Origin of the sequence: Dactylosporangium sp. NPDC050588 (assembly GCF_040654975.1) — a bacterium.
Classification (GTDB): Bacteria; Actinomycetota; Actinomycetes; order Mycobacteriales; family Micromonosporaceae; genus Dactylosporangium; species Dactylosporangium maewongense.
The window spans coordinates 1-54,048 of the sequence record NZ_JBFAJA010000083.1; the positions used below are offsets into that span (position 1 = coordinate 1).

The 54,048-nt window shown below is 73.5% G+C and carries 63 protein-coding genes, 3 pseudogenes and 1 riboswitch (1 of these 67 only partly in view); of the genes and pseudogenes, 32 read left to right on the plus strand and 34 right to left on the minus strand.

The features are described from left to right. From AB0I21_RS43420 to AB0I21_RS43440, 5 genes and pseudogenes are all read left to right on the plus strand, one after another. Positions 1-354, plus strand: a pseudogene (locus tag AB0I21_RS43420) (hypothetical protein); the annotation flags it as partial. 74 nt (positions 355-428) lie between these two features. Then, on the plus strand, positions 429-2,792 hold the full coding sequence (locus AB0I21_RS43425) for an EAL domain-containing protein (RefSeq protein ID WP_360569623.1): 2,364 nt from the start codon (positions 429-431) through the stop codon (positions 2,790-2,792). Positions 2,793-2,808: 16 nt separating this feature from the next. Beyond that, positions 2,809-3,177: an HNH endonuclease gene (locus tag AB0I21_RS43430; RefSeq protein ID WP_360569625.1), complete on the plus strand. Its 369-nt coding sequence runs from the start codon at positions 2,809-2,811 to the stop codon at positions 3,175-3,177. Positions 3,178-3,186: 9 nt separating this feature from the next. Then, positions 3,187-3,564: a hypothetical protein gene (locus AB0I21_RS43435; protein ID WP_360569628.1), complete on the plus strand. Its 378-nt coding sequence runs from the start codon at positions 3,187-3,189 to the stop codon at positions 3,562-3,564. 41 nt (positions 3,565-3,605) lie between these two features. Beyond that, the gene (locus AB0I21_RS43440) at positions 3,606-5,018 is read left to right on the plus strand and encodes a TerD family protein (protein ID WP_360569630.1); all 1,413 of its coding nucleotides are present in this window, start codon (positions 3,606-3,608) and stop codon (positions 5,016-5,018) included. Here the strand turns inward: AB0I21_RS43440 and AB0I21_RS43445 are convergent. Both AB0I21_RS43445 and AB0I21_RS43450 read right to left on the minus strand, forming a co-directional pair. Beyond that, positions 4,969-5,220 carry a response regulator gene (locus AB0I21_RS43445; protein ID WP_360569632.1) on the minus strand — a complete coding sequence of 84 codons (252 nt, stop codon included), beginning with the start codon at positions 5,218-5,220 and terminating at the stop codon, positions 4,969-4,971. The genes AB0I21_RS43440 and AB0I21_RS43445 overlap by 50 nt on opposite strands. Next, entirely contained in the window at positions 5,208-5,375 is a 168-nt protein-coding gene (locus AB0I21_RS43450; protein WP_360569634.1) for a hypothetical protein, read from the minus strand. The genes AB0I21_RS43445 and AB0I21_RS43450 overlap by 13 nt, the downstream gene beginning before the upstream one ends. Before the next feature lie 93 nt (positions 5,376-5,468). Here AB0I21_RS43450 and AB0I21_RS43455 point away from each other — a divergent pair, with 93 nt between their 5' ends. Continuing rightward, positions 5,469-5,708 carry a hypothetical protein gene (locus AB0I21_RS43455; RefSeq protein ID WP_360569636.1) on the plus strand — a complete coding sequence of 80 codons (240 nt, stop codon included), beginning with the start codon at positions 5,469-5,471 and terminating at the stop codon, positions 5,706-5,708. A gap of 32 nt (positions 5,709-5,740) precedes the next feature. On the opposite strand, the gene AB0I21_RS43460 is transcribed toward AB0I21_RS43455, so the two are convergent. Further along, positions 5,741-6,769 (minus strand): HEAT repeat domain-containing protein, encoded by a 1,029-nt coding sequence (locus tag AB0I21_RS43460; RefSeq protein ID WP_360569638.1) that lies wholly within the window; start codon positions 6,767-6,769, stop codon positions 5,741-5,743. 62 nt (positions 6,770-6,831) lie between these two features. Beyond that, the gene (locus tag AB0I21_RS43465) at positions 6,832-8,064 is read right to left on the minus strand and encodes a hypothetical protein (protein ID WP_360569640.1); all 1,233 of its coding nucleotides are present in this window, start codon (positions 8,062-8,064) and stop codon (positions 6,832-6,834) included. 262 nt (positions 8,065-8,326) lie between these two features. Between AB0I21_RS43465 and AB0I21_RS43470 the strand changes: the two genes are divergently transcribed. Beyond that, positions 8,327-9,118 (plus strand): hypothetical protein, encoded by a 792-nt coding sequence (locus AB0I21_RS43470; protein WP_360569642.1) that lies wholly within the window; start codon positions 8,327-8,329, stop codon positions 9,116-9,118. On the opposite strand, the gene AB0I21_RS43475 is transcribed toward AB0I21_RS43470, so the two are convergent. Both AB0I21_RS43475 and AB0I21_RS43480 read right to left on the minus strand, forming a co-directional pair. Continuing rightward, positions 9,108-11,264 (minus strand): SNF2-related protein, encoded by a 2,157-nt coding sequence (locus tag AB0I21_RS43475; protein ID WP_360569644.1) that lies wholly within the window; start codon positions 11,262-11,264, stop codon positions 9,108-9,110. The two genes, AB0I21_RS43470 and AB0I21_RS43475, sit on opposite strands and share 11 nt — an antisense overlap. 63 nt (positions 11,265-11,327) lie before the next feature. Next, entirely contained in the window at positions 11,328-12,320 is a 993-nt protein-coding gene (locus tag AB0I21_RS43480; RefSeq protein WP_360569646.1) for a serine/threonine protein phosphatase, read from the minus strand. A gap of 41 nt (positions 12,321-12,361) precedes the next feature. On the opposite strand from AB0I21_RS43480, the gene AB0I21_RS43485 reads away from it, so the two are divergent. From AB0I21_RS43485 to AB0I21_RS43510, 6 genes are all read left to right on the plus strand, one after another. Further along, positions 12,362-12,964: a helix-turn-helix domain-containing protein gene (locus AB0I21_RS43485; RefSeq protein ID WP_360569648.1), complete on the plus strand. Its 603-nt coding sequence runs from the start codon at positions 12,362-12,364 to the stop codon at positions 12,962-12,964. Positions 12,965-12,979: 15 nt separating this feature from the next. Then, positions 12,980-14,290, plus strand: coding sequence for an MFS transporter (locus AB0I21_RS43490; protein ID WP_360569650.1), 1,311 nt, complete (start codon positions 12,980-12,982; stop codon positions 14,288-14,290). A 138-nt stretch (positions 14,291-14,428) separates the two neighbouring features. Beyond that, positions 14,429-14,591, plus strand: a riboswitch (cyclic di-AMP (ydaO/yuaA leader). Between the two features lie 7 nt (positions 14,592-14,598). Beyond that, positions 14,599-15,588, plus strand: coding sequence for an NlpC/P60 family protein (locus AB0I21_RS43495; protein ID WP_360569652.1), 990 nt, complete (start codon positions 14,599-14,601; stop codon positions 15,586-15,588). Between the two features lie 23 nt (positions 15,589-15,611). After that, a complete protein-coding gene (locus AB0I21_RS43500) occupies positions 15,612-16,016 on the plus strand; it encodes a VOC family protein (protein ID WP_360569654.1) in 405 nt (134 codons plus the stop codon). Positions 16,017-16,107: 91 nt separating this feature from the next. Next, positions 16,108-16,989: an ADP-ribosylglycohydrolase family protein gene (locus AB0I21_RS43505; RefSeq protein WP_360569656.1), complete on the plus strand. Its 882-nt coding sequence runs from the start codon at positions 16,108-16,110 to the stop codon at positions 16,987-16,989. A gap of 21 nt (positions 16,990-17,010) precedes the next feature. Next, positions 17,011-17,559, plus strand: a complete 549-nt coding sequence (locus AB0I21_RS43510) for a hypothetical protein (protein WP_360569658.1) — start codon at positions 17,011-17,013, stop codon at positions 17,557-17,559. On the opposite strand, the gene AB0I21_RS43515 is transcribed toward AB0I21_RS43510, so the two are convergent. Further along, on the minus strand, positions 17,528-18,100 hold the full coding sequence (locus AB0I21_RS43515) for a dienelactone hydrolase family protein (RefSeq protein ID WP_360569660.1): 573 nt from the start codon (positions 18,098-18,100) through the stop codon (positions 17,528-17,530). The two genes, AB0I21_RS43510 and AB0I21_RS43515, sit on opposite strands and share 32 nt — an antisense overlap. 121 nt (positions 18,101-18,221) lie before the next feature. On the opposite strand from AB0I21_RS43515, the gene AB0I21_RS43520 reads away from it, so the two are divergent. From AB0I21_RS43520 to AB0I21_RS43535, 4 genes are all read left to right on the plus strand, one after another. Next, a complete protein-coding gene (locus tag AB0I21_RS43520) occupies positions 18,222-18,908 on the plus strand; it encodes a hypothetical protein (RefSeq protein ID WP_360569662.1) in 687 nt (228 codons plus the stop codon). Between the two features lie 83 nt (positions 18,909-18,991). After that, positions 18,992-19,480 carry a GyrI-like domain-containing protein gene (locus tag AB0I21_RS43525; RefSeq protein WP_360569664.1) on the plus strand — a complete coding sequence of 163 codons (489 nt, stop codon included), beginning with the start codon at positions 18,992-18,994 and terminating at the stop codon, positions 19,478-19,480. Positions 19,481-19,680: 200 nt separating this feature from the next. After that, positions 19,681-20,553 (plus strand): hypothetical protein, encoded by an 873-nt coding sequence (locus AB0I21_RS43530; RefSeq protein ID WP_360569666.1) that lies wholly within the window; start codon positions 19,681-19,683, stop codon positions 20,551-20,553. Positions 20,554-20,589: 36 nt separating this feature from the next. After that, complete coding sequence (locus tag AB0I21_RS43535; protein WP_360569668.1) at positions 20,590-21,867, plus strand: hypothetical protein; 1,278 nt, start codon at positions 20,590-20,592, stop codon at positions 21,865-21,867. Positions 21,868-21,904: 37 nt separating this feature from the next. Here the strand turns inward: AB0I21_RS43535 and AB0I21_RS43540 are convergent, their stop codons facing one another. The 3 genes from AB0I21_RS43540 to AB0I21_RS43550 form a co-directional block, all read right to left on the minus strand. Further along, a complete protein-coding gene (locus tag AB0I21_RS43540) occupies positions 21,905-22,549 on the minus strand; it encodes a hypothetical protein (protein WP_360569670.1) in 645 nt (214 codons plus the stop codon). Positions 22,550-22,760: 211 nt separating this feature from the next. Further along, complete coding sequence (locus AB0I21_RS43545; RefSeq protein ID WP_360569672.1) at positions 22,761-23,714, minus strand: MBL fold metallo-hydrolase; 954 nt, start codon at positions 23,712-23,714, stop codon at positions 22,761-22,763. Between the two features lie 74 nt (positions 23,715-23,788). Next, positions 23,789-24,661: a serine hydrolase gene (locus AB0I21_RS43550; RefSeq protein ID WP_360569674.1), complete on the minus strand. Its 873-nt coding sequence runs from the start codon at positions 24,659-24,661 to the stop codon at positions 23,789-23,791. Between the two features lie 11 nt (positions 24,662-24,672). On the opposite strand from AB0I21_RS43550, the gene AB0I21_RS43555 reads away from it, so the two are divergent. Continuing rightward, complete coding sequence (locus AB0I21_RS43555; protein WP_360569676.1) at positions 24,673-25,647, plus strand: LysR family transcriptional regulator; 975 nt, start codon at positions 24,673-24,675, stop codon at positions 25,645-25,647. A 108-nt stretch (positions 25,648-25,755) separates the two neighbouring features. Here the strand turns inward: AB0I21_RS43555 and AB0I21_RS43560 are convergent, their stop codons facing one another. The 5 genes from AB0I21_RS43560 to AB0I21_RS43580 form a co-directional block, all read right to left on the minus strand. Next, a complete protein-coding gene (locus AB0I21_RS43560) occupies positions 25,756-26,328 on the minus strand; it encodes a hypothetical protein (protein ID WP_360569678.1) in 573 nt (190 codons plus the stop codon). Continuing rightward, positions 26,325-26,852: a hypothetical protein gene (locus AB0I21_RS43565; RefSeq protein WP_360569680.1), complete on the minus strand. Its 528-nt coding sequence runs from the start codon at positions 26,850-26,852 to the stop codon at positions 26,325-26,327. The genes AB0I21_RS43560 and AB0I21_RS43565 overlap by 4 nt, the downstream gene beginning before the upstream one ends. A 77-nt stretch (positions 26,853-26,929) precedes the next feature. After that, positions 26,930-27,910 carry a DUF1152 domain-containing protein gene (locus tag AB0I21_RS43570; RefSeq protein ID WP_360569682.1) on the minus strand — a complete coding sequence of 327 codons (981 nt, stop codon included), beginning with the start codon at positions 27,908-27,910 and terminating at the stop codon, positions 26,930-26,932. A 111-nt stretch (positions 27,911-28,021) separates the two neighbouring features. Continuing rightward, positions 28,022-28,537: a putative immunity protein gene (locus tag AB0I21_RS43575; protein ID WP_360569684.1), complete on the minus strand. Its 516-nt coding sequence runs from the start codon at positions 28,535-28,537 to the stop codon at positions 28,022-28,024. Between the two features lie 62 nt (positions 28,538-28,599). After that, complete coding sequence (locus tag AB0I21_RS43580) at positions 28,600-29,004, minus strand: hypothetical protein (RefSeq protein WP_360569686.1); 405 nt, start codon at positions 29,002-29,004, stop codon at positions 28,600-28,602. A 30-nt stretch (positions 29,005-29,034) separates the two neighbouring features. Between AB0I21_RS43580 and AB0I21_RS43585 the strand changes: the two genes are divergently transcribed. Both AB0I21_RS43585 and AB0I21_RS43590 read left to right on the plus strand, forming a co-directional pair. Next, positions 29,035-29,934, plus strand: coding sequence for a hypothetical protein (locus tag AB0I21_RS43585; RefSeq protein ID WP_360569688.1), 900 nt, complete (start codon positions 29,035-29,037; stop codon positions 29,932-29,934). Positions 29,935-30,141: 207 nt separating this feature from the next. Further along, positions 30,142-30,792, plus strand: coding sequence for an RraA family protein (locus AB0I21_RS43590; protein WP_360569690.1), 651 nt, complete (start codon positions 30,142-30,144; stop codon positions 30,790-30,792). A gap of 165 nt (positions 30,793-30,957) precedes the next feature. On the opposite strand, the gene AB0I21_RS43595 is transcribed toward AB0I21_RS43590, so the two are convergent. Then, positions 30,958-31,488 (minus strand): hypothetical protein, encoded by a 531-nt coding sequence (locus tag AB0I21_RS43595; protein ID WP_360569692.1) that lies wholly within the window; start codon positions 31,486-31,488, stop codon positions 30,958-30,960. Between the two features lie 33 nt (positions 31,489-31,521). Here AB0I21_RS43595 and AB0I21_RS43600 point away from each other — a divergent pair, with 33 nt between their 5' ends. After that, complete coding sequence (locus AB0I21_RS43600; protein WP_360569694.1) at positions 31,522-32,079, plus strand: phosphoribosyltransferase family protein; 558 nt, start codon at positions 31,522-31,524, stop codon at positions 32,077-32,079. A 6-nt stretch (positions 32,080-32,085) separates the two neighbouring features. On the opposite strand, the gene AB0I21_RS43605 is transcribed toward AB0I21_RS43600, so the two are convergent. The 4 genes from AB0I21_RS43605 to AB0I21_RS43620 form a co-directional block, all read right to left on the minus strand. Further along, positions 32,086-32,478 carry a hypothetical protein gene (locus tag AB0I21_RS43605; RefSeq protein WP_360569696.1) on the minus strand — a complete coding sequence of 131 codons (393 nt, stop codon included), beginning with the start codon at positions 32,476-32,478 and terminating at the stop codon, positions 32,086-32,088. 94 nt (positions 32,479-32,572) lie between these two features. Then, positions 32,573-33,304: an SDR family NAD(P)-dependent oxidoreductase gene (locus AB0I21_RS43610; protein WP_360569698.1), complete on the minus strand. Its 732-nt coding sequence runs from the start codon at positions 33,302-33,304 to the stop codon at positions 32,573-32,575. After that, positions 33,295-34,287 (minus strand): AraC family transcriptional regulator, encoded by a 993-nt coding sequence (locus tag AB0I21_RS43615; RefSeq protein ID WP_360569700.1) that lies wholly within the window; start codon positions 34,285-34,287, stop codon positions 33,295-33,297. The genes AB0I21_RS43610 and AB0I21_RS43615 overlap by 10 nt, the downstream gene beginning before the upstream one ends. 43 nt (positions 34,288-34,330) lie before the next feature. Further along, positions 34,331-35,644 (minus strand): cytochrome P450, encoded by a 1,314-nt coding sequence (locus tag AB0I21_RS43620; protein ID WP_360569702.1) that lies wholly within the window; start codon positions 35,642-35,644, stop codon positions 34,331-34,333. 123 nt (positions 35,645-35,767) lie between these two features. Between AB0I21_RS43620 and AB0I21_RS43625 the strand changes: the two genes are divergently transcribed. From AB0I21_RS43625 to AB0I21_RS43635, 3 genes are all read left to right on the plus strand, one after another. Continuing rightward, a complete protein-coding gene (locus AB0I21_RS43625; RefSeq protein ID WP_360569704.1) occupies positions 35,768-36,454 on the plus strand; it encodes a TetR/AcrR family transcriptional regulator in 687 nt (228 codons plus the stop codon). A gap of 67 nt (positions 36,455-36,521) precedes the next feature. After that, on the plus strand, positions 36,522-37,652 hold the full coding sequence (locus tag AB0I21_RS43630; RefSeq protein ID WP_360569706.1) for an NAD(P)/FAD-dependent oxidoreductase: 1,131 nt from the start codon (positions 36,522-36,524) through the stop codon (positions 37,650-37,652). 35 nt (positions 37,653-37,687) lie between these two features. Further along, the gene (locus AB0I21_RS43635) at positions 37,688-37,882 is read left to right on the plus strand and encodes a hypothetical protein (protein ID WP_360569708.1); all 195 of its coding nucleotides are present in this window, start codon (positions 37,688-37,690) and stop codon (positions 37,880-37,882) included. A gap of 3 nt (positions 37,883-37,885) precedes the next feature. Here AB0I21_RS43635 and AB0I21_RS43640 read toward each other — a convergent pair whose 3' ends face one another. Together AB0I21_RS43640 and AB0I21_RS43645 are read right to left on the minus strand one after the other, a co-directional pair. Then, positions 37,886-39,334, minus strand: a complete 1,449-nt coding sequence (locus AB0I21_RS43640; RefSeq protein WP_360569710.1) for an RICIN domain-containing protein — start codon at positions 39,332-39,334, stop codon at positions 37,886-37,888. Between the two features lie 137 nt (positions 39,335-39,471). Continuing rightward, positions 39,472-40,407, minus strand: coding sequence for a hypothetical protein (locus AB0I21_RS43645; protein ID WP_360569712.1), 936 nt, complete (start codon positions 40,405-40,407; stop codon positions 39,472-39,474). A 55-nt stretch (positions 40,408-40,462) separates the two neighbouring features. On the opposite strand from AB0I21_RS43645, the gene AB0I21_RS43650 reads away from it, so the two are divergent. Beyond that, positions 40,463-40,927, plus strand: a complete 465-nt coding sequence (locus tag AB0I21_RS43650; protein ID WP_360569714.1) for a MarR family winged helix-turn-helix transcriptional regulator — start codon at positions 40,463-40,465, stop codon at positions 40,925-40,927. Positions 40,928-40,953: 26 nt separating this feature from the next. Here AB0I21_RS43650 and AB0I21_RS43655 read toward each other — a convergent pair whose 3' ends face one another. Together AB0I21_RS43655 and AB0I21_RS43660 are read right to left on the minus strand one after the other, a co-directional pair. Then, positions 40,954-41,256, minus strand: coding sequence for a hypothetical protein (locus AB0I21_RS43655; RefSeq protein ID WP_360569716.1), 303 nt, complete (start codon positions 41,254-41,256; stop codon positions 40,954-40,956). Positions 41,257-41,262: 6 nt separating this feature from the next. After that, complete coding sequence (locus AB0I21_RS43660) at positions 41,263-41,682, minus strand: hypothetical protein (RefSeq protein WP_360569718.1); 420 nt, start codon at positions 41,680-41,682, stop codon at positions 41,263-41,265. A 328-nt stretch (positions 41,683-42,010) separates the two neighbouring features. Between AB0I21_RS43660 and AB0I21_RS43665 the strand changes: the two genes are divergently transcribed. From AB0I21_RS43665 to uppS, 4 genes are all read left to right on the plus strand, one after another. Further along, complete coding sequence (locus AB0I21_RS43665; RefSeq protein ID WP_360569720.1) at positions 42,011-42,469, plus strand: hypothetical protein; 459 nt, start codon at positions 42,011-42,013, stop codon at positions 42,467-42,469. A 253-nt stretch (positions 42,470-42,722) separates the two neighbouring features. Further along, positions 42,723-43,034 (plus strand): TraR/DksA C4-type zinc finger protein, encoded by a 312-nt coding sequence (locus tag AB0I21_RS43670; protein ID WP_360569754.1) that lies wholly within the window; start codon positions 42,723-42,725, stop codon positions 43,032-43,034. Between the two features lie 65 nt (positions 43,035-43,099). Continuing rightward, a complete protein-coding gene (locus tag AB0I21_RS43675; RefSeq protein WP_360569722.1) occupies positions 43,100-43,396 on the plus strand; it encodes a hypothetical protein in 297 nt (98 codons plus the stop codon). 95 nt (positions 43,397-43,491) lie between these two features. Further along, entirely contained in the window at positions 43,492-44,274 is a 783-nt protein-coding gene (gene uppS / locus AB0I21_RS43680; protein ID WP_360569724.1) for a polyprenyl diphosphate synthase, read from the plus strand. Between the two features lie 135 nt (positions 44,275-44,409). Here uppS and AB0I21_RS43685 read toward each other — a convergent pair. The 5 genes and pseudogenes from AB0I21_RS43685 to AB0I21_RS43705 all read right to left on the minus strand — a co-directional run. Next, a pseudogene (locus AB0I21_RS43685) lies at positions 44,410-45,129 on the minus strand (M28 family peptidase); the annotation flags it as partial. Positions 45,130-45,210: 81 nt separating this feature from the next. Next, positions 45,211-45,978: pseudogene (locus tag AB0I21_RS43690) on the minus strand (PA domain-containing protein); the annotation flags it as partial. 39 nt (positions 45,979-46,017) lie between these two features. Beyond that, positions 46,018-46,662: an FKBP-type peptidyl-prolyl cis-trans isomerase gene (locus AB0I21_RS43695; protein WP_360569756.1), complete on the minus strand. Its 645-nt coding sequence runs from the start codon at positions 46,660-46,662 to the stop codon at positions 46,018-46,020. Between the two features lie 118 nt (positions 46,663-46,780). After that, complete coding sequence (locus AB0I21_RS43700) at positions 46,781-47,569, minus strand: LLM class flavin-dependent oxidoreductase (protein WP_360569726.1); 789 nt, start codon at positions 47,567-47,569, stop codon at positions 46,781-46,783. Then, positions 47,566-48,231, minus strand: coding sequence for an alpha/beta hydrolase (locus AB0I21_RS43705; protein WP_360569728.1), 666 nt, complete (start codon positions 48,229-48,231; stop codon positions 47,566-47,568). The genes AB0I21_RS43700 and AB0I21_RS43705 overlap by 4 nt, the downstream gene beginning before the upstream one ends. Positions 48,232-48,318: 87 nt before the next feature. Here AB0I21_RS43705 and AB0I21_RS43710 point away from each other — a divergent pair, with 87 nt between their 5' ends. Further along, entirely contained in the window at positions 48,319-49,194 is an 876-nt protein-coding gene (locus tag AB0I21_RS43710) for a LysR family transcriptional regulator (RefSeq protein WP_360569730.1), read from the plus strand. A 55-nt stretch (positions 49,195-49,249) separates the two neighbouring features. Here AB0I21_RS43710 and AB0I21_RS43715 read toward each other — a convergent pair whose 3' ends face one another. The 3 genes from AB0I21_RS43715 to AB0I21_RS43725 all read right to left on the minus strand — a co-directional run bounded on the left by AB0I21_RS43715 (position 49,250) and on the right by AB0I21_RS43725 (position 50,205). After that, positions 49,250-49,441 (minus strand): hypothetical protein, encoded by a 192-nt coding sequence (locus tag AB0I21_RS43715; protein WP_360569732.1) that lies wholly within the window; start codon positions 49,439-49,441, stop codon positions 49,250-49,252. A gap of 73 nt (positions 49,442-49,514) precedes the next feature. Continuing rightward, positions 49,515-49,979, minus strand: coding sequence for a GtrA family protein (locus AB0I21_RS43720; RefSeq protein ID WP_360569734.1), 465 nt, complete (start codon positions 49,977-49,979; stop codon positions 49,515-49,517). 10 nt (positions 49,980-49,989) lie between these two features. Then, positions 49,990-50,205, minus strand: a complete 216-nt coding sequence (locus AB0I21_RS43725; RefSeq protein WP_360569736.1) for a hypothetical protein — start codon at positions 50,203-50,205, stop codon at positions 49,990-49,992. 5 nt (positions 50,206-50,210) lie between these two features. Here AB0I21_RS43725 and AB0I21_RS43730 point away from each other — a divergent pair, with 5 nt between their 5' ends. Continuing rightward, positions 50,211-50,759: a DUF1877 family protein gene (locus AB0I21_RS43730; protein ID WP_360569738.1), complete on the plus strand. Its 549-nt coding sequence runs from the start codon at positions 50,211-50,213 to the stop codon at positions 50,757-50,759. Here AB0I21_RS43730 and AB0I21_RS43735 read toward each other — a convergent pair. After that, entirely contained in the window at positions 50,743-52,269 is a 1,527-nt protein-coding gene (locus tag AB0I21_RS43735; protein WP_360569740.1) for an ankyrin repeat domain-containing protein, read from the minus strand. The two genes, AB0I21_RS43730 and AB0I21_RS43735, sit on opposite strands and share 17 nt — an antisense overlap. A 113-nt stretch (positions 52,270-52,382) precedes the next feature. Continuing rightward, a complete protein-coding gene (locus AB0I21_RS43740; RefSeq protein WP_360569742.1) occupies positions 52,383-53,228 on the minus strand; it encodes an alpha/beta hydrolase in 846 nt (281 codons plus the stop codon). Between the two features lie 176 nt (positions 53,229-53,404). Between AB0I21_RS43740 and AB0I21_RS43745 the strand changes: the two genes are divergently transcribed. After that, positions 53,405-54,048, plus strand: the 5' end (the start) of a protein-coding gene (locus tag AB0I21_RS43745) for an LPXTG cell wall anchor domain-containing protein (protein WP_360569744.1). Its footprint extends 970 nt past the window's final position; 644 of the gene's 1,614 nt are visible here — the first part of the coding sequence; its start codon is at positions 53,405-53,407; the stop codon falls past the right edge of the window.

Here is a 54,048-nt window from a genome sequence, read left to right on the forward strand (position 1 = left end):
GCCCGCACCGGCACCTACTCCGCCTGGCTGCTCGGCTACGGCTCCACCCACACCGAGTCCATCTCCCAGGCGGTCACCATCCCCGCCGGCTGCTCCGCGACCCTGACCTTCTACGTCCACATCGACACCGCCGAGACCACCACCACGACGGCGTACGACAAGCTCACCGTCACCGCGGGCTCCACCACCCTCGGCACGCTGTCCAACCTGAACAAGGCCACCGGGTACCAGGCCAAGACCTACAGCCTGAACGCCTTCGCCGGCCAGACCGTCACCATCAAGTTCAACGGCACCGAGGACTCGTCGCTGCAGACGTCCTTCGTCCTGGATGACCTGGCCGTCACGGTCAGCTGACCCGCTGGGGCCCGCACCCGGAGTAAACCGGGTGCGGGCCTCATGCCGGGCGGTCACGGACCGATGGTGCGGCCATGAACGTGACGTCCCCGCCCTCTGACGGTTCGGTGACGCCGCTGCGACCGACCGCACCCCTGGCGATCACCGCCGGTCTCGTGGTGGTGGCCGCCCTCTGGTTCGCGGTCGGTCTGGTGTACCGGACGCCGGCGTTGCTCGGATGGTCGACGCTGCTGGTCAGCGTCCCGGTCGCCGCCGCCAGCTCGTGGCGGGCCGGCGGTCCGCAGCGGACGTTCTGGCGATACGTGAGCGTCGGCCTCGTGCTCGTCGGCTGCGGCGCGATGAGCAACGCCCGCGACAACCTGGACGGCGTGGACCGCAACCAGCACGTCAGCGGCGTCACCTCGGCCATCTACCTGAGCGGCCTGCTGGTCATGATGATCGGCCTGCTGCGCATCCCGGGCATCCGGCGGACCGGCGGGGCCTGGACCCGCTTCGGCCTGGACATCGCCACGGTGATCGTCACCACCATCACGTTCGCCTGGCATCTGGTGTACCCGCGGTGGGAGTCGTGGTTCGCGGGCAGCGCCGGCGACACCTGGTCGGCGCTCACCGTGGTCGGCGGCGGCTTCATCTGCGTCTTCGCGTTCGTCAAGGTCGCGTTCACCGGCACCGGGCCGATCGACCGGCGGGCGCTGCACCTGCTCGGGCTCACCGGCGCGGTCGGTGCGGGCGGCGGGTCCCTCGCGCCGCTGCTGGCGTCCCGGCCGCACCTCAACACCGGCCACGTGATCCTGCCGGCGGTCTGCCTGGTGCTGTGCCTGGCCGCCGACCGGCAGGTGCGGGCGCTGGGTGTCCCGCCGCCCCCGGACCGCCCGCCGGGCCGGCGGCTGAGCGTCATGCCGTACGCGGCGGTCGTCGCCACCGGCGCGCTGCTGCTGGTGTCGACGATCCAGGACTCCGCGGACGTCGTCGTCGTGGCCGTCGGCGCGATCACCGTCACCGTCCTCGTCGCCGCCCGGCAGATCATCGCGCTGCGCGACAACGCCGCCCTGCTGCAGCAGCTCGACGCCCGGCTGCACGACAACGCCCGGCTCGTGAAACAGCTCGACTCCCGGCTGCGCGATCTCCACTCGTTCCAGCGCAAGCTCGCCCACCAGGCCGGCCATGACGCGCTGACCGGCCTCGCCAACCGGACGGTCTTCGCCGAGGCGACCACGACGGCGCTCAGCGGCGGGTCGGTGGCGCTCAGCGTCGCCGTGATCGACCTGGACAACTTCAAGGGCATCAACGACCAGCTCGGGCACGCGGTCGGCGACGCGCTGCTGCAGGCGGTCGCCGCCGTGCTGACCGCGCACGTGCCCGCCGGCAGCACCGTCGCCCGGCTCGGCGGCGACGAGTACGCGCTGCTGCTGCACGGCACCGACCAGGCCGCGCACGAGTCGGCGCTGAACACGCTCACCGCGGAGCTGCGCCGCCCGCTGCAGGCGGCCGGGCACGACCTCGTCGTCGAGGCCAGCATCGGCCTCGCCGGCGCCCGGCCCGGCGACACCGCCGCGGAGCTGCTGCGCCGTGCCGACGTGGCGATGTACGAGGCGAAGAACCAGGGCAAGGGCCGCTTCAGCGTCTACACGTCCGCGATGGACCAGCGCGGCGCCGAGCAGGCCCGCGTCGCCGCCGACCTGCGGACCGCGCTGGACACCGGGCAGCTGCACCTGGTGTACCAGCCGATCGTCGACATCACCGACGGGTCCCTGTACGGCGTGGAGGCCCTCGTCCGCTGGAACCACCCCGAGCGCGGCCCGATCTCGCCGGCCGAGTTCATCCCGGCGGCGGAGCGCACCGGCCTGATCGTGCCCCTCGGCGCGTGGATCCTCGCCGAGGCGTGCACGCAGGCGGCCCGCTGGCAGTTCGAGCTCGGCCCGGACGCCCCGGCCATCGTCAGCGTCAACGTCTCCGCCCGCCAGCTGCGCGAGGCCGGTTTCGCCGCCGACGTCGCCGCCGTCCTGCGCCGCACCGGCCTGCCGGCCCACCGCCTCACCATCGAGGTCACCGAGACGGCCGTCTTCGACGGTGGCACCGCCGTGGAGACCCTGCACGCGCTCAAGGCGCTCGGCGTCGCGGTCGCCCTCGACGACTTCGGCACCGGCCACTCCTCGCTCGGCCTGCTGCGCACCTGCCCCGTCGACCTGCTGAAGGTCGACAAGTCGTTCGTCGACACGGTCACCCACGGCGGCGAGCACGCGGTCATCGCCGCCGCGCTCATCGACATCAGCAACGGCCTGCACCTGCGCGCCGTCGCCGAGGGCGTGGAGACCGCCGAACAGGCCGCCGAGCTGCGCCGCCTCGGCTACCGCTACGCCCAGGGGTACCACTACGCCCGCCCGCTGCTCCCCGACGACCTCGAACGCCACGCCCTGCGGCGCCCCGCCCACGCCTGACCACCAGGGAGGTCCGATGTCGCTGACCGTCCGCCCGCGGCGGCTGAAGCTGCGTGACCAGCTGCTCGCCGCGTACGAGGGACGCTGCGCCATCAGCAGCGTGGCCACCCGGGACGTGCTGGAGGCCGCCCACATCGGACCCGCCACAGGCCCCGCGGCCGGCGCCGTGACCAACTGCCTGCTCCTGCGGGCCGACCTGCACAACCTCTTCGACGCCCACCTGCTGTGGCTCGACGACGACTACACCGTCCACGTCGCCGAGTCGATCACCGACGCCACCTACCGCCACTGGCACGGCCAGCCTCTCCACCTGCCGATCAACCCCCGCGTCTGGCCGGATCTGGACGCCCTGCGCCGCCACCGCGACGCCCGCCCCGCGCTCTAAGCTGCCCGCATGACCGATCCTTCGCCCGGTCCCGGCGCTCGTCCGCTGGGCGCCTGGGTGGCCGGGCTGTGCGAGGATCTCGGACCGCGGCTGTCACCGGCCGCCGGGGGCCAGGTGCAGGTCGCGCGGCTCGTGGCGGCCGGCGAGGTCGAGCTGCCCGAGCGGATGGCGGGTGAGCTGCTCCGGCTGGCCCTGTCCGACGACCCCGCCTGGGTCCTCGACCTGCCCGGCGCCGGGCGCGACCAGCTCGCCGTGGCCGCGCAGCAGGCCGCCGCCCGGTGGCGGGATCACTCGCTGTCCGGCGCCGCACCGCCGCAGGCGCGGGCCGCGCTCGTCGCCCACCGCGGCCTGTACGTGCTGCTGCAGCGCCTCCGTGGGGCGCGGTAGGTTCTTCAGGGACGCGACGATGTCGATGCCGAGGAGGGCACGTGGCTCAGGTGTTCACCCGGGGACAGAAAAGCCCGCTGTCGGCGCTGACCGGCGCGGACGAGCTGTATGTCGGGGTGTTCCTGGACGGGCCCGGGCTGACCTGGGACATCTCGTGCTTCGGGCTCGACGCGGCCAACAGGATGGCCGACGACGCATACTTCATCTTCTTCAACCAGCCGAGCTCGCCAGAAGGGTCGATCCAGAAGGCCGGCGCGCAGGGCGGGGACACCGAGGGGTTCCGGGCCGTGCTGAGCAGGGTGCCGGAGAAGATCGCGAAGCTGTCGTTCTGCGCGTCGATCGACGGGGCGGGGACCGCCCGGCAGCTGCGGTCGGGGCACATCCGGATCGTGGCCGGTGGGCAGGAGGTCGTGCGGTACGGCTTCACCGGCGCGGACTTCGGCGCCGAGCGGGCGATCATCATCGGCGACGTGTACCGCAAGGGGGTCTGGCGGGTCGGTGCGGTCGGGCAGGGGTTCGCCGGCGGGCTGGCGGACCTGATCCGCTCCTACGGCGGGACCGTGGACGAAGAACCGGAGCCGGCACCGGCGCCCGTGCAGGCGTCACCGGCGTTCGCGCCGCCGCCGGTACAGGCGCCGCCGCCCGTGCAGGCAGCGCCGCCGCGCCCCGTACAAGCGCCGCCGCCTGTCCAGGCGCCGCAGTCCTTCGCGCCGCCGCCACCCGTACACCACCTGCCGCCGCAACACGGTGGGCCGCCGCCACACGGTGGACCGGTGCCGCCGCAGCCCGAACGGGTCCGGCCCGGGGTCATGACGAGCCTGGACAAGTACCGGGAGGCGCCGACCACCGGCCGGTGGACGAAGCAGAGCAGCAAGATGGTGAAGGTGACGCTCGGGCCGGAGGCGCACGCGCGGCGCGGGTCGATGGTCGCCTACCAGGGCAACGTCGAGTTCATCTACAAGGGCTCCGGCGGCCTGCGGGCGATGTTCGAGGGCGCCGTCACCGGCCAGGGCCTGAAGCTGATGACGTGCAAGGGCCAGGGCGAGGTGTTCCTCGCCGAGAACGCCACCGACCTGCACATCGTCGAGCTCGACGGCCAGTCGCTGTGCGTCAACGCCGACAACGTGCTCGCGTTCGACGCCACCCTGCAGACGGAGATCGCGCGGATCGAGAGCCCCGGCATCCCGGGCGGCGGCATGTTCCACCTGGTGGTGTCCGGGCAGGGCGCGATCGTGGTCATGACCCGGGGCACGCCGGTGACGCTGCAGTGCCAGGGGCCGACGTTCGCCGACATGAAGGCCGTCGTCGCCTGGACCTCCGGCATGCGGGTGTCGGTGACGACGCAGGTCAGGGTGTCGCGGCAGCTCTACGCCGGCGACAGCGGCGAAGGCCTCGCGCTGCAGTTCATGGGGTTGCAGGGCCACTTCGTGGTGGTGCAGCCGTACGAGGTCTGATCACTTGATCAGCGCGGTGCAGCGGGGCGATCAGCTCGTCGCCCTGGAACGGTTTCATCATGTAGTCGTCGGCGCCGGCGTCGAAGCCGGCCTGCAGGTCGGCGGGCATGGCGTAGGCCGACAGCATGAGGATCGGCACGCCGGCGGTGGCCGGGTCGGCGCGCAGCGCGCGGCAGACGTCCAGCCCGTTCAGCCCCGGCATGACGAGGTCCAGCAGCAGCAGGTCCGGGAGCTCGGCCGCACCTCGGCGAGCGTCCGCGCGCCGTCCGGTGCGGTGCGGACCGTGAAGCCGGCCAGGACACCGAGGCCCGCCGCGTCCTGCTGGAGCAGCACCGCCGCCGCCGCGCGACGCAGCACTGGCCCGGCCGGCTCGCCGGCTACCTGCTCGACGCCCTCGTCGGCTACGGCTACCGCACCTGGCTCGCCGCCCTGTGGCTGCTGGCCTGCTGGGTGCTCGGCACGCTCGCCTTCACCGTGTGGCCGCCGGACGCCCGTACCCCGGCGGACTCCCCGGACTGGAACCCCGCGCTCTACGCGCTGGACCTCCTGCTCCCCATCATCGATCTCGGCCACGACTCGGCCTGGCACGCCACCGGCTCCACCCAGTACGTCGCGGCCGCCCTCATCATCATGGGCTGGGTCCTCACCACCGCCGTCGTCGCCAGCCTGTCCCGCCTCCTCAACCGCTGACACCACCCCGCCGAGTCTGCCCACCGCAACGGTCAGCTCCCCGACGCGGCGTCCCAAGGGGAGGTGGCATCCTGCGGGGCGAAGCATGCGGCGAGAACGTGCCGGACCCAGCCGTCCGTTTCGGTCTTCTGGTGCTCGCGCAGCAACGCGTTCAGCTTCCCCTGGGAGTACCAGCGAACCGCTGCGACAGCGTGGTAGCGGACCAATGGGTCCGGGTCGTGCAGCAGCTTGCGGGTCACGTCCTCGATGACCTGGCTGTCGATGGCCTCGGTCTCGGACCCCCAGGGGGTCCATGCGAGCGCGTACGCGGCGCGGCGGCGGCGTTCGACCTCCTCGTGCGCCAGCTCCGGCAGCACGTCGGCGAGCGTCAGCCTGCCGAACACAGCGAGCACCACGAGGTCCGGCGCGGTCCGCGACGTGGTGTACCTCGCGGCGTCCTCGGCGATGGTCACCTCGTCGTCCACCTCGGACCGTTCGCCGAACCAGCCGACGTCGTGGCCGGCGACCGCCTCGTCCAGCCACCGCTCGTACCAGGCGAGAAAGTCGGCGTCCTCCACGACGTACGGGCCGGCCTCGCTGTCGACGTCGACGTTGAACAACCGGCCGCGCGCCCGGCCCGTCACGACCAACTGTGTGAGCAGCCCGCAGCCGTACGCAGCGACCGACACCGTGCCCTGCAGGAAGTTCCTGTCCGGCCCCGGTGGATCCTCGTACCGCTGCTGCCAGTCGCCGAAGTACCGCGGCCCGGGCAGGTATGGGCTCGGCTCGGCCAGATGCCCCGGCGGACACTGCCCGGCCCAGCACTCCTCCGAAAGGTCGCATGTCCAGTAGCCGGGACCGGCCCCACCGCCGCCGAGCTCGGTGACGAACAGCCGGTACGCCGGGGGAAGCGTGACCTCGTGCCGCTCCTCGAACGCCGTCACGGCCGCCTCGGGCGCGGGTGGCTCGAGGACGAACCTGTGGAACTCCACGCCGAACGCGTCTGGGAGTGACGGCAGGGCGCGGGCCGCTTCCAGCTTGGCGGCGATGCGGGCCAGGCGGGCGCGGTCGGTGTCAGGCACCGGGTGAGCGTAGGCCCCAGACTGCTGACGCCACCCCGGCGGGACCACGCTCGTGAACGGCGTCAGAACGGCGGGTCGTCCGGGCCGGTGAATGCCGGATCGACCCACCAGTCGCGGTACGGTCCGTCGACGCTCCAGGTGAGGAAGTCCTGCGTCCAGGGGTCGGCCTCGATTCGCCGGTGGTCGCGGAGCAGGGAGCTCAGCCTGCCGAGCGCGTGCCGGCGCACCGCGGTGGCGGCGTGGGAGCGGACGAGCGGGTCGGGGTCGTCGAGCAGGTCGCGGACCGCGCCTTCGAGGACGTCCCGCTCGCGGTCGTTCCTCGGAAGCTCCCGGGCCAGGACGAACGCGGCGTGACGGCGGCGTTCGAGGTCCTCGTCGGCCAGGGCCGGCAGGACGTCGGCGAGGGTGAGCCTCCCCAGCACCGTGAGTGCCTCGATGTCGGGTGGGGTCCGCGACCTCGCGTGCCCGGCGATGGCGTCGGCGACGGCTTCCGCCTTCGCAGGGTCGTGGTGCTGCCACCGCAGCAGCTGGAACAGGTGCGCCCGGACGGTGGGGTCGCCGTCGGTGGACATCGCGTCGGCGACGGCCGTCCAGGCCTGTTCGCTGATCACCGGCGACAGCAGCAGCGACTCGCCGGCGCGGGTGCGACGCTGCGGCGACGGATCTCCGGCCAGGGCCGCGATCAGTGCGGGCTCGTCCAGCGGGAGCCGTTCGCCGAACCAGCCGACGTCGTAGCCGGCCATGACCTCGTCCAGCCACCGTTCGTACCAGGCCAGGAAGTCGGCGTCCTCGACCACGTACGGGCCGAGTCCATCGACGTCGAGGTTGAACAGCCGCCCCCGCGCCGGCCCGGTCACGACCAGGCGCGTATACAGGGTGCACCCGTGGTAGGCGACCGGCAGCGTGCCGCGCAGGAAGATCCGGTCCGCCGCCCGCGGGTCCTCGTAGCGTTGCTCCCAGTCGTCGGGGTACCGCGGTCCCGGCAGGTACGGGCTGGGTTGTGCGAGGTGCCCCGGCCGGCACCGCGCATCACTGCACCCGCCCGCAAAGCCCAGCAGTTCGCAGCCGGGACCGGCCCCACCGCCGCCGAGCTCGGTGATGAACAGGCGGTACGCCGGGGGAAGCGTGACCTCGTGCCGCTCCTCGAACGCGGTCACCGTCGCCTCGGGCACGGGCGGTTCGAGCACGAACTTGTGTGACTCCACGCCGAACGCGGCCGGGAGTGTGGGCAGGGCGCGGGCCGCGGTCAGCTTGGCGGTGATGCGGGCCAGGCGGGCGCGGTCGGTGTCGGGCACCCGGTGAGCGTAGGGCCTAGGCTGCAGGGCGTGGTCGATGGATACCGGCTGGGTGTGGACTTCGGGACGTCGAACACCGCGGCGGTGCTGGCCGGGCCGGATGGGCGGCGGCGGAGTGTGCCGGCGTGGCGGAGGTCGACCTCGTGGCGGAGCCGGTCGCGGCCGGGACGCACCTGGTGCGGCACGACGTGGGCGTCCGGCCCGGGGCCCGGGTGCTCGTCTACGGCTTCGGCGGTGGCACGTTCGACGCGTCCGTCATCCGGTGCGACGAGCACCTGACGGTGCTGGCCTCGGCGGGGAGATCTCGCTCGGCGAGTCGCGGGCGCGGACGGAGCCGGCACTCCGCGCGGTGCTCGACGCGCAGCGGGGTCGCCTCGCCGCGGACGACCCGGCGACGTACCGGACGTGGCTCGCGCTGGTGCGGGCGCTCAGCGCCTGGAAGGACTGGGAGGCCGCGCGCACGGAGGCGGCCGCGCTCAACCGGCGGCTCCGCGAGCACGGCGACGGCCACCCGCTACGGCTGGCGGCCGCCGACGCGTACTGCCACCTGCGCACCCGGCAGGCACGGGCCGTGCCCGCCGGTCCGGCCCGCGCCGACGAGGTCAAGGCCATCCACGCCGACGCGGTCCGCATCGCCCGGGCCGCGCTGGGCAAGCACCGCGACCTCAACGGCGACGCCCATCCCCGGACGGTCCTCGCCCGGTTCCGGTTCGGGGACTGCCTGATCGAGGCGGGCGACCGCGCCACCGGGATCGCCGAGCTCCGCGCCGCCCTGCGCACCGCCGACGAGGTCATGGGCCGCGACCGGCCCCGCACGTGGCAGCTGCGGCTGGAGCTGGCCGCCCGGCTCACCGACGGCGGCGACACCGACGAGGCCGAGCAGGTCTACCGGGACGCCGCGGCGGCGCGCCCCCGGCTGCTCGGCGAGGACAGCCCGCTGGCGGCGAAGGCCCGCGACCGCCTCGCGCACGTCGCCCAGCGCAACGCCACCCTGTCGCACCGCGTCAAGCGCCGGCTCCGCGGCCTGGCCGAACAGCCGGACGTCACCGGTTGACCAGGGCGCCGGCGAGGCGTTGCTGCTCCTCGGCGACGATCATCCGGGCCAGCTGGACCTCGGAGATGTCCACGGCGCCGGGCGAGGCCTGCGCGATGGTGCTGTGCCGCACGTACGCGTCGAAGAGCTGGGCCTTCGAGCCGAGGATCTCGATCATGCGCTCGTCGACGGAGTCCGCGATGAGCAGGCGGTGCACCTGGACGGTGCGGACCTGGCCCATGCGGTGGGCGCGGGCGATCGCCTGGGCCTCGATCGAGGGCTTCACCTGCGGCTCGCACAGGATCACGACGGAGGCGGCCTGGATGTTCACGCCGACGCCGGCCGCCTCGATCTGGCAGACCAGCACGGCGGGCTTCCGGGAGGCGGTGAACTCGTCCACGATGCGCTGCCGGTCGGCCACCGGCGTCGACCCCGTGATCGGCCCGCGGGCGTCGGCGCCGAGCGCCGCGTGCACCACGGCGAGGACGTCACGGAAGTACGAGAAGACCACCACGTGCCGCTTGGCCGCCATGGCCTCCTGGGTGAGCTCCAGCAGGCGGGTCAGCTTCGCCGAGTCACGCGGGCGGCGGGTCACGAACGCGGCCCGCCGCATCGCCATGAAGTTGCCCTCCTGGACCGCGGCGCGGTAGGCGGCGGCGTCCTCGGCGCCGAACTCCTCCCACTCGTCGACCTGCACCAGCTCCGGCAGCTCGGTCAGCACGTCCGGCTGGTTGCGCCGCAGGTACACCGGGGCCGCCGCCCGGCGGAACGCCTCGACGCTGATCGCCGCGTGCTCCGGCCCCATGTCCGCGGCGATCTCCGGCCGCAGGTGCTCGATCAGCGCCCGGAACTCGTCGATGCGGTTCTCCATCGGGGTGCCGGTGAGGAACAGGACCCGGTCGGACTCGGCCGCGACCCGGTTCACCGCCTGCGAGCGCTTCGCGTCGGGGTTCTTCACGTAGTGCGCCTCGTCGACGACCAGCAGCGCCGGGCGGGGCGGCGGCAGCGGGACCGCGCCCAGCGACCCGAACGTGACGACCCCGACGCCGCCCTGCGCCCGCCACCGGGCCGCCGCCCGCGCCCGCCCGTTGCCGTGCAGCGTCACGACGGGAATCGTCGAGTGCCGGGCGATCTCGCGGGACCAGTTGATCAGTACACTCGCCGGACAGACGACCAGGAAGTGGGTCGCGCCGCGGGCGGCCAGGTGCGCCATCGCGGCGATCGCCTGCACCGTCTTGCCCAGCCCCATCTCGTCGCCGAGCACGACGCGGCGCTGCACCAGCGCGAACCGCGCACCGAACGACTGGTAGCCGCGCAGCCGCAGGCCGTCGCTGAGCCGGGACGTGTCCAGTTGCTGCGCGCCGACGCGTTCGACGATGTCGGCGGGCAGGAACCCTTCGCTGGCCGCGACGTCGCCGCCGAGCCCGACGACCTGGCTGAGCAGGCCGTAGTAGTCCGCCGAGTGCCGCTCGAAGTCCCGCCACACCCACCGGTCACCGGGCGTGCGGACCTTGCGCACCTCCCGCGCCGCCTCCGGCAGGCCGGCGCTCTCTGCTTCGTGCAGCGTCGCCTGTACGGCGTGCGCCGCCTCGGCCGCGGCGGTCCTCTGCGCGGCCCGCAGGAACATCCGGCGCCACGGGCCCGCCGCGGCCGGCCCGGCCATCGGCCGCTGCGCCGCCAGCCGCTCCTGGCACCGTTGCGCGTCGGTCTCCCGCTCCCCGGCCGCCTGCCACACCCCGCGCCACACCGCGAGGGCCCGCACCAGCCGCGTCATGTCCGCGTTCTTCGGGTCGAACTCGATCCTGAACTGCAGCGAGTCCGTCGCCGCCCGCTTGAGCTGCTCCGCGGCGGTCATGGTCTTGCGGGCCGTCTCCGCCCCGATCCCCGGCACCTTCGTGAGCCGCTCGGGCCCGGCCCGCAGCACGTCCGCCACCGAGCAGATCCCGTGCGCCGGCAGCTCGTCGAGCCGCGCCCGCCCGTCCACGGTGTCCTTGACCGTCTCGATCGACATCTTGCCGATCGCGTCCCACACCTGCGGCTCGCGCGCCACCTCGTACGCCGCGACGACCTCCTGCCGCGCCGCCGCCACGGTCCCGGTGACGGTCTCGGCGTCGTCCTGCATCTCGCCGGCCCGCGCCAGCAGGGCACGCGCCTCCCGCGGCCTCATGCTCGCTGCGCCGGCATACATGTTCTTGAAGGTACCGATACCGCGCCGGTGCCGCTCGGCGGGTCACTCCGGGAACGGTGGGGTGCGGGTCACGCCGTACACCTGCCAGAAGAAGTCGTTCATGGCCGCCGCGACCGGAGCGTGCCGCGCGACGATCTCCGCGTGCGGTGCGGGGAGCCCGCCGGGTGCCGCTCCGGCCGCGCACCGGCGCAGGTAGGCGTGGCGCTCGGCGGGCCCGGTGATCCCGGCGACGTGGGCGACGATCCAGTTGAGCAGCTCCCGCACGGCGTATCTCGCGTCGTGTTCCCGGTGGTGTACGACGAACGCCCGCTCCTGCGCGGTCAGTTCGAACCGGGGTGACGTGGCGAGCCCGAGGTCCGTCAGGTAGAGCCGGTCGCCGTCGGTCAGGATGTTGCCGAAGTGCGCGTCGAAGTGCAGCAGCCCGTTGGCGTTCATGAAGGCGACGTCGGTCTTCAGGCGGCGCTCCACCGTGCCGACGGCGTCCGGATGCTCGCGCAGCCACGCGTCCAGGCGCTGCGGGACGTACTCGAGGAACAGCACCACGCTCGCCGACGCCGCCGCGAGCGCCTCCAGGCGCCGCCGCACCGCCGCCGAACCGTCCCAGTACGCGACGGCCCGGTCGATGTCCTGGTGCTCCTCGGCGGGCGGCGGCGCGCCCGGCAGCACGCGCCAGTGGTAGAGCAGCGGGAACGCCTCGGTCCTGCCCTCCAGCACCCAGCTCGTCGTCATGGTGTTCGCCGCGAGCTCCCGCCACGCGCCGAAGCCGCCGCCGCCGTGCGCGACGACGCTGTAGTGGCAGGACGTCGGCAGGTCGAACAGGTTCGCCGTCGACCGCACGTGCCGCGGGAGCCGCTCCAGATCGGTCAGCGCGAGCCGCTTCGCGAAGACCGGCGTGCCGGCGACGTCCACCAGGGCCGAGGCGCCGCCGACGCCGACGCCGAGCGCCTGGGCGTTGTCGACGAGCTTGGCGAGCCTGGCGTCGCTGAGCAGGGCCAGCTCCGTGGAGACCGCGCAATACCTGCTCAGCCGGGACATGCCGGGAGCCTAGCGTGCGCGGCGCTCCGTACGATGCGGCCATGGGCAACGACGGCACCGCGGGACGCTCCTACCGGAAGGCCGCGGTGCGGCGGGCGGAGATCCTGTCCCAGGCCATCGCGCTGTTCGCCGAGCGGGGCGTGGACGCGTCGCTGCGCGCGATCGGTGCCGCGATCGGGGTCTCGCACGCGGCGCTGCGGTACTACTTCTCGTCGCGCGACGAGCTGCTGGTCGAGGTGTACCGGGCGCACGAGCAGGTCGAGCACGGCGCCGCGCCGCAGGACGGGGTGTCGGCGGTCCGGCTGATGGAGCGCAGCGCGGAGCGCAACCGCACGATCCCGGGCCTGGTCGAGCTCTACGCCACGCTGACCACGGACGCCCTGCAGGCGGAGCAGCACCCGCTCACCCACGAGTTCGTGCGGGACCGCTTCCGGCTGCTGCGATCGCACCTCGCCGAGCGGGTCCGCGCCGGCCAGCGCGCCGGCGCGATCGCCGCGGACATCGATCCCGACGACGCGGCGTCGCTGGTCATCGCCGCCTCCGACGGGTTGCAGCTGCAGTGGCTGCTCGATCCCGAGGCGGTGGACGTACGGCGCGCGCTGGCCCTGCTCGAGCGGCTGCTGCCATCGCCGCCGGGCACTTGACCAGAGATTCTTCCATTGGAAGAATTCGGCGAGCCGCTGCCCCGCAGCGCGAATGCGGAGGCGCAGCCGATGGTCCTTCCCGAGCAGGTCGAGCCGGCGGATCCGGCGCTCGACAAGCCCACGGCGCATGCGTCGGCGCTGCGGCTGACCCTCGCGTCGCCGCTCTACCGGGGCGCCACGCTCGCGGTGTTCCTGTCCGCGCTCGGCTTCTCCGCCGCCGCCCCGCAGATCGCGACGTTCCTGGTCAACGACCTGCACGCCTCCCTGACCGCGGCGGGGCTGTTCTACCTGACGAACCTGGCCGCGCCCGTGGCCGGGTTCCTGGTCGGCCGGCGGTCCGACCGCACCGGGCGCCGGCTCGGGCTGTTCCGCATCTGCGCGGCCGCCGGGTTCGTGGGCTGGATCGGCATCGCGTACTCGACCGAGCTGTGGATGCCCTACGTCATCAGCGCCGTCGTCGGCGGGTTCGGCGGCGCCGCGACGTCGCAGCTCTTCTCCGCCGTCCACGACGAGCTCAAGGCGCACCCGGGCCCGAACAACGACGGGGTCGTGGCCGTCGTGCGGATGGCCCTGACCGGCGGGTGGGTCGTCGGCCCGGTGGCCGGGTCGTTCCTGGCGGCGCAGGCGTCGCTGCGCACCATGCTGGTCGCCACGGCGGTCTGCACCCTCGCCCAGATCGTGCCGCTCGGCGCGCTCCGGACAGCACCACCGGCACCGGCCGGGCCCGGCGACCCACCGGCGGCCGGCCACCGCGGCCCCGGCCTGCGGGCGATGCTGCCGCTGCTGGCGTTCACCGGCCTCTACGTCCTCGTGTACGCCGGCGAGCCCGTCAAGTACGCGTACCTCCCGCTGTACATGAACGACCAGCTGCACTTCCCGGCCGGCCTCAGCGGCGCGGTCATCGGCATCCAGCCGCTGGTCGAGATCGTGCTGATGCCCGTCGCCGTGGTCGTGGCCCGCCGGACCGGCATGATGGAGCTGATGGTCCTCGGCGCCGGGTTCGGCGTGGCCGCCAACGTCTGCTTCGCCGTCACCGGCAACGCCGCCGGGCTGTTCGCCGGGCAGGTCCTCATGGGCGGCGTGTGGGGCGTCTTCGCCACGCTCGGCATCATCGTCGCCCAGCGGCTCCTGCCGACCGCCGTCGCCACCGCGTCCGCGATCTTCATGAGCTCCACCGCGCTCGCCTCCGCCCTCGGCGGTGCGGCCGGCGGCACCGGCGCCGCCGCCATCGGGCTCCCACGGGTGTTCCTCATCCCGGCCGCCCTCGCCCTGCTGGCCGTCGCCGGCCTGGCCGTCATGGCCCGCTCCACCGACCGCCACCGGTGAGGAGCCGGGCAGGTCAGTCTTGTGTCTACGTTAAGTGTGGCTTAGATCGAGCGCCGGCAGTGTGGTCCGGCGTTACGTTTGGGCCGGCCTGCCGGACATCGCCCGCCCCGCCGGGGTGGCCGGGCAGCCACCGCCGAGTTGTCGACCGCGCGGGCTCGATGCGTGCGGCCGGTGAGCCGGGGAACTAACCGGGGCTTCCCCATGGGGTGAATCCGCGCCCGCCACACCGGGGCGCGGTAGGGCGCGCCTTCTTCTCGCCCGAATCCGTCAGCTAACCCGGTAGGCGGTCAGCGAAGAAGGACTGTGCCGTGTTCAACGGACGTACGACGCTCCGCGCCTCGGTCGTCGCGCTGGCGGTGGCGGCCATGATCGCCCCGGCCTGCGCCGCGCAGGCGGACCCGACGCCGCAGGAGCTCCAGGCCCAGATCGACAAGGGCAACCAAGAGGTCGAGCACGTCGTCGAGCTGTACAACAAGGTCAACGGCGACCTGGAGACCACCCAGGCGGCGATCACGAAGCTCCGGGCCGACATGGCGCCGCTGGAGGCGACCATGGCGGCGGCGCAGGACAACGCCTCGGCGCTCGCGGTCAACGCGTACAAGACCGGGGGCAACCTCGGCACCCTGTCACTGATGCTGGGGGCGACGTCGACCGACACGCTCACCGCCCGCGTCGGCACCCTCCAGCAGATCTCGCACAGCCAGCAGCGGGACCTGGCGGCGTACACGGCGGCGAAGGGCGCGCTCGACACCGAGCAGCGGCGCCTGGACGAGACCCTCGCCGCGCAGAGCCAGCAGAAGACGGAGCTGGAGACCCGCCGCAAGAAGATCGAGGGTGACATCGCCCGCCTCGACGCGCTGCAGGCCAAGGCCGAGGCGGCCGCCGCGGCGGCGAAGGTCAAGACCACCACCCCGCCCCCGGCGACGACCCCGGCCAAGCCGCCGGCCGTGTCCGGCAACGCGGGCAAGGCCGTCAACTACGCCTGGGCGCAGCTCGGCAAGAAGTACGTGTGGGGCGCGGCCGGACCGAACACGTTCGACTGCTCGGGCCTGACCATGATGGCGTGGAAGGCGGCCGGCGTGACGCTGCCGCACAACGCCGCGCAGCAGTGGTCGAAGGTCCGCCACATCTCCCGCAGCCAGCTCGCCCCCGGCGACCTGGTGTTCTACAACGGCCTCGGGCACGTGGGCATCTACATCGGCAACAACCAGATCATCCACGCCCCGAACAGCCGGACCGTCGTCAAGGTCGCGCCCGTCGACATCGACACGCTGTACGGCTACGGCAGGGTCGCGTAGTCACGGACGGTAGTCTGCCGGGCATGCGCATGTTGCACCTCGGGCTGCGGGTCACGGATCTGGAGCGCTCGCTGGCGTTCTACACCGCGGTCGGCTACGCCAAGGTCGGCCACGTCCCGGAGACCGGGTTCGGCAGCCTGACGATGCTGCAGCTGCCCGGCGACCCGTTCGTCAGCCTCGAGCTGGTGCACGACCCCGCCCGGCCGGTCGCCGACACCGGCGCCGTCAACCACCTCGTCGTCCAGGTCGACGACCTCGGCACCACGGTCGCCGACCTGGCCGGCAGGGGCATCGCGGCCGAGCCGCCGACCGACCACGGCGAGGGCATGGCCACGTCCTGGCTCACCGATCCCGACGGGCACCGCATCGAGCTCGTACAGTGGCCGCCCGGGCATCCGGAGGGCATGACCGCGGCCGACTTCGCCTGACCGCCGGCTTCGTGCGCCCGGCCGCACGGCACGGCGGGTGGTGCGCGGAAACGGTTCGACAGGCGCGGTGACCGGCTGCCACGATCGGACGGTGATCACCGACGTCGACGCCGCGACCCGGTCGTTGCACGGGACCGCGCTGGGCGACGCGTTCGGCGAGACCTGGTTCTTCCGGCCCGCCGACCAGATGCGGTGGCAGATCGAGGAGCGGCTGGTGCCGCAGGGGCCGTGGCCGTGGACCGACGACACCGCGATGGCCGTCTCGCTGTACCGGACGCTGCGCGAGCACGGCCGGGTCGTGCAGGACGAGCTGGCCGGCCGGTTCGCCGGCGCGTACGCCGCCGACCCGTACCGCAACTACGGCCCGTCCATGCACGGCGTGCTCCAGGCCATCGGCGACGGCGAGGCCTGGCAGACGGTCACGGCCGCCCAGTTCGACGGCCAGGGCTCGTGGGGCAACGGCGCCGCGATGCGCGTCGCCCCGCTGGGCGCCTGGTTCGCCGACGACCTCGACCTGGTCGTGGAGCAGGCGGCCCTGTCCGCGGCGGTCACCCACGCGCACCCCGAGGCGGCCGCCGGCGCGGTCGCGGTGGCCGTCGCGGCCGCGCTGGCGGCACGGCAGGTGCCGGCCGGGGAGCTGCTGCCGCGGGTCGCCGACCGCACACCCGACAGCGAGGTCGCCGCCCGGCTCCGCCGGCTCTGCCGGCGACCGTTCGACCGGGATCCGCGGTGGATCGCCGGCGAGGTCGGCTGCGGGACGCTGATCTCCGCCCCGGACACCGTGCCGTACGCGATCTGGTGCGCGGCCCGGCACCTGGACGACCTCGCCGAGGCGTTGTGGGCGACCGTCAGCGCCGGCGGCGACATGGACACGACCTGCGCCATCGCCGGCGGCATCGTCGCCGCCCGCACCGGCCTGGACGGGGTGCCCGCCGGCTGGGCCGACGCCTGTGAACCGCTTCCAACCTGGTAGGACACGACCGAGGAGTTGACCGTGACCAGCAGGCCCGACCCGCTGTCGGTACAGCGGCGGCAAGCCCTCATCGACGACTTCGTCGCGACCGTGTTCGACGGTGTGACCGACCCCGACGGCGCGGTGGTGGCCGAATGGATGCGGGAGCTGCCCACCGACCTCGCGGACGACGGCGCGTGGCAGGAGCTCGCCGGACTCGTCGCCGACACCGCGTTCCGGCGCAAGGTCCGCACGATGGTGCTGAGCGACCCGCGGCTGGAGTTCGGGTTGAACATCCGGCCGCTCGTCCTGGAGCATGCCGGCGGCGCCGTCGAGCGCGGGGTCGCCGCCGGCTCGCCCGAGGCGCGCGCGATCGTGCACCGGATCGTCCCGGCCGACCTGCCCGCCGACGAGACGGCCGCGTTCGTCCGGTGGCTGGAGCTGGTCGCCGACCCCCGGGTCGAGCGCTACTGGCAGCTGCTCGCCGTCCTGCACGGCACCGACCCGGGACCGCCGGCCGTGCCGGCCTACGCCTGGCTGCTCGACGCGCTGCGGGCCGTCAGCCCAGCAGGTCGAGGGTCCGCCGGATGAGCAGCGCCGTCGCCTCAGGGTCGTAGGTCGGCAGGGAGCTGTCGGCGAAGTAGTGCTGATCGCCCGGGTACAGGAACAGCTCGCCGTCCTTCGCCTGGGCGACCAGGTCGCGGGCGGCGTCGATGTCCCCCTCGCCGACGAAGATCGGGTCGGCGTCCATCCCGTGCACCTGGACCGGCACGTCGGCGGGCCAGACGGGGCCGAACTCGGTGACCGGCACGCACGAGTGGCACAGCAGCGCGCCGCGGGCGCCGGGGCGGGTCTGCGCCAGCATCTGCGCGGGCAGCACGCCGAGGGAGAAGCCGGCGTAGACGATCTCGGCCGGCAGGTCCGCGACCGCCCGCGCGCCGCGGTCCAGGATCTCGCCGGGGAAGCCGAGCTCGGTGGCGTATGCCAGGCCCGCCTCGATGCTGTCGAAGGTGCGCCCGTCCAACAGGTCGGGGGTGTGCACCGTGTGTCCGGCCCGGCGCAGCGCGTCGGCGAACGCGACGACGCCCGCCGTCAGCCCCTGTGCGTGGTGGAACAGGACAACCTCAGCCATACCTCCACCATATGCGCTGCTACCCGGCCCACGGGTGGCAGGGCAAGGCATGCGTCGACGTCGAATGGTGTACTGGTCGTACCGACATCATGATCGATCGGCGTGAGGTGAGGAGCGGGGCATGCGGTGGTTCCGGCGCAAGGCGGCCGGCAGGGCTGTCCTGGTCGACCCGGCACGGCAGGAGGCGCTGCTGGCCGACGTCCGGCAGCGGTACGGACCGCACGTGGCAGGCGGATGGCAGCAGCAGGCGGCCTCGCTGGCGCAGGTGTTCGCCGGCGACGACGGGCTGTCGGTGGCGACCCGGATCGTGCACGACACGGCCGAGCACGCCTACGCCGACGTGCAGGCGCAGGTCCGCGGGCACCGCGTGGACCGGCGCGACTACCGGGCGCTGTACCGGCAGATGGGGCCGCACCTGCGGTACCGCCTGACGGAGCTGCCGACGGGGCTGTTCCCGTACGTGCACCTGGCGGCGGCGCTGACGGCCGTCGAGGCCGACGCCAAGCGGGCCATGGTGCTGACCGACCCCAACCTGCTGCTGGTGCACACGCTGGAGCTGCTTGACCTCACCGTGTCCGGCTGGGAGTACGGCCGGGTCCCGGCCACCGCCGACGCCGCCCGTCTCGTGTCGCTGCTCATCGCCGCCGCGACCCGGATGCGCCTGACCGAGGACGACCCGCCGGCGCTGCCACCGGGCATCCGCGAGGTGATGCGCAGCAACCGCAGCACGGACGTGTACGACCACGCCGGCACGCTGGTCGGCACCATCAACGTGGGCGCGGAGACCCGCCGGTCGTTCCTGATCTGACGGCGGTTGACCTTACCCCTGGGGAAGGGCACATCCTGGCGTGCGGCGGCGGGAGGCACCCGCCGGGAGCGGAGACGGCCATCATGGAGATCCAGCTGCGTGACGTGCCTGAGCTGCACGTGGTGACGGAGGTGCGCACGGTCGGCCGGGCGGAGCTGGAGGCGTGGCTGCCGGGCGCGATGGCGCGGGTCGCGAAGCGCGCGCGGACTGCCGGCGGCCTGCTCGGCACCGCGGACTGGCCGTTCCTGGAGCGGTCCGGCCGCCCTGACGAGCCGGTCTTCGTCACCGTCTACGGCGGCAACCCCAACGACGCGCCGACCCCGGTCGAGGTCTGCGCGACCGTCGCGTCCGGCGGCGACCGCACGCTCGCCGCGCACCGCGAGGCGTACGCGCGGGTCACCAGGTCCGACGTGACCAGCGGTGCTCTCGGCGGGGTGTACGAGGCCGTCGAGCGGTGGATCGCCGGCAAGGGCCTCACGATCGCCGGCGCGCCCCGCGAGACGTACTGGACCGACTTCTCTGCCGCCGCGCCCGGCGACGAGGTCTTCGACGTCGCGTTCCCGGTGGCCTGACCCCCGTCACGCGTCTGCGGTGCTGACCTGGCCGTTGCCGGCGGGATCGGTGAACGAGACACCCGTTCGGCCGGGCGGTCGATGCTGCACGGTGAGCTCCTTCCCCCGATGGCGGCGCGCCGGGGTAGCCGGCGCGTCCGGTCCAATCGCGTGCGGGCCTCAGGATCACCGCCCCCACGGGACGCCCGCGGCTCGGTATCGTGGGCGCCTCGAGCCTTCCCGACGCCATTGCCGACGGTCTCGACGCGCCGGCGCGGAGGCGGGCGATCGCCCTGTTCGCGCTCGGGATGAGCCGGCAGCAGTACCAGGAGCTGCACGCGCGCCTGGACGGCGGGGACATCGACGAGCGGCACGACGGGCTGTTCGTCGATGTCGTGCGGCGGGACGTCGCCGCAGTGGAGCGGGCGCTCGGGGACAGCGGGCTGCGGGGGCGGGCGCTGTCGGCGGCGATCCGCCTGCCCGTGTCCGACGCGGCGCTGCGACGGCTCGCCCTGACCACGCCGTTTTCGACCAGGCGGCAGGTGTACGCGGTGCTCCGCCGCTCCGGACCGCGCGGGCTCGCCGGGTCGCTGCTGCCGGAGGTGCCCGAACGCGACCGGCCGCTGCTGCTGGCGGCCTGCGCCGCCGGGGTCGTCGAGCGGTGGCTGCCGGCGCTGCCGGTGACGATCGACGACCTGCGCCGGCTCGCCAGGACGGCACCGGTCGCGGTCGCGCGGCGGCTCGCCGAGGACGGCCACACGGACGGCCGGCGGCGCTGGTCGCCGGGGCGGGCCGACGTCGAGGCGGCGGTGCGTCGGGATCCGGCGGCGGCCGCGATCGTCGCGGAAGGGCTGCGCTGGCACGATCGCGGCACCCCGGACGCCGTGGCCGCCGCGCTGCGGGCGGGCCAGTTCTGGTCGGTCGAGCCGCGGCCGCACGGGCCGGGCCGGCTGCCCCGCCGCGCCCGCCGGACCGTCCGCGCGCTGCCGGCGGCCGACCTGGCGGGACTCGCCCGTCACACCGACGGCGACGGCCGCGCCGCGCTGCTCGACCCGCTCCCTCCCGCCCGCCGGCGGGCCGCCCTCGAAGCATGACCCCCCGACGACCAGGCGCTCACGCCGGAGCTGTGCGTGCTGCCGTTCGCCGACCGGGTGGCCGTGGCGCGGGACCGCCTGGCGCGGCGCCCCGAGGATCCCGAGATGCTCGCGCTGCCGTACGCGGAGGTGCGCGACACGCTGCTCGCCCTGACCCGCAGCCACCGCGCCGGGCAGCGGGAGGCGGGCTGGCTGGCCCTGCTGCGCAGCGCGATGCTCGACCCGGACGGGGCCGCGTTCGCCGACGCGATCGGCCGGGCCGGCCGCGCCTGGACCGACCAGCACGAGGTGCAGCGGAAGGTGCTGGACCGGCTCGCCGCGGCGCCCGCCCGCAACGTGGACGCGGTGCCGGTGCCGCTCGTCGCCGCCGTCGTGCACGCCACGCTCACCCGGCCCGACGGCGCGCCCCGCTCCCGGCAGCACCTCGACGACTGGCTCGGCCGGACGCTGGCGGTGGCGCTCGCCGCGGCGAACCGCCCGGACGCCGGCGCCGCGACCGTCGACCGGGCCGCCGAGGTGTTCCGGCAGTACGCCCGCACGGTGCGCGGCCTCGGCCGGTGGCACGACGCGCCGTGCCTGCGCCCGCCCGTCCGCGCCGCGGTGTCGTGCCTCGCCGGCCGCCGCGACCTCGACGACCGGACGCTGCTCGGGGTCGCCGCGCAGCTCGGCCCCGACCTCGACGCGCTGCCGGGCCTGCGCGACCGGCTCCACGGCATCGTCCTTCGTGGTGCGGATGCGGAGTCGGTACGGGAGGCGGCGCGCCTCTGGGTCGGCGGCGCCCCCGCGGACCGGGCCGAACGGCTGCGGGCGCTGCTGCCGCACGACCCGGCGCTCGCCCGCGAGCCGGAGATCGCCCGGCTGCTCACCACCCGGCACACGGACCTGCTCGACCTGCCGGAGGTGCGCTCACTGCGCCCGCTCGTCCCGGCGACCCCGGCGGCGCTGCGGGCCTGGCGTCCGGCGCAGCGGCGCTGGTTCCGGCAGGCCTTCGCCGACCTCCTCGACCCGACCGCCCCGCCACCCGACCTCGCACTGTGGGACCACCTGCTCGCCGCCACCGCCGACCGTCCACATCGGATCGACCCCTACACCTGGCGGGCCCTGCACGACCACGCGGACCCGACCCGCTTCCCCGCCGTCCTCACCCACCTGGAGCGCCACACCGGCCTCACCGCGACCCTGCTGTGGCTGCGCCTCGCCACCATCCAGGGCACGTGGACCGCCCTCCAGCTGCACCGCCTCGACACGCTGCGCCACCACCCCGACCCCGACATCCGCGAGGCCGCCCACGACGTCCGCCCGGCACCCCGCTGATCAGGAGGCGGCGACAGAGCGCCGCTCGGAGCCTCGGTCAGGCCGGCCGGCGAGGCTGTCTGCGCGACCACGATGGTTCGGCGACCGCGTCGATGATCGGCTGGTCGGCCGGGCTCGTGGTGGCGACCGTGATGGAGAACAGGTCACCGTCGTCGGACATGGCGACGGCAAGCGTGCGGTCACGACGGAAGAACTGCAGGAACGTCGCCGGCCACCGCCACCGCGTCGACGCGACGCAGGTCATCCGGGATCGCAGCCGGTCGACGTCCTGTGCAGTGCCGCGCGCTCTCGAGGCGCCGAACGGTGCCCCCAACGCCGCGTCGAACATCCAGTACGCCTCCAGGAACGCCGAGAGGCGCGGAGCGAGCGGTTGCCACGGCTCGTCCTCGTCCGACCGGTCGTACACGGGCGGGTCGCTTCCCTGCGTGCCGGTCGCCCAGGCCCAGTCGCCGAACTGCTCCTCCATGAACACCAAGCGGCCCGACTCGACGCGCAACTCCTCGGGAGCCAGAAACCTGTTCTGGTCGATCACCGGCACGGCCCACCGGCACGCGGCCGCATACCAGACATCCAGGGTCGCGACGCCGGTCGTGGCGGCACGGCGGTCGTCCGTTGGCTGATCGGGTGGTCCGTGCCACCAGGTGAACCACTGCTCGATGCGGTTCGCCTGTTGCGCAGTCACGCCGGCAGCGTATGTCAGCCCGGGTCGGCGCCGATCACGACGCCCGGCAGTTCACACCAGATCGAGGACCTGGGTCTCGAGCTTCGTCCCGATCGCTTTCACCGTCAGCAGCCGGGCTCCGTCCGGCGAGGCCGACAACAGTCGATACGACGGTGAGCAGCACCTACCGCCGCAGCGCCGCGAGCCGCTCCAACTCCCCGACCAGCGAATGTCAGAAGGTGTACGGGGTGTCGTACGCCGGCAGGAGGACCCGGGTGCGCGGGGAAGCCTCGCGGATCGCGGCGACGAACGCGTCGAGCTTGGCCGCGTCGCCGGCGGCGACCGACGGCGGGTTGCGCAGCGGGGTCTCGAAGTTGTCCCAGTGCACGGGCACGACGACCCGCGGGTGGTCCAGCGCCGCCAGCAGCCGGCGGGTGTAGTCGTGCACGACGCCGGCCGACGGCAGCGCGACCATCGCCACGTCGGGAGCGAGGCCGTTCAGGTTGCGTTCGACGAAGTCGCTGCCGCCCATGAAGAAGAGCTTCGGGCCGCCGGCGATCGTCACCTGGTACGCGAGGGTGTCGCCCTCGGGCAGGTCGCCGATCGTCCGCGGCGCCGCAGGAGGCGTGAGCCGCACGCCTGGGAACGCGAGGGAGTAGGCCGCGTTGCGGCTGTGCAGCGACGCGACCACCTCGACGGTGTAGTCGCCGAAGTCGAGGTGCTCGCCGCCCTTGACCGGGACGGCCTGGCCGCTCGGCACGCCCGAGGCGAGCGCGAGGTGGTAGGCGGTGAGGGTGCCGAGGATCCGCGCCCCCGGGACGGTCTTCGCGATGTGCGGCACGTCGTTGAAGTGGTCCCAGTGGGTGTGGGTGACGAGCACCGTCTCCGCCGCGCCGATCCGCGAGCCGATCGCGTCGGCGTCGACCCGCAGCGGCGTCGCCGGGTCGAACGCGCCGGTGAACAGGCCGGTCGGGAAGCGGGTCAGGTACGGGTCGACGAGCACCGTGCGCCCGTTGACGTCGATGCGCCAGCCGGAGGTGCCGAACCACCGCAGCGTCGCGGTGGCGGTCCGGGCCGCGGGGGCGGCGACCGCGGGCCCCGCCGCGGCGACCCCGGTGGCGGCGACCCCGGTGGCGACGGCGGTACGGATGAGGGCGCGGCGGTTCAGATCACGTGTTTCGGACATGACGCCCACCCAAGCACCGGCGCGGCCGGGCTGTCCAAGACCAGCCCGCCGCACCGCCCATACGCGACTGGATATCAGCGCTGGTCACGAAGCATGCCGACGGCTACGGCCGCGGCGCGGCCGAGTGCGGTGTCCACGTCGATGCGGGGCGTGCGGCCGCCCCCGTCGACGAACACGGCCACCGCGTAACGCCCGCCGTCCGGGTACTCCACGACACCGATCTCCATCGCGAGCCCCGGCAGCGTGCCGGTCTTGCCGGCCACCCGTACCGGCGCCGGAAACCCCGACCGGAGCCTCGTCCACGACATCTGACGGCCCATCAGCTCCCGGACCGCGGCACACGCCGCGGGCGGTCCCGCCTCGTCCCGCCAGAGCATGCCGAGCAGCCGGGTCAGCTCCTCCGGCGTGCTCGACGTCGTGCGCCGCGGGTCGAACACGCGCAGCGCCGCCACCCGCTCCGGCGGCAGCGTCGGGAACAGCCGCGCGAACTCCGCGTCGTCGCGGGCCCCGATGTCGGCGAACATCGACTCCAGCATCTGCCGCGGGCCGCCGACGACCCGCGTGCGGTCCAGGCCGAGCTCCGCGGCGAGCAGCGCCAGCAGGTCCGGGCCGCCCAGCCGGTGCAGCAGCACGTCGGCGGCGGTGTTGTCGCTGATGGAGATGGCGAAGTACGCGAGGTCCCGCAGCGACAGCTCGACGTCGTCGGCGCACCCGGCGGTGCCCCAGCCGCCGAAGCGGTCGCCGGCACCGACGACGACGCGCTCGGCCGGGTCGAGCGCCCCCGAAGCGACCTGCCGGGCGAACTCGAGGACCAGCAGCACCTTGACGATCGACGACAGCACGACCTGCTCGCCGGCGCGGACCCCGACCGTGCGGCCCGAGTCGATGTCGCGCGCGTGCAGCCGGCCCCGCACCCCGGCGGCGGCGAAGGTCTCCTCGATCAACATAGGGTCAGCCTATGGCCGACCTGTCCAGGCATCTGCGGTACTTCCTCGTCGTCGCCGAGGAGCTGCACTTCAGCCGGGCCGCCGAGGTGCTCGGCATCGCCCAGCCGCCGCTCAGCCAGGCGATGCGCCGGCTGGAGCGCGAGCTGGGCGTCACGCTCTTCGACCGGCTGCCGCGCGGCACCGAGCTCACCGACGCCGGCCGCGCCCTGCGCGACGAGGCGGTCCAGTTCCTGGCGGCCGAACGGCGGCTGCGGGCGCTCATGCACAGCATCCGCGACGGCGACCTCGGCACGCTGCGCGCCGGCGTGCCCCCGGAGACGCCGGCGGCCGCGCTCGGCGAGCTGCTGCGCCGCCTCGGCGAGCAGGCGCCCGGCGTCGACGTCGACCTGCAGGAGCTCACCACCGCCGAGCAGCTCGACCTGCTCGCCGCCGCCCGGCTCGACGTCGGCCTCGTCCACCACCCGGTCGACGCCGCCGACCTGCGCCGCGGCCCGGTCACCCGGGTCCGCCTCGGCGTGGTGCTGCCGCGGGTCTCGCCGCTGGCCCGGCTCACCGAGGTCACCGCGGGGCAGCTCGCCGGGCAGGGACTCGTCGTGTTTCCCCGGGCGACGGCGCCCACCTGGTACGACACCCTCCTCGGTCAATGCCGTGACCTCGGCTTCGTGCCGTCGCGGGTGCGGCACGCCCGCAACCCCGAGTTCCTGTGCGGGCTCGTCCTCGCCGGCCTCGGGGTGGGCCTGGAGCGCGAGGACGCCGTGCGCCGCGAACCCCGCGTCGCGTGGCGCCCGCTCGCCGGGGACCCGCTGTGGCAGGAGACGTCGGCGGTGTGGCCGCGCCGCGCCCCGCACCCGGCCGCCGCCCGGTTCGGCGAGCTGGCCGGCGCCGTGCTGCGCCCCCGCGCCGACGGCCCCGGCCGCATCCTCGGCTCGCCCGGCCCGTGGTCGGTGGTGTTCGACAAGGCGAACACGCCGGCCCTCGACCCGTAGCCGCGGACCCCGGACACGCACTGCTGCGCCGAGCTCAACCTGGGCAGGATCGGGCGCTACCACGACCGCCGGAACCCGCCCGCGGAGCTGCACGTCGAGCACTGCCGGCTACAGTAACGCCGCGCGCCACGGGTGCGCCGCGAGCAGGGCGGCCAGCGTCCGCCGCTGCGACTCGCCCAGCAGGGGCAGCACCGCGTCGAAGTCCGCCTGGTCCTTCGGGCGTGGCTCCTTGGCCTTGAACAGCAGCACCAGCTCCGGGATCAGGTACGGGACGCCGTCCGCGGTGCGCCGGATGATGTCGCGGTACGGGTAGCGGACCGTCTCGTCCCGCCGGTAGATCCAGGTGTCGCCGTCGTGCGGCTCGCGGAAGACGTCGAGCAGGTAGTCGCCGGTCGCCGGGTCGCGCAGCCAGGTCTGCCGCGTGGCGTCCAGGGCCGGCTGGTCCGCGTCCTGCCAGATGTGACCGCCGCCGACCGCGTCGAACACGAGGCCGGGGAAGCGGAGCTCGGCGAACCGCCCGGCGGGCACGCCGATCTCGATGTCGTGGTGCTCCCGGGTCTGCTCGCCGCGGAACAGGTCGAGGGCCCAGCCGCCCGCCACGTACCAGGGCAGCGTGACCCCGGTCAGGCGGCGGGCCACCTCGGCCGGGGTCCAGCAGCGCGCCCAGCGGTCCGGGGTCACTTCTCCATGCTGAGCGGCGACGGCAGGAACCGCGGGCCCGCGTACGCCGTGAGCGCCTGGGCCACCTCGGCGGCGGTGTGCACGGTCTCGTCGACCGCCAGCAGGACGATCGACGGGCGACCGTCGGCCTGGTTGCCGTAGTCCGTCTTCGCGCCCAGGTCGACGCCGGGCGCCGGGGTCAGCACGAGGCGGTGCGTGCGGGTGTCGCTGCCGGGGTTGACGTACGGCTCGAGGAACACGGCGTCGATCGCGCCCCACGGCACGAGCCGGTTGATGCCGGCCACCTTCAGCTGCAGCCCCGCCTCGCCGATGACCACCGGGTCCGGCCGGAACGCCTCCCGCAGCTGCCAGAGCGAGAACAGGATCGCGATCCCACCCAGGATCAGCAGCGCCGTCGAGCCCAGGTTGACGAACACGAGCACGGTCAGCTCGACGCCGGTCTGCGACAGCCAGATGACCGTGCACCCGGCGAGGAAGTACAGCGCGAGCAGCCAGAACTTGGGGCGGTGGTACTGCAGCGTCATCATGTCTCCGTGCGAGCGAGATCCTCGAAAGCGGCGCCAGTCTCGCACAAACCGCCCCACCGCGATGCCCCGCGACGTCAGTGGGGGAAGGCGCGGGGGATGCGGGCGGTGGCGAGCTCGTCGCGGAAGGCCTGGATGCGGGTGATCACCTGGCGGCGGCCGATCGTGTGCTCGATGCGGTCGAGGTACAGGCAGCGCGCGGCGAGCGTGTCGAGGTCGACGGTGAAGTAGACGGCCATCAGCGGGTTGACGAACAGGGCGCCGCCGGAGGTGCGGTGGGTGAAGCGGACGTCGCCGAACTCGCCGGCGGTGGCGGCGGCGATCTGGCCCTGCACGATGCTGGGCCGGTCGGGTGTGGCGGCCTGGGCGGCGGCGACGGCGTCGCGGTACAGGACCGCCTCCCGGCCGGCACCCGGGATGGACAGCGCGCCGAGATAGCCGCCGTCGCGGTCGAGCGCGGCGAGGTTCTCCAGCACCTGCACGTGGTTGACGCCGTCGTGCGCGTCGATGCCGAAGCCGAGGCTGGTCACCAGCTTGACCGGCACGTCGAGGCCGGCGACGGCCGCGACGCTGGTGATGTCCTCGACCGGGGTGCCGAGGTCGCTCTCGTCGCCGCACAGCAGGATGTCGGTGCCGCCGTCGACCAGCACCACCGCGTCGATGTCGAGGTGCTCGACGAGGTGCCGGTAGCCGTCCCGCAGGGTCTGCACGCCGAGCGGCGGGAACGCGTACACGGTCGGTGGCAGGTCGTGCGCCGCCAGCCAGCGGGCGAGGGCGCGTTCGGGGAAGTACCAGTCGGGGCTCTCCGTGTCCGGCCGCACCGCCACGACCTGCTCCGTCATCCACGCGGCCCGGTCGACGAGCTCCAGCTGCGAGAACGACAGGCTGGCCAGGTGCACCCGCGTCCCACCCTCCCAGAGGGCGAGGGCGAGCGGCAGCCCGGCGTACACGTCGAACCCACCACCCGCCCCGGCGACGAGCACGTTGCGCGCCGGCGCGAGCGCGCCGAACAGCGGCGGCACGGCCAGCGAGAAGGACACCGCGTCGGCGTTGGTCACCAACTCATGATCGACCATGCTGCCCGCCGGGCAGACCCCGCGGCGAGCCGCTCGGGACTGCGGGACGCCTCCGCTGCCATCTTCGCGCGAGCGGCGTCATGCCGTCGCGACTCAGCACTCGAACACCGACCAGCAGATGTCGTTGCGCAGCCGCTGGTCGTCGAGGACGAGCTCGCGGACGGCGTCCGGCAGCTGGTCCCGCTGCCACCGGCACTCCCGTCGCGCCGCCGCGTCGCCGGTGCCGGCGGGTGCGGCCGCCCGCGCGGCCTTGATGGCGTAGGCGGCCGCGCCGAGCTCGTGCGCAGCCACGTGGGCGACGACCGCGGCCTGCCCGGCGGCGTACGCGGCGTGCCGCGCGGCACCGCGCAGGTCCCGGGCCGCGCCCATCGCGTGCCCGCCCGCCGCCCGGGCCTCCATCATCTTCACCTCGCCCCGCACCCACGCCCGGGCGGCCTCGATCGCCCGGCGCGGCCGGAGGTCCCCCGGCCGGGCCGCCTCGAAGTGGCCGAGCACGTGCTCCGCGCACACGGCGGCCCACAGCGCGAGCAGGTGGTGGTCGTCGTCGGTGAGCGTCCCGCCGCGCCGGATCGTGATGAAGCGGGGGTCCCGGATCTTCGGCAGGATCATGCGGCGTTCCCACGGTTCATGCCTGTCAACCGTACCGTTGAACCGCCGGTTGAGACTTCAGCTCATCCGCGCCGCATCACGTCGGGTCGTGGCGGCGTGGAGTACCTGATCAGTGCGTCGATGCCCCAGCCGCCCAGGAACGACAGCCAGGCCAGGGGCACACCGAGGAGGCCGTCGTACCAGAACAGCCAGCCGCCCGCGCCCGCCCCGGTCACGAACGCCTCGCGGTAGCCGGGGATCGGCAGCAGCACGTCGATCAGCACGTACGCGACGCCGACCAGGATCGACATGACCGGGGTGCGCACCAGCCACGCGTACAGCCAGGCCGGCCCGGCGGACACACCCACCATCACCACGAAGAATCCGGGCGCGTCGCCGCGCAGGATCGTCATCCCGGCGGTCGGCAGCGCGATCCCGATGGTGGCGGCGAGCGCGACTCCGCACCTCACCCACGCCCAGCGGCTCATCCGCAGCACGATAACCGTATCGTGCTGCGGATGCGCCCCAGCCTGATCGCCGAGTCCCGCGTCGGGGCGGCGTCCGGCCAGGTCGGGCCCGTGGCCGGCGGCGGCTGGCTGGTCACCGACCCGGACGACGACGCCACGCACCTCCTCGACCGGCGACTGCGCGTCAGGGCGACCGTCGGCGGCGGCTGCGGCGTGGTGTCCAGCGACGGCACCCGCATCGGCACCGTCACCGACGGCGTCGTCACGGTCGAGGACCTGCGCGGCCGGCAGGTGTGGCGGAAGGCCCTCGAGGGCGTCACCGAATGTCACCTGGACGGGCGCGGCGTCCTGTGGACCCTGGCCGGCGACCGGCTCGGCGCGCGGGAGACGGCCACCGGACGCCTGATCGGCGCGGCCCTCCTCGGTGTCCACCCCGGCTGGTCCACCTGGATCGACGACCCACGCGGCGACTGGACCGGTCTCGCCGGCGACCGTAGCTGGCTGGCCCGCCCCACGACCGCCGGCATCGTGGTCCGGGCGGTGCCCGATGTGACGCTCACCGACCTGCACCGCACGGCACCCAGGTACCTGGCGAGCGCCCGCGACGGGACCCGCCTCACGGTCCGGGACGTCGCCACGAACGCCGTCGCGGCCGACAAGCCCACGGACCCGGGCGCGTACCTGCTCGCGTCCGCCGTGGTCGGCGAGGCGCTGGTGCTTGCCGCGTACAACCTGGACGACCACGAGACGGAGCTGGAGCGGCACCTGCTGCTGTCGGCGGCCACGCTGCGCGTGCGCTCGGTCGTCGAGTATCCGGCGCCGCAACGCGACGTCCGCCGGTCGGCGGAGCCCGGCACGTGGCTGACGAGGGACGGCGAAGGGCTCCGCCTGTGGCGGCTCGACGGCCTGCTCGACGACGACCCGCTCCCGGGGCAGCAGGCGCTGTTCTGAAGCGACCCGGAGGCCGGTGCGGGGTTGATGATCCACTCCTGCTGTCAATGCACGACATTCGAGGAGCAGGGGGCGGGGGCTGGCGCTGGAGCTGGCCGTCGGCTACCAGCAGGGCGTGGTCACGATGTCGGCACCGGCCGGGCAGCACGCGACGCCCTGCGCTCAGGTCGACCGGAAGTAGCCGGCGCCGCACGGTACCGTCGCGGGATGATGGATGAGATCCGCCGCCTCGCCGCCGAAGTCGACACCACGGCGCTGTGCGACGTCGGCGACGACGTGCGGGTCATGTCGCCCGCGCTGCGCTGCCGGTCGGCGAATCCCGTCCTGTGCGGCCCGGCGGTCACGGTCCGGTGCCGGGACGACTTCTTCGGCGTGATCCAGGCGATCGAGCTCGCGTCGGCGGGTGATGTACTGGTGGTCGACGGCGGCGAGACCGCCCTCGCCGGTGAGCTGTTCGCACGGGTCGCGCTGGGCAAGGGCCTGGCCGGGATCGTCGTCGACGGCGGCTACCGTGACCTGCGGTTCGTGTCCGGGTGCCGGCTGCCCGTCTACAGCCGGCACGTCACCCCGAAGGCCGGCACCACGACGAAGCCCGGCATCCTGGGCGCCACGGTCAGCTGCGGCGGCGTGCCCGTCCACCCCGGCGACATCGTCATCGCCGACCACGACGGCATCGTGGTGCTCGACCCGGCCGTCGCCGTCGCCCGCCTCACCGCCGCCGCGCAGGTGATGGCGACCGAGGCGCAGGTCGCGGAGCGCCTCGCCGCCGGCGCCGCCCTCGCCGACGTGCTCAACACCGCGGAGCACGCGGACCGCCTGACCCGCGGCGAGCCGTCACGGCTGCGGTTCACCCTCTGACGGCAGGCGCGGCACCATGCCGACGCCGTACGCTCCCACCTCGACGAACCCGTGCCGGCGGCAGAACCGGCGGGCGCGGTGGTCGCCGACGACCCGGCCAGGAACGCCGTCAACACCTCGCCGGTGAGCCGGGACGGGTCGGGTCGGCGGCGAGCGCCGGCGGCGTCAGGCGGACGGCACGAACCGTAGGGCCGCGGTCGCACCCGACGGGTCGAGGACGAGGCCGGTGGTGTCGGTGAACTCCGCGAGCCGGGCGAGCGCGTCGGCCGGCGCCGTGACGCCCGGCAGCGCCACGAGCAGGCCGGCGAAGGTGAGCGTGGCGTCGGCGTGGACGGGGTCGACGCCCAGGCGGTCGGCGTCGCCGGACAGGGACACCGCCGCTCGCAGCGACGGCCCGTCCTGCTCGCCCAGCCGGAGGTCGACGGCCTCGAACCGGTGGTGGATGTAGTGGTAGACGCTCGCCTCGGCGGGCTCCCCGAACGCGGCGCTCGCCAGGTGCAGCCCGCCCGTCCGGCGCCAGCTGTCCGCCGGCGCCGGCATCCACTCGACGGCCAGGCTGAGCGGGCTGAAGTCGTCATCGTCGGGCACGTCCTCGAACCGGAAGTCGAAGCACCAGGTCAGGCGCGGCGGTAGGGCCTGGTTCGCGAACAGCAGCCCGTGCCACCGGCCGCCCTCCACGGGGACGAAGTCGAGCACGGCACCGAGTCTGGCACGGCCTATACTCCGGGCGTGGCCGCGGGCGGGGTGGTGGATGTCAGGGGCCGGCTCCGCGAGGCGTTCGTGTGGCGCGGGGACCGGACCGACAAGAGCCGGTATGCCGACATCACCGGCTGGTGGCGGGACGCGGAGCTGCTCGGGCTGCTCGGGCCGGCGCTGGCGGGGTTGTTCGCCGGGGCGGAGCCGACCGTGGTGCTCGGGCCGGACTCGCGGGGGTCGCTGGTCGGGCCGCTCGTAGCGCTGCATCTGGGGGTCGGGTTCGTCGAGGTGCGCAAGGACCGGGCGCCGGCCGGGGACAGCGACCAGTGGATCCGCCGCACGACGCCGCCGGACTACCGGGACCGGCACCTGGAGCTCGGCTTCCGGCGCAACCTGGTGCGGCCGGCGGACCGGGTGCTCGCCGTCGACGACTGGGTGGACACCGGGAGCCAGGCGCGGACGGTCCGCGCGATGGTCGACGGCGCGGGCGCCGGCTGGGTCGGGTTCGCCAGTCTCGTCGACGCGCTCGACGACGCGCGGCTGCGCCGCGACCTGGGGCTCAGGTCGCTGCTGCACCTGCGGGACCTGTGAGGGGACCTACCGCCGGCCGGCGCGGTCCCGGGCGTCGCGGATGCGGTCGATGCGGGCCTCGGTCGTGGACGGTGCGTCGATGCCGAGCCGGGCGCGGCGGCGCAGCTGGTACGTGAGCATGTCGGCGAGCGGCGCGTCGCGGTGCTTGCGCCACCGCTTCGTGAGCCACATCGACTTCTTGGCGAGCAGCTTCGTCTCGGCGGCCTCCGACGCCGTCGCCGAGGCGGGGCCGGTCGCGGCGGCGAGGACCTGGTGCGAGCGGTGCCGGTCGGCGCGGTTCGGGTGGCGCTTGTTGCGGCGGATGTTCTTGCGGGAGCTCTTGTCGTGCTCGCCGTAGTCGTTGCGCCGGTCCTTGGCGTAGCTCAGCGCCTTCTTCTCCTGCGGGCTCCTGCGCGCCACCGCCGCCACCTCCCCGTCTCGGCCGCCGCCGGCCAGGGTATGCGCCGGCGGCCCGGGCCGGCACCCGGATTTCGGCGTGGGAGACGCCGTGCGGTCAGGTGTTGCGCAGGATGCGGTGGCCGAGGGCGGGTGACAGGCGCATGATCGGCGGCAGCAGCCTGGACCTGCCGACGAGGATCTCGTCGGTGCCGCGGCCGAGACCGTCCAATATGGACGCGGCGGCCGCCGCGGGGGTGATCTTGTTGGCGCCGCGGCCGCTGGTCATGTCCGTGTCGACGAGGGTCATGACGGCGTCGACGACGCGGATGTGCGGGGCGGCGTCCTGGCACTGGTAGCGCAGGGCGCGGGTGAAGGAGCGGACGGCGGCCTTCGTCGCGCAGTACACCGGGGCGGACCGCTTCGGGGCGAGCGCCAGGCCGGTGGTGACGTTGACGATCGCGGCGGACGGCTGGCGGCGCAGGTGTGGCAGTAGGCCGGTGGACAGGGCGACGACCGCGTCGAGGTTGACGGCGATCTCCCGGCGCAGCACCGGGCGCAGGTCGCGGGGGTCCTCGGTGAGGAAGTCGGTCAGGGTCTGCACACCGGCGTTGTTGAAGACGACCGACAGGTCGGGGTGCCGCTGCGTGACGCGGTCGGCGAGGTCGGCGACGGCGGCGGGGTCGGCGAGATCGAGCGGCCAGCGGGTGACGCGGTCGTCGGCGGGGCCGTCGAAGCCGCGGGCGACGGCGACCACGTGGGCGCCGCGGGCGACCGCCTGCCGGGTCAGCTCCCGGCCGATGCCGCGGCTGGCGCCCGTGATCAGGACGGTCCGGTCGTTCAGGTGCATTGCGGTGTCTCCTGTACTGGGCGGGCGAACGCGACTGGGCGGGCGGATGCCACCGGACGGGCGAACGCCACCGGACGGGCGAACGCCACCGGACGGGCGAACGCCACCGGACGGGCGAACGCCGACCGGAAGGCGGCGGGGGTCATCGCGGTCCGGCGGCGGAACTCGCGGGTGAAGTGGGGCTGGTCGGTGTAGCCGCTGGCGAAGCCGACGACGCCGAGCGCGTGCCGAGTGTCGATGAGCAGGCCCGCGGCGGCGTCGGCGCGGGCGGCGGCGAGCAGCCCGCTGAACCCGCCCTCGGCGCGCAGGTGCCGCTGCGCGGTGCGCGGTGACATGCCGAGCTCGGCGGCCAGGTCGCGCAGCGTCCAGCGGCGGACGAGGTCGCCGGCGAGCAGCGCCCGCGCCGGGTCGGTCCCGGCCCGCGACGGCGCCGGGGGCGCGGCGACCGAGGTCCAGGTGAAGTGCCACGGCCCACCCCGGTGGTCAGGTGGTGGCGCGGTGAACGTCCCGTCGGCGTAGACCGGCCACGGGCCGAACGTCAGGGAGAGGCCGTGGACGCCGGTGGCCGTCAGCAGCGCCACCAGTACACCGGCGACCAACGCGTCCTCGGCGGGCGTGGGCGGCTCGTCGGCGGGGCCGGTGTGGGACGCGGTGAGGGTGCGCTCGCCCGACGCGTGCACCACCACGCGGTGGCGGGAGTGCACGAACCGTTCGAGCCTGGCCCAGCGGCCGAACAGGTCCTGCGGGCCGGTGGCGGCGGCGAGCGCCGACATCGCCGGGTCGGGCGGCAGGCGGGGCAGGGCCAGCCCGACGCGCAGCAGCGGCAGGAGCCCGTGCGTGGCGGCCACGCCGGCGAGCAGGCGGCGCTTCACCGCCAGCGGGACCAGCGCACCGCCCGGCGCGGGTGTGGAGACCGTGATGCCGTCGTCCGCGAGGGACCGCAGCACCGCGGCGACCAGCGCCCCGCTTGCGAAGTCGTCCATGACCGGCAACGGTAGGCGCTGCCGGTCCGCGTGTATTGAACGATCACGCCGCGATCGGGTACCGGCGGAGCTGGATCCGGGTGTGGTCCAACGTGCCGGGCAGCGGCGGGCCCAGCGGCTGGACTGAGGTGTACCGGTGGGTGCGCAGCAGCTCGGCGAGCAGTGTGGTGGTGACGAGCAGGACGAGGTTGCGGCCGGCGCACCCGGCGGGGCCGGCGCTGAACGGGAAGATCTGCGGGCTGCGGCGGGCCGCGCCGCTGAGCCAGACCTCGGGCGCGAATCTGTCGGCGTAGTGCATGCCCTTGTCGCGGTGGAAGAACGAGCTCATGACGATCAGCGACGTGTGCGCCGGGAGGGTGGCGCCGTCCCAGTCGGTCTCGCGGGTGCTCTCCCGCAGGATGGCGAGCGTCGTCGGCCACAGGCGCAGCGTGTCCTGCACGCATGCGCCAAGGAAGCGCAGGTCGGTGGCGGCGGTCTCGGCGCGGGACGGGTCCGAGCCGAGCAGGGCCAGGGTGCGGAAGGCGGTGGCCGCTGCCGCGTCGAACGCGAACAGCCAGTGCGGCACCTGGCCGGCCGGGTCGACGTCGGTGGTCGACGGGGTGCCGGCCATCATGCCTGCCAGACTGCCGGGCTCGGCGCGGGCGACGTACGCGTCGACGCGGCGCTGAAACCGCTGCCGCAGGCCTTCCTGGCGGGGGCGCAGGTAGGCCCAGTTGGCGGCGTCGCGCAGCCGGTCGAGCTCGCGGGTCAGCCGCTCGTCGTCGCGGGCGGCCTCGCCGAGCGTGACGCGGCGGGCGATCCGGGCGAACATGGTGGAGAACCGGCGCCAGTCCAGGGCGTCGCCGGCCGGGTCGCCGCGGCGGACCTCGTCGCGGATCGCGGCGACGATCGCGTCGGCCTGGCGGTGCTCGGTCTCCTGGGTGTCGAGGACGCGTTCGTTGTACATGCGGCGGTGGGTGCGTTCCTCGCCGGTGCTGATGAGCACGCCGTGCGGCTGGAAGTGGCGCAGCGCCGCGCGCTTCTCGGTGGTGGCGGGCGTGAACGGGTCGGGGGTCTCCCGCAGGATCCGCTCGACGTCCGTGGCCGACAGCACCACCGCGAACGACCGGCCCGGCACCTTCAGCATCAGAGGGCTGCCACCGTACTGGCGCCGCAGCCGCTGCAGGAGCCGCCCGGCTCGCTTGTCGGCGTCGACCCGCCGCGCGAAGCGCACCATCCGCGGTCGCCGGCGGATGACGCCCTGGAGGAGCGTCGGGGCGACGACCGCGAGGGCGACCTTCGCCGTGTCGAGGGCCGACGCCGTCGCGGGCGGCGCGGACGGGGCGGTCCGGGCGGGCGTGGCCGTCGATGCTGTCATGTCGTCCCGGCTACCCGGCCCCCGGTCGGGGAAACGCCGCGGCGGCCGGGCGCTGGGGGAGCAAACCGTCTCGTCCGTCACGATCGCTGGGCGCTCACGAACACGTTCGTTACGATCGTGTTCGTGAGTCCGCGACCAGGTCCCGTCAGCCGCCGCAGCCGGCCCGCCAAGGCGCCGCTGAGCCGCGAGAGCGTCGTGGCCACCGCTCTGCGGCTCATGAAGGACGAGGGCCTGGAGCGGGTCACGATGCGGCGGCTCGGCGCCGAGCTGGAGACCGGGCCGGCGTCGCTCTACGTGTACGTCCGCAACACCGCGGAGCTGCACGGGGCGCTGCTGGACGAGCTGCTCGCCGAGCTGCTCGCCGGCGTGGACCGGCCGGCGCCCGGCCAGCCCTGGCGGGAGCGGCTCATCGCGCTGCTGTCCGCCTACACGGAGCTGCTGTTCGCCCACCCGAGCCTCGCCCGGTCGGTGCTCACGCTGCGCCCGTCGGGGCCCAACTACCTGCGGCTGATCGACACCGTCCTCGGGCTGCTGCACGCCGGCGGCGTGCCGGCCGGGCAGGCGGCGTGGGGGGTCGACCTGCTGCTGCAGCACGCGACCGCCACCGCCGCGGAGCACGGCAGCCGGGCCGAGGCGGCCGAGGCCGAGCGGGAGCCGGAGGACCTCGCCATGGCGGTCGCCGGCGCGCCGGCGGACGCCTACCCGCACATCGCGATGGCGCGGCAGGAGCTGTTCGCCGGCACCGGCGGGCAGCGGCAGCGCTGGGCCCTGTCCGCGATCATCGAAGGATTGCGCGTGCCGATCCCCTAGCCGGTTTTTCGTCGCCATCACGAACGTGTTCGTCACGAACGCGTTCGTCAATCCGACAGGAGTAGCCATGACCACCATCAGCATCGTCGGGGCCGGACTCGGCGGCCTGACCCTCGCCCGGGTCCTGCACGTCCACGGCATCCCCGCCACCGTCTACGAGCTGGACGAGTCGCCGTCCGCCCGCCCCCAGGGCGGCATGCTCGACATCCACGACCACAACGGCCAGGTCGCGCTGCGCGAGGCCCACCTGTTCGAGCGGTTCCGGGCGATCATCCACGCCGGCGGCGAGGCGACCCGCATCCTCGACCGGCACAACACCGTCCGGCGGGAAGAGGCCGACGACGGCGAGGGCGGGCGCCCGGAGGTCGACCGCGGCCGGCTCCGGCGGCTGCTCCTCGACTCGCTGCCCGCCGGGACGGTCCGGTGGGGGTGCAAGGTCAGCGGCGTCCGGGCGCTCGGCGACGGCCGGCACGAGGTGACGTTCGCCGGCGGCCCGGCGGTCACCACCGACGTGCTGGTCGGCGCGGACGGCGCCTGGTCCCGGATCCGGCCGCTGCTGTCCGACGCCGTGCCCGCCTACGCCGGGGTGTCGTTCGTCGAGGTCGACCTGCGCGACGCCGACACCCGCCACCCCGGCCCGGCGGCCGTCGTCGGCGCCGGGATGCTGTTCGCGCTCGGCCCCGGCAGGGGGTTCCTCGCCCACCGCGAGCCCGACGGCAGCCTGCACATCTACGCCGCCCTCACCGTGCCGCAGGACTGGGCGTCGACCGTCGACTTCACCGACCCCGGCACCGCTAAGGCGGCGCTGGTCGAGCAGTTCGCCGGCTGGGCGCCCGAGCTGCAGGCCCTGATCACCGAGGCGGACGGCCCGCTGGTCCCCCGCCCCATCACCGCGCTGCCGATCCGGCACCGCTGGGACCGCGTGCCCGGCGTGACGCTCGTCGGCGACGCCGCGCACCTCATGTCGCCGTTCGCCGGGGAGGGCGCCAACCTGGCGATGCTCGACGGCGCCGAGCTGGGCAAGGCGATCGCCGCGCACCCCGGCGACGTGGAGGCCGCCCTCGCCGCGTACGAGCGGGACCTGTTCCCCCGCAGCGCCGAAGCCGCGCGGGAGGCCGCCGACAACCTGGTGCTGTGCTTCGAGGACAACGCCCCGCAGGGCCTGCTGGACCGGTTCGCCGCGCTCAGCGCGCAGTGACTCCGCCGCGGCCGGACCGCTCTACGCTGTGATCCATGCGGGACCCCGAAACCGACGCACTGGCGCTGCTGCACGACCTCGTCCGCATCGACAGCGTCAACCCGGGCCTGGTCCCGTCCGCCGCGGTGGCGACCAGGGCCGACTTCCGGTCCACCGACCCCACCGTCGCGGAAGGCGCCCGCCAGGCCGACGGGCGCCTTCCGCTCACGGACTTCCTGCAGACCTCGTGACGGTCACATGGCGATGTTCGCCTGCGGGCCGCCGTAGGTCCTGACCAGGTTCGGCACGTCGGCGGCCGGGTCGAGGGTGTAGGAGTAGAAGCTGCCCGGGTTGAACGCCGAGCCCTTCGTCTCCTGCCGGCCGCTGCTGTTGACCACGATGCTGCCCGACTGCTTCAGCTGCGCGTTCGCGTCCGGGTAGTACGGGTTGTTGACGTGGTCGAAGTAGCTGTTCTCCAGGACCATCTTCGTCGCGCCGCGGGCGTAGTTGCCGTAGCTCGTCACGTTCTGCAGATAGTTGTTGTACAGGTGGGCGTAGGCGAGATTGTCCGCGCTGGGGTTGCGTTGCGTGGTGTCGTGCAGCCAGTTGTGGTGGATCGTCATCCGGGCCACGACGTTCTCGGTCCAGCCGATGCCGAAGGTCTTGTTGTGGTTGCCGAGGATGTTCCACGACACGGTGACGTTGGTGGTGTCCTTGCGGGAGTCGATGTAGCCGTCGTTGATGTTCGTGAACGTGTTGTGGTCGATCCACACGTGGTCGGCCGTGTCCATCTGGATGCCGTCGTAGTCGAAGTCCTTGTCGTCGGGGTCGTCGGAGGCGACGGCGGTGTCCCCGATCGTCAGGTTCCGGATGATGACGTTGCGGACGCCCGCGCCGAGGAAGAACCCGCCGTTCTTGATCCGGCCGGTCTTCCCGACGCCGACGAGGGTCTTGTTCGACGCGACCGGGATCTCGTACCCGTAGTTGGGGACGGTGATCGTGCCGCTGATCCGGATGATGTACGCGGGGGCGGCGGTCGCGTACTTGAGCAGGTCCGCGTACGTGGTCACGGTGACGGCCGTGCCGCCGGCGCCGCCGGTCGTGCCCTGCGCGAAGCCGTCGGCGGTGTTGGACCAGGTGCGGCCGCCCTGCGTCGGCGTCGGGGTGGTGCCGGTCGTGGCGTTGAACGACCACTGCATCCGGGCGACGTCCGAGCACGGCTCCTGCACGATCGGGTTGTTCCCCGCCGTGGAGCCGTCCTTGTTGCTGACGCACAACCCGTTCGCCGCGCTCTTCACCAGGTACTTGCCCGACGCCGCGCCGCTGGCGGTCAGCTGCCACGTCTGGTTCGCCGACGCCCCGCACGTCCACTGCCACAGCTGCGTGCCGGCCGTGGTCGTGTTGTTGGGCACGTCGACGCACTTGCCGCTACCGGCGTTGACGAGGCCGTACGCCCCGTTCTGCGCGACGACGGTGAACCGCTGGGCGGCGGTCGTGGCGGCGCAGGCGACCTGGGTGAGCAGGCCGCCGTTGCCGGTGCCGGCGGCGACGACGCACTTGCCGCTGGACGCGGACGCGAGCGTGTAGACGCCGCCGTTGACGGGGGTGACGGCCGCCTCCGACGGCCACACGGTCACGGCGACGACGCCGGCGGACGCGGCCAGGACCGACGCGAGGAGGACGACTGTTCTGCGGTGCTGCACTTCCGTTGCTCCTTCCCTGCAACTGTTTGTCGCTGAGAGAGATGCATCGGACCGCCCACCGATAACGGCTTTTCCGGCCGGCGTCTGGTTCCCTTCGGCCGGTGGTGAAACTTCCACGACCCGCCGCTGCCGGCCGGCTACTGGATGTCTTCGATGGAGGGTGTACCAGGGCAGCGCGTGCACACGAAGATGCGCAGCGAGCCGTAGCGGCCGATCAGCACGCCGGTCGGCTCGTCCGGGTCGCCGCGCCCGGGGCGCTGCCAGTTGCCGCCTTCGCCGGCCTCGGATGTGGCGATGACCAGGGCGAGCTTCATCCGCCCGCCGCACGTCGAGCATTCCGCCGGCGTGTACCCGGTGACCGGCGCTGTCGAGTAGCCGCCGGCCTTCCAGCCGGGCGCCACCGCCATCGCGTCGTAGCCGCCGCCCCACGCCTCGACCTGCTGGCGCAACCGGACCGGCAGCTCGTCCCGCGGCGGGTACTCCGTCACGCGCTCCGGCTCGAACCGGCACGGCCGCAGCGCGTACCGCGCGTGGTCGACCCGCGAGACCGGCTGCGCTTCGAGCGGCTCGGTGACGTCGGCCTGCCGGCGCCACCGCAGGCGCACCACCGGCCCCCACGGCGGTCCCTTGTGGATCGCCGGGCACCACAGGACCTGCAGCATGTCCGTGCCCTTCGGCCGGGGCAGGTCCTTGACGTCGGCGGCCCGCAGCTGCGCGACCGGCAGCAGCGGGTTGTGCGGCTCGTGGCGCCGCCACAGCGTCTTCGTCCCGACGAGCCGCCCGTCGGCGGTGTCGGTCCAGCCGGTGTACCCGCCGCCGAGCTCTCGCACGGCCGCCTCCCGGCGCTCCGGGTCGCGCATCCGCCGCACGAGGTCGTCCGGCAGCGGCACCCGCTCCTCGACCTCGCGCTTCTCACGGCAGACCGGCCACGGCTCCGCGTCCGGCCACAGCAACGGCCCGCCCGCGTGACTGTCGTACATCGTGACCTCGCCGCCCGTCGGATGCAGCCGCGTCGCCGTCCTGGCGTGCCTGGCCAGCGCCGGGAACAGCTCCACCAGCGGCGAGGTGATCACCCGCGCCATCGTAGTTCTTGACCTCAACCAGGCTTGAGCCCCTACGGTCGCCGTCATGTCGATGTCAGACGCCGAACTCGCCGCCCAGCCCGCCGCCTACTGGACCGGCGTCGCCTACGAGTCGCTGATCGCCTTCACCCGGGCGCGGCAGGCGGAGCTCGGTTTCACCCAGCCGCAGTTCTGGCTCCTGCGCAACCTGTCCGCCAACGACCTCTCCCCCGACGGCCAGGGAATGACGATCCCCGAGCTCACCACGGCGATGCGCACCTACCTGCGCCCGGAGGACGACCTGACCGCCGAGTCCGAGGTCCTCCTGTCCCACGGCTGGCTCACCCGCGACCCCGCCGGCCGCCTCTGGATCACCCCCGCCGGCGACGAGGCCCGCGCCACCTTCGCCCAGCACGCCCCGGCCGTCCGCGCCCGCATCCACGACGGCATCCCCGACACCGACTACGTCACGACGGTGAAGGTCCTGCAGCAACTGATCCGCAACACCACCCCTCCGCCCCCGCAGCCCTGACCGCCGGCTCGGCCGGTCCCGGTCACCTATGCCCCGGCCATGCCTTGGTCGGGTGCGATGTCGACAAAGTCGCGGGCGGCGAGGGCGACGACGGCAGCCTCGATCGCCGCCTCGGTGACTTCGGGCACGACAATGACGTTCCGGCCGAAGAAGCGTCCGACTTGCCGGATGTCTTCGTCGACGCACTGGCCCAGCCGGACCGGATCGTAGAACTCGAGCAGCTGTTCGCCGCCGTCCCAGCGCACGGTGACGTCGATCCAGCCCTTCTTGCCGGTCATGTACCAGTCGTAGTCGTCCAGCTCGGCCGGATAGATGATCGCGTAGTCCATGGGCGCTCAGTAGTTGTCGGGGTCGAACGGGTGGAACACCGCCAGCGCGCGCCAGTCGAGTGGCTCGACGATGCCGGCGAGACGGTCGAACGGGTCCTCCGACGGCGGCTGGAACCAGACCACGGACAGTTCGGTGTGGCCGGTGAACTTGCTGCCCGCCGGGATCCAGGCCGAGGTCAGCCGGGCCTGGTGCCGCTCGCGGGGCATCCACTCGTCGGTGCGGGCCTCAGCGTCCACCCTGATCCGGTCGAGGTCGTGGACGTGCAGCCCGGCCGCCGACGCCAGATCCTGCTCCAGCCTCCGCACGACGAACCGGCGATGCATCGCCGGAGTGCCTTCGATCATGCCGAAGTACTGGTCGCGGAGGGTCAATTCGCGCAGTTCCACCCGCACGTCACCAACCTGGAACACCCTCAGCTCCTGCACCGCGACAGCGTAACGGCGCACAACGGTCACCCCGGCACCACGCATCGACCCGGTCCAGTTCCGCCGGCCGCCGTAGGCGCACCTCCGGCAGCACCGGCTCCCACAACGACGGTTGGATGTTCCGCGTCCGCGGCATGACCGCAATCCCTTGCGCGCCAACGGCCTCCTGTCACCCGTCATTGTGATAGCCCGGCGTGTCCGGCGCGGTCCTATCCAGACGATCAACAGGGCGCCGGCATACCCACTGAAGTCCGTTGATAGCCTGGGATGCGGTCGGACCCGATGTGTCGTACCCCCAGGGTCGCGACGAACACTCGCAGGAGATGAGATGCTCAGACGACGGATGCTGCAAGCAGGTATCGCGATCGGCGTGCTCGCCGCCTCCGTATTCGGGTCGGGTTCCGCCGCCAACGCCTCCCCGGCCAGCTTCGTCGCCAAGGCGGTTCATGCCGGCGGAGCGGGTGCGGTCGCCGTCCAGGCCACCGGAGGTCTCGCCTGGTACAGCCGGTCCGTCACCGTGACATCGCTGCGGGTCTATGTCAAGGCGGGCGAATGCGGAAAGATCTCGGTGTTCGGATCGCAAGGAAACACGGTCGTGGACGCCAAGGGTTGGGACCGCTGCGGCACGGGCACTTGGGAGACGATCGGTAACGTGACGCTGGACGGAAGCGCGGTCTCCGGCGGGATCACCGATGTCACGATCTACGTGCGAGACCTTGACCACCAAATCGTCGGATACGCCGATTGCTACCGAGTCAATTCGTCTTGCTACACCGGCCAGTACTGATGCACGGCTGACACCGCCGGCCCGGACCCGGCGTCCGCAAGCGAACGTTCCCTCGCTGAGGGGAATCGCCCAGAATTGGCCGGGCTCCAAGTAGGCGTTCGACTTGGGCTCGAACGGGTAGGCGGACTGACCCGCCGATGCACCATCGCCATCAAAGATCTGCCGCTACCTCGCGTCCGGTCGCCATCGACCTCGCGCTGCACGCTGAGCGAAGTACCGTAGGGGCGTGGCCGACGACGACATCCGGGCCGGCCTGGAGCAGGCACGGGCGGCCGTTGCCGGCGAGGTGGCTAGGCTCGAGGCGGACCTGCGCGCCGTGTTCGAGGCGAGTCAGGACTCCAACGCCGACGATGAGCACGATCCCGAGGGGAGCACGATCGCCTACGAGCGGGCGCAGCTCGCGGCTGTTCTCGAGGCGACGCGGCGCCGGCTGGCGGACCTGGACGAGGCGCTGGCGCGGCTGGACTCGGGTGACTACGGCATCTGCGAGCGCTGTGGCCGGCCGATCCCCGCTGGTCGCCTCGCGATCCGTCCGTTCGCCCGTACCTGCGTCGCCTGTGCTTGATGCCGAGAGCGTCGGATTCCGTACGGAGTGCGGGTGCGCGGCGGGGCGGTCCCTACCGTGGCCGCATGACGGACTTCTTCGATGTGCCTGTCGGTGACTACGGGCACGAGGGTGCGGGCGGCGAGATGGCGCACGACTACGGGCACGGCGACGTGCACGACGGTGCGCCGCACCGGTACTCCGAGCCGCCGGAGCCCGACAACCTGCTGTACGACTCCGACGGTGACGGCGAGATGGATCAGGTGGTCATCGGGCACGGCTGGCACGAGACCGTGTACGAGGACCTGGATCACGACGGCGACGTCGACCGTACGTACACCCGCGACGCGCCCTCCGGTGTCAACCAGCCTCGGCGGTCCTGACCTGCGCGGCGGCGCGCCGTCGGCCGGTGTGGTGAAGGCGTGAAGATGCTGTGCAGGCGGGCGCGCGCGGGGCGGCGGGGCGGTTTGATGCGGGTATGTTCGAGTCAGTACGGGGCGCGGTGTACGGGCTGTACGCGCGCCGATTGAGCCGGCGGCTGGCCGGTGGGAAGCTGCCGCGGCACGTCGCGATGGTCATGGACGGTAACCGGCGGTGGGCGCGGCAGATGGGGTTCGACGACCCCAGGGTCGGGCACAGGTACGGCGCCGAGCATCTCGACGAGGTGCTCGGCTGGTGCGCGGAGCTCGGCATCCAGCACGTGACGGTGTTCGTGGCGTCGGTCGACAACGTCCGTAAGCGTGACGCCGGCGAGGTCGGGAACCTGATGCGGATGATCGAGGAGGTCGTCGCCGAGCGGTTGCGGCGGCCGGCGAGTCCGTGGCGGGTGCATCTGGCGGGCCGGTTGGACGTGTTGCCCGACTCGACCCGGCACGCGTTGAAGCTGGCCGAGGAGTCCACCAGGGACAGTGGGGCGCCGTTCGGGCTGACGATCGCCATCGGGTACGACGGGCGGGAGGAGATCGTCGCGGCGGTCAGGACGCTGTTGGAGCAGGAGGCGCTCGCTGGTCGTACCGTCGACGACATCGCACAGACGCTGAGCGTGGAGCAGATCGCCCAGCGTCTTTACACCGGCGGGCTGCCCGATCCCGACCTGGTCATCCGCACCAGCGGCGAGCATCGCATGTCGGGGTTCCTGCTGTGGCAGGCCGCGTACTCGGAGCTGTACTTCTGCGACGTGTACTGGCCGGGCTTCCGCAAGGTCGACTTCCTGCGGGCGCTGCGGTCCTACGCCGCCCGGCACCGCCGGTTCGGTGGTTGACGGGCGCCGGCCGGCGAGACCGGCGCCCGAACCGGGTCAGATCGAGGTGGCGGAGATCGAGGACCGGGCCGCGGCGGTGGTCGTGGTGCGCGGCGGGATGGACGACGTGTCGAACGCGTAGGTGATCACGGCGGTCGCGATCGCGTCGGCGTTCGTGTCGAGGGCGAACGTGTTGACGTTGCCGACGAGGGTGTACATGCTGCGCAGCTGGGCGTAGAGCGCCGGGTCGCCGCCCTTCTGCGTGACGCGGAACAGGTCGTCGCACGCCTTGTGGTAGCAGGGGTCGTAGGCGACGCCGGCCACGCCGCCGAACTTGGCGACGTCCGCGGCGGTCTTGATGACCTCCGCGCCGGTGAAGAGGCCACCGGCGGGGATGTTCACGCCCGCGGCGATGAACGGGCCGTAGTCGGAGCGGCCGGTGAAGTCGGCGGCGTTCGTCTGCTGGCCGCGGGAGGCGAAGAACGCCTCGAAGAGGGCCTCGATCTGGGCGGAGCCGGCCGGGCCGGGGCCGGCGCCGGCGGCCGCGGAGTCGTCGCCGTCGTAGACGCCGAACTGGTAGTTCGGCGAGGCGATCATGTCGAAGTTGAGGTAGAGCTTGATCTGCGCCTGCTGCGCCGGGGTGAGGCTGTTGACGTAGAAGGTCGAGCCGACGAGGCTGGCCTCCTCGGCGCCCCACCACGCGAAGCGGACCTTGTTGACCGGCTTGCTGCGGGCCATCTGGAGGGCGACCTCGAGCAGGGCGGCGCTGCCGCTGCCGTTGTCGTTGATGCCGTTGCCCTCGGGCACGGAGTCCAGGTGGGAGCCGGCCATGACGACGTTGCCCGCGTTGCCGCCCTTGGTCTCCGCGATGACGTTCTCGGTGTCGCGGATCTCGGCGGTGGTGGAGGTGGTGAGGTGGGCGGTGAGGCCGGCGGTGGTCGAGAAGGCGGCACCGGTGTCGTACGAGACCCCGACGGCCGGGATCCCGACCGGGCTGCCGAGGGTGCCGAGCAGCAGCGAGTACCGGTCGGGTGCGGTGGCCCGGTCGCCGTTGCCCTGGTTCATGACGATCGCGCCGGCGGCGCCCGCCGCCTCGGCGTTGGCGACCTTGGTGCCGAACGGGCAGCCGCCGCGCTGCATCAGCGCGATCTTGCCGGTGACGGCGGCGGTGAAGTCGGTGGCCTCGCAGCCGGAGGTGACGGCGACCCGGGGCTCTGCCAGGTTCAGGTCGACGGGGACGACGGCGGCGGTGACGTCACCGGAGCCGGAGCAGGTCATGACGTCGTAGTCGGTGCCTTCGACGTACGTCGTGGCCGCCGGCGCGGTCTGCGCGAAGGACGAGCTCGACTCGTCGCAGAAGTTGAACTGGAACGGCTGCCGGGTGACCTGGTAGCCGGCGTGCTGCAGGAGGGCGGCGACGTAGTCAGCGCTGCGCTTGTGCCCGGGCATCCCGGACGCGCGGTTGCCGCCGTTGAGGTCGCCGATCACCTGGAACGCGAGCAGGTGCCGCAGGACGCCGGGCAGCGTCACGGCCTTGGTCAGCTGTTTCGGTGTGCTGATGGTGGGGGCGGCGGCGGCAGGTACTGCCAACCCGACCGACCCCACCATGACCGCGACGGTCGCCGCGCCCACGAGCCTGCGAAGCACCACGTGCTCTCCCCTCCTCGTCGAGGTACAAGAGGAGGACTGTAGGCAGACTCGCAAGATCGACGGTAGCTGATGCATGCCCGTTTGTGCGCGATGTGCACACGCCGGGGTGGGGCCTTACGCGGCGGCGAGCACGTCCACGACGAACCGCAGGGCGCCGGCGGGCCTGCCGCCCTCGGGGTTGTCGCCGTAAGCCATCGCGGCCGGGATGTCGAGTTGGACCCGGCTGCCGACCTTGACTCCGACGAGGCCGTCGTCCCAGCCCTTGATGACCCTGCCGGCGCCGACCTGGAACTCGAGGGGCTGCGACCGGTTCCAGGACGCGTCGAACTCCTTGCCGTCGGCGTAGGTGACGCCGACGTAGTTGGCGGTGATGGTCTGCCCCGCCTGCACGGCCGCACCCTTGCCCTCGACCAGCGTGGTCGAGACCAGCTTCGTGACGGCCCCGGTGCCGCCGGTCACGGTCGGCTTCGTCTTCAGCGCCGGGTCGGCGCCGTCGGGCAGCGGCGGGAAGGCCGCGTTCGTCGCGCCCTGAGCAGGGTCCTGAGTGGCGCCGGCGCTGCTGTTCGTGCCGGTCGCGGGCGTCGACGGGTCGTCGTCACCGGACTGCGAGAACCAGACGATCCCGCCCACGACGAGCAGCACCGCCAGCGCCGCTCCGATCATGCTCAGCACCCGTCGGCGCTTCTCCGCCGCCACCGCCTTGGCACGGGCGGCCTTCGCCGCCGCGCGCTTCGCGGCCTTGGACTTGTCCACCTGGATGCTGCTGCTGGCGCGCTTGGTCGCTGCGCCACGCTGCGGGTTCGCCACACGTTCGGTCACCGCAACACCATACGGCGGTGATGTGCCCATGACCACTCGCACTTGATCTCAACCGGTTTCAAACGGCCGGGCGGTCGCCGATCACGCCGCGCACGTGGTCCAGGGACAGCGCCTCGGCGTCGAACTCGGTCAGCAGCCAGGTGGCGCCCGCCCCGACGTACGCGGCGGGATCCGCACCCGGCGGGAGGGCGACCGCGACGTCGTCAGGCACCGTCATCTTCGACAGCGCCTCGGCGAGCTCGTCCGCGTGCTGGAGGTTGACCGGGAAGAAGCCCTGGTGGCGGGCCGCCCGCCGGAGCGGCTTCACGCTGCCTGGCATGGCGGCCACCCACACCGGCACGCCGGGGCGCTGCACCGGCCGCGGTAGGAACACGACGTCGTCGACGACGTAGTGCGCGCCGCGGTGGCGGACGGGCTCGCCGGACCACGCGGCGGCGAGGATGTCGAGGGCCTCGTCGAGCATCTGCCCGCGCAGCCGGTCGTCGACCTGCTCGCCGAAGCGCGACAGCTCCCCGCCGAACCGGTCGCCGCCGAGCCCGACGCCCAGCGTGAGCCGCCCTCCGCTGAGCCGGTCGAGGGTCGCGGTCTCGCGGGCCACCTTCACCGGCCGGCGCCGCGGCAGCGGCGTGACCATCGGTCCGAGCCGCAGCCGTTCGGTCCCGGCGGCGATCGCGGCGAGGGTGATCCACGGGTCCGCGGCCTGCCGGACCGGCTCGCGCCAGCGGATGTGGTCCCAGACGAAACAGCCGTCCCAGCCGGCCTCCTCCGCCTCCGCGGCGAGCCTCGTGGCCACGAGGGGATCGGCGAGGGCGTCGAACAGCGGAAGCCAGATCGCCGCCCGGGTCACGGCGCGTACCCGTGCAGGCGCTCGGCCAGCTCCACCGGCCGGCTCAGCGAGACGCAGTGCCCGGCGTCGATCTCGTCGGGCGTGATGCCGAGCCGCTCCGGCACCAGCCGCCGGAAGAGGGCGGGCGGGAAACACCGGTCCTGGACACACAGCAGGAATCGCGTCGGCACCGCCGGCCACGCGGCCAACGGCCAGGGCTTCGCGGCCGCGGTCTCCGACGGGTGCGCGCGCTCCCGGCGCTTCGCCTCCTCGGCGAGGTCGCGGGGCACGTCGTGGTAGAAGCAGACATCGGGGTCGTCGTTGCCGGTGCGCCCGCCGTCGCGCGCGGCCTGCTCCCGGACGGCGTCCCGGTAGCCGGCGCCGCCGCCCCAGTCGCCGGGCCGCTCGCCGGGCACGGGGATCATGCCGGCGACGAGCACGAGCGCGTCGGCGCCGATCCGGTCCGCGACGAGCGGTGCGGTGAACGCGCCGAACGAGTGACCCACGACGACCAGGTCCCGCCGGTCGCCGACCGCCTCGACGTAGGTCGTCAGGTCGGCGTCCTCACCCTCGGGCAGGTCCGGCGTGACCGCGTCGCGCCCACGGGCGCGCAGCGCATCCGCGACGAGATGCCAGGACCAGCCCGAGTCTCCCGCGCCGTGGATCAGTACGAAGGTGCTCATGCCGATCACGCTAGTTTCGCTTCTCCATGCTGAAAAGCGATCGTTCATGATGCTGTCCATCGCCTGTACCGATATACAGTGGGCGTCGTGACCGACATCGAACTGCGGCACCTCGCCACCATGACGGCCGTCGTCGACGAGGGCTCGTTCAGCAGGGCCGCCGCCCGTCTCGGCTACACGCAGTCGACGGTCAGCCAGCAGATCGCCGCCCTCGAGAAGACCGTGGGCGGCGCCCTGTTCGACCGCCCCGGCGGGCCCCGGCCGGTGCGGCTCACCCCGCTCGGCCAGGTCGTGCTGGCCCACGGGCGCGACCTGCTGACCCGGACGCGCGCCATGGTCGACGCCATCGACCGCTTCCGCGCCGGCGAGGGCCGCATCGACATCGGCACGTTCCAGAGCCTGTCGATCGCGCTCCTGCCACGGCTCGTCGTCGCGCTGCGCGAGGAGTTCCCGGCGTGCGACATCCGGCTGTTCGAGGAGGAGAGCGACCCGCCCCGCGTCGACGACGTGGACCTCATGTTCTACGACGGCCGCACCGACGGTGACGTCGAGCACCGCAAGCTCCTCGACGACCCGTATGTGCTGGTCGCCCGCCGCGGCGACTTCCCCACCGGGGTCGTGCCGCTGGCCGACCTGCACCACGCCCCGATGGTCGCGTGGCCCGCCGACTGCGACCAGCCCCGGATCGAGGCCGCCTTCGCCCGCGCCGGCGTCCACCCCCGCATCGTGTTCCGCAGCGCCGGCAACGATGCCGTGTTGTCGATGGTACGAGCGGGCATCGGCTCCGCCGTCCTGCCGCGGCTGGCGCTCAGCCGGGTCGACGACTCGCTGACCGTGCACGAGCTGGACCCGGCGTTCCCGCCCCGCGAGATCTACCTGCTGTGGCGCGCCGGCCGCACCCACTCCCCGCTGGCGGCCCGCGCCATCGAGCTCGCCCTCGACATCGCCGCCACGCTGCCGTGACTCGTCGCCGCCACGCTTCGATGACCGGCTTCGACGGCCGGCGCGGCTGAGGCGGCTACCAGGCCAGGCGGCGGCGCTTACGGCCGGTCAACCGCTCCGCGGTGGCCACACCCTTGCGGAGCAGGCGGGTTGTACGGGTCGCGCCGCGGCGGGCCTCGATCCGTTCACTGACCTTCCTGGCACCGGCGATCGCGAGGGGCACCGCGATCGCGGCGACCGCCCACCGGGCGATCATCTTCGGCAGCATGGTCGTCCTCCGTACGTCGACGTCCCGACCCCTACCGGGTACCCGCCCGCCCGCACCACGAACCGTCCGGTTCTCAGCCGGCCGAGGCACCACCGGACGCCGCCGCGATGGCCTGCTCGGCGTCCTGTTCGCCGCCGGCCACCGGCCGGTGGAACGTCCACCACCGGTACATCACGTAGTTGAACACCAGCGTCGTGCCGCCCGCGGCGACCCGGCCGACGGCGAGGTGCACACCGAGCGCCTGCAATCCGAGAACCGCACCGACGGTGAGCGCGTAGTCCCCCAGCACCTGCACGACGAACCTCGCGACCTGCGGACCCACCGCCCGATGGCTCGCGTCGAAGGTGAAGTACCGGTTGAGCACGAAGTTCACGGCGTAGGTGGCCCAGAACGCGATCGTCACACACGCGAACGCCGGCAGCGGCGTCGCCGCCTTCAACACCAGCAGCAGCCCGACGTCGAACCCGAACCCGAGCCCCGCGAACGCCACGAACCGCACCAGCGGATGCCGCCAGACGCTCACGACCCTCCCCCGCACGGCGGTGACCCTACAGCAGCCGGCTGTCCGCCGAACGCCGTTCCAGCAGAACCGCCAGCCGCCGCCGTCCGCCGCCGACCAGCGGCGGAGCAGGCCGCCACGGCCCGGCCAAGCCGCCGGAGCAGCGGTGGTACAGCGTGCCGTCACCCCCGCGCAGCGTGCCCGCCATCGAAAGTTCCACAGCCATCTGCCGGACGACCACCGCGGCATCGAGGCCTGAGATCATCCGCCATGGGCTGCCGTAGGGTGTTCTTCGCGCTGACCGCCGCGCAGGACGCGGCGCTCACCGCCACGCGCGACGACGCCGAGGTCCGCGCGTTCGTCCACGCCGTCGCGTTCGTCCACGCCGTCGCGTTCGTCCACGCCGTCGCGTTCGTCCACGCCGTCGAAGCGGCGTGGGACGACGAGTGGCTGTGCGAGACCGACAAGGCGTGGGACGCCATGCATCGCTGCCTCGGCGACGGCACGCTGGACATCGCCTACCGCGACGGCGGCCCGCTCCCGCTGACCGTGCTCGGCGGCCGCCGCCACCACGAGGGCGAGGAGTACGTCGTCGCCCTCGTCCTCGCCGCGGACGTCGTCAAGGTCGCCGAAGCCCTGCGCACCGTGGACGAGACCTGGCTCCGCGACCGCTACCACCGCATCGACCCCGACGACCACCAGGGCGTGCTGGACGCCGACGACTTCGAACACACGTGGTCCTACCTGCAGGACGTCCGCGACTTCTACCAGCGCGCCGCCGCCGCGGGCAGCTCCGTCATCTTCACCGTCGACCAGTGAACACCTCCTGCTCACGCGCCTGAACGGGCCAGGTGCGCGGGTCGAGACGGGACAGGTGGGGAATCGCGCCGGCCTCGCTCAGGGTCTCGATCAGGTCGGCCGGGGCGTTGTGGACGACGGCGTCGCACATCGGGGTCGAGCCGCGCCGGCTGACCGGGTTGACGTCGACGTGCTCGGCGAGCAGGCGGGGCAGCAGGTCGGCGTGCTCGAACTGGTGCATCCGGTGCAGCAGCGTCTGACCCGCGACGTCACGGACCCCCGGGTCCATGCCCGCGTCGAGGAGCGCGAGCACCACCTTGCCGCCGCCGTGCGTCATCCGGCGCCACAGGTCCTGCCGGTAGGCGCGCAGGCGTCTCGGCAGGACGCCCTCCCCGTCATGCCAGGCGGCCTCGGTCCTGAAGCAGCCGCTCATCGTGCCGCCGAACGAGCGGAGCGCGTGCTCCCGGCGCCGCTCAGCGTCAGTGTGGTCGAGCAACTCGAGGCGCCCGCCCCGGACGCTGACCGAGTGCCACGCGGCGCCGCACCGGACCCGGACCCGCTCCCCCTCGGCGAACCCGGCCGGCACCATCTCCGACGCCCGCCCCGCGCCCGGACGCGCGACGCCCGAACCCACGACGGCCGAACCAACGGCGGCCGAACCTGCGGCGGCCGGACGCGCCGTGCCCGGACGCGCGGCGGGGAACAGGGCGGACCGGACCAATGGGTGCAGGTCGGCAACGTCCAGCCGGCCGTGCCGCACCAGGTCAGCGTCGACCGGAACGCGCAGCAGCGCCGGATGCAGGCACAGATCCGCCCGGACCGCGCCGGTCCCGGACGGAGTGGTGGCGTCCCGGGTGAGCCGGTTGGCATCTCCCGCCACCGAGAGCATCAGCCGCCGGTCAGGCCACGGCCAGCGCTCGCGCCGGGCCGGACGCAGCTCCCACGACCGCTGGCCGAACTGTGCCGCGAGACGCCGCAGCTCTCGGGCCGCGAGCAACGGATCGGCCTGGCTCAGCAGCGCCATCTCCAGCCTTGACCAGCCCGAGGAGTTCGAATACGCCCAGCGGTGCGTGTCCGTGCCGTCGATCAGCCAACCGGCCGAGATCCAGTCCTCGACCACCCGCTCCGCCCTGGTCGCGCCGTGCACGGCCGCTCCCAGCCCGCTCGCGCGGCGGGCGTCCCACATGTGCGGCGGCACCGCGAACACCGGGCCCTCGGCCATGTCACGGACCCGGACCGCGTGCAGGACGAGCCGCTGCGAGCTCGTGGACCTGTCGGGTGAGCGGACTCCGAGCACCACGGTGTCGGCGGTGACCGGCCCATCGGGTGCGAGGACGAACCGCATCCCCGGCACCAGCGCGGCCGTGCCGTCCAGCGAGCGCGGCAGGTGCCAGCGCAGCAGGTCGGGCGCGAACCCGGCGAGCAGCTCCGCGACCGGCCCGGCATCGCCGAACGCCACCGTGACCCGCGCCGCCGCACACGCGGCCCGCCAGTCACCAACCTCCCGCGCCTGCGTGCACTCGGCGATCATCCACGCCGGCACCGCGTACCGACGAACGAGCCGCCAATCATCCAACGCACCAAAGGGCCCAGCCACCATCGCGCCATCCCCCGTCTCAGCACGACCGCTTCGTTGCCCGCAGTCTACGAAGACCCCCCGACATTTTCCGGCGCCGTCGCGGTGACCAGGGCGGCGAGCTCATGGAGCGCGGCCCGCACGGCGGAGGGTTGCTCGATCCACGGGAAGTGGGCGGCGTCCTCGATCCGGCGGTGCAGGACGTGGTGGCCCTGGAAGCGGGGTGCGTCCCACCGCCGCTGCGTGACGATCCGGTCCTGGGCGCCGCTCACGATCAGGGTCGGCACGGCCGCCGGCCACCACCGCAGCTCGTACGTGCTGTCGAAGTGCCTGGCCGACCAGTCCACCGCCGCGGCGTTGTAGGGCATCCGGGCCAGCATCTCAGCGCCGGCGGCCAGCCCGGCCGGCGTGAAGTTCCACGGCGCGGACGCCACCGTGAGCCGGCGCAGGTGCTCGTCGGTCGGGTCGGCCTCGTACGCCGCGCCGGCGACGTCGACGGCGGGCAGCGGATGTTCCCCGACCATCCGCTCGAAGTCGGCGAGCCAGCCGGCGTGCGGTGCCGAGCTGACCAGCACGAGCCCGGCCAGCAGCGGCTCCAGCTCCGGCACCGACAGCAGGTACATCCCGCCGGTGGAGTGCCCGACGAACACGGCCCGCGGCAACGCCTCGGCCGCCTCGACCAGCACCCCCGGCCAGCGGGCGAAGGGTTCGCCGCCGACCGTGTTCGAGCCGTCGCCGGGCAGGTCGACCAGCCAGGTCACACCCGGTACACCGGCCGAATCCGCCAGACCGTGCAGGCTCTCCGACCCGATGCCGGGCCCGCCGGGCAGCAGCAACCAGTTGAGGTCCCCGGCCCGCTCGGCCACCGGCCGCAGCCGCACCCCGGACGCCGTCCGGAACTCGCTCACCGTCACGCCCGGCATGCTCCACGACGGCGCCGCCGCGCGCCAGGCATTTCGCCGGGCCGGTGAGCTGCGCGAATCGGCCGTTCGGCCGACGCGATCATGCACGTTCGGCAGCTCAGGCGGGCAGCGAGGGATGTTCATGTCCCACTACGCTCCAGCCGTTCCCCAAACCCCTGAGGATGGCAATGACGTTTCTGTCCCGTTTGTCGGCTCGCCGGACCGGCGCCGCCCTCGCCGCGTCCGCGCTCGTGTTCGCGGCGCTGCCGGCGACGTCGGCGCTGGCCGAGGACGACTTCCCGTCCGTCGGCGCGGCCACCAGCTACGACATCGGCCTCGGCGCCGTCGGCACGCCCGGCAAGGCCGTCACCGTCTGGGTCGACGCGCACAATGCCGTCAAGCCCCGGTTCGAGATCGACCAGACCGGCCTGGCCGGTGTCGCGACGTTCGCCGTGCCGGACGGCAACGACCAGTGCAAGGCGACCGGGAAGAAGATCGTCTGCGACCTGCCGCAGGCCGACTTCACCTCCGTGCCCATCGTGCTCGTCCTGCACCCCGACAAGGGTGCGGCGGTCGGCGACAAGGGCGCGTTCACGCTGGACGCGATTGCCGAGAACACGCCTGACCTGCCCGCGTCCGAGCACAAGGTCACGATCGCCGACGGCGCCGACCTTGTCGTGACCGCACCCACGTACGTTTCCCCCGTGCCCGAGGTCAAGCCCGGCGACGTCCTGTTCACGAAGGCGGCGTTCGTCAACTACGGCAACCGGGCGGCCGCCGACGCCACGATGACGATGATGTTCGACCCGGGCATCGCGCCGTTCAAGTACGA

What these genes read in the sequence shown, in the direction of transcription:
- AB0I21_RS43725 (WP_360569736.1), bottom strand. Translation starts at nt 50,205, where the DNA reads ATGATCTCAGGCCTCGATGCCGCGGTGGTCGTCCGGCAGATGGCTGTG.
- AB0I21_RS43615 (WP_360569700.1), bottom strand. Translation starts at nt 34,287, where the DNA reads ATGGACGACTTCGCAAGCGGGGCGCTGGTCGCCGCGGTGCTGCGGTCC.
- AB0I21_RS43635 (WP_360569708.1), top strand. Translation starts at nt 37,688, where the DNA reads ATGCGGGACCCCGAAACCGACGCACTGGCGCTGCTGCACGACCTCGTC.
- AB0I21_RS43445 (WP_360569632.1), bottom strand. Translation starts at nt 5,220, where the DNA reads ATGCCGGGGCTGAACGGGCTGGACGTCTGCCGCGCGCTGCGCGCCGAC.
- AB0I21_RS43730 (WP_360569738.1), top strand. Translation starts at nt 50,211, where the DNA reads ATGGGCTGCCGTAGGGTGTTCTTCGCGCTGACCGCCGCGCAGGACGCG.
- AB0I21_RS43630 (WP_360569706.1), top strand. Translation starts at nt 36,522, where the DNA reads ATGACCACCATCAGCATCGTCGGGGCCGGACTCGGCGGCCTGACCCTC.
- AB0I21_RS43555 (WP_360569676.1), top strand. Translation starts at nt 24,673, where the DNA reads ATGGCCGACCTGTCCAGGCATCTGCGGTACTTCCTCGTCGTCGCCGAG.
- AB0I21_RS43520 (WP_360569662.1), top strand. Translation starts at nt 18,222, where the DNA reads ATGCGGTGGTTCCGGCGCAAGGCGGCCGGCAGGGCTGTCCTGGTCGAC.
- AB0I21_RS43425 (WP_360569623.1), top strand. Translation starts at nt 429, where the DNA reads ATGAACGTGACGTCCCCGCCCTCTGACGGTTCGGTGACGCCGCTGCGA.
- uppS (WP_360569724.1), top strand. Translation starts at nt 43,492, where the DNA reads ATGTTCGAGTCAGTACGGGGCGCGGTGTACGGGCTGTACGCGCGCCGA.
- AB0I21_RS43525 (WP_360569664.1), top strand. Translation starts at nt 18,992, where the DNA reads ATGGAGATCCAGCTGCGTGACGTGCCTGAGCTGCACGTGGTGACGGAG.
- AB0I21_RS43430 (WP_360569625.1), top strand. Translation starts at nt 2,809, where the DNA reads ATGTCGCTGACCGTCCGCCCGCGGCGGCTGAAGCTGCGTGACCAGCTG.
- AB0I21_RS43435 (WP_360569628.1), top strand. Translation starts at nt 3,187, where the DNA reads ATGACCGATCCTTCGCCCGGTCCCGGCGCTCGTCCGCTGGGCGCCTGG.
- AB0I21_RS43550 (WP_360569674.1), bottom strand. Translation starts at nt 24,661, where the DNA reads ATGTTGATCGAGGAGACCTTCGCCGCCGCCGGGGTGCGGGGCCGGCTG.
- AB0I21_RS43500 (WP_360569654.1), top strand. Translation starts at nt 15,612, where the DNA reads ATGCGCATGTTGCACCTCGGGCTGCGGGTCACGGATCTGGAGCGCTCG.
- AB0I21_RS43705 (WP_360569728.1), bottom strand. Translation starts at nt 48,231, where the DNA reads ATGAGCACCTTCGTACTGATCCACGGCGCGGGAGACTCGGGCTGGTCC.
- AB0I21_RS43475 (WP_360569644.1), bottom strand. Translation starts at nt 11,264, where the DNA reads ATGAGGCCGCGGGAGGCGCGTGCCCTGCTGGCGCGGGCCGGCGAGATG.
- AB0I21_RS43585 (WP_360569688.1), top strand. Translation starts at nt 29,035, where the DNA reads ATGCGCCCCAGCCTGATCGCCGAGTCCCGCGTCGGGGCGGCGTCCGGC.
- AB0I21_RS43735 (WP_360569740.1), bottom strand. Translation starts at nt 52,269, where the DNA reads ATGATCGCCGAGTGCACGCAGGCGCGGGAGGTTGGTGACTGGCGGGCC.
- AB0I21_RS43655 (WP_360569716.1), bottom strand. Translation starts at nt 41,256, where the DNA reads ATGGACTACGCGATCATCTATCCGGCCGAGCTGGACGACTACGACTGG.
- AB0I21_RS43665 (WP_360569720.1), top strand. Translation starts at nt 42,011, where the DNA reads ATGCTCAGACGACGGATGCTGCAAGCAGGTATCGCGATCGGCGTGCTC.
- AB0I21_RS43610 (WP_360569698.1), bottom strand. Translation starts at nt 33,304, where the DNA reads ATGCACCTGAACGACCGGACCGTCCTGATCACGGGCGCCAGCCGCGGC.
- AB0I21_RS43675 (WP_360569722.1), top strand. Translation starts at nt 43,100, where the DNA reads ATGACGGACTTCTTCGATGTGCCTGTCGGTGACTACGGGCACGAGGGT.
- AB0I21_RS43480 (WP_360569646.1), bottom strand. Translation starts at nt 12,320, where the DNA reads ATGTCCCGGCTGAGCAGGTATTGCGCGGTCTCCACGGAGCTGGCCCTG.
- AB0I21_RS43650 (WP_360569714.1), top strand. Translation starts at nt 40,463, where the DNA reads ATGTCGATGTCAGACGCCGAACTCGCCGCCCAGCCCGCCGCCTACTGG.
- AB0I21_RS43515 (WP_360569660.1), bottom strand. Translation starts at nt 18,100, where the DNA reads ATGGCTGAGGTTGTCCTGTTCCACCACGCACAGGGGCTGACGGCGGGC.
- AB0I21_RS43620 (WP_360569702.1), bottom strand. Translation starts at nt 35,644, where the DNA reads ATGACAGCATCGACGGCCACGCCCGCCCGGACCGCCCCGTCCGCGCCG.
- AB0I21_RS43565 (WP_360569680.1), bottom strand. Translation starts at nt 26,852, where the DNA reads ATGACGCTGCAGTACCACCGCCCCAAGTTCTGGCTGCTCGCGCTGTAC.
- AB0I21_RS43590 (WP_360569690.1), top strand. Translation starts at nt 30,142, where the DNA reads ATGATGGATGAGATCCGCCGCCTCGCCGCCGAAGTCGACACCACGGCG.
- AB0I21_RS43575 (WP_360569684.1), bottom strand. Translation starts at nt 28,537, where the DNA reads ATGATCCTGCCGAAGATCCGGGACCCCCGCTTCATCACGATCCGGCGC.
- AB0I21_RS43715 (WP_360569732.1), bottom strand. Translation starts at nt 49,441, where the DNA reads ATGCTGCCGAAGATGATCGCCCGGTGGGCGGTCGCCGCGATCGCGGTG.
- AB0I21_RS43545 (WP_360569672.1), bottom strand. Translation starts at nt 23,714, where the DNA reads ATGTCCGAAACACGTGATCTGAACCGCCGCGCCCTCATCCGTACCGCC.
- AB0I21_RS43485 (WP_360569648.1), top strand. Translation starts at nt 12,362, where the DNA reads ATGGGCAACGACGGCACCGCGGGACGCTCCTACCGGAAGGCCGCGGTG.
- AB0I21_RS43580 (WP_360569686.1), bottom strand. Translation starts at nt 29,004, where the DNA reads ATGAGCCGCTGGGCGTGGGTGAGGTGCGGAGTCGCGCTCGCCGCCACC.